The sequence below is a fragment of the Hymenobacter sediminicola genome (assembly GCF_014250515.1).
Lineage (GTDB): Bacteria > Bacteroidota > Bacteroidia > Cytophagales > Hymenobacteraceae > Hymenobacter > Hymenobacter sediminicola.
Genome location: NZ_CP060202.1, coordinates 1,395,696 through 1,453,366 on the forward strand (window position 1 = coordinate 1,395,696; position 57,671 = coordinate 1,453,366).

41 protein-coding genes (2 of these 41 cut by a window edge) are annotated in these 57,671 nt (G+C 59.4%); 21 read left to right on the plus strand and 20 right to left on the minus strand.

Going from position 1 to position 57,671, the window contains the following annotated elements:
- Nucleotides 1-215, minus strand: the 5' portion of a protein-coding gene (locus tag H4317_RS05955; RefSeq protein ID WP_185889225.1) for a hypothetical protein. The gene continues 247 nt to the left of window position 1, outside the view; only the first 215 of its 462 coding nucleotides appear in the window; it begins with the start codon at nucleotides 213-215; its stop codon lies beyond the left edge, outside the window.
- 69 nt (nucleotides 216-284) lie between these two features.
- Here H4317_RS05955 and H4317_RS05960 point away from each other — a divergent pair, with 69 nt between their 5' ends.
- The 3 genes from H4317_RS05960 (at nucleotide 285) to H4317_RS05970 (ending at nucleotide 2,730) form a co-directional block, all read left to right on the plus strand.
- Nucleotides 285-1,466 carry a helix-turn-helix domain-containing protein gene (locus tag H4317_RS05960; protein WP_185889226.1) on the plus strand — a complete coding sequence of 394 codons (1,182 nt, stop codon included), beginning with the start codon at nucleotides 285-287 and terminating at the stop codon, nucleotides 1,464-1,466.
- 142 nt (nucleotides 1,467-1,608) lie between these two features.
- Nucleotides 1,609-2,130 (plus strand): hypothetical protein, encoded by a 522-nt coding sequence (locus H4317_RS05965; protein ID WP_185889227.1) that lies wholly within the window; start codon nucleotides 1,609-1,611, stop codon nucleotides 2,128-2,130.
- 33 nt (nucleotides 2,131-2,163) lie between these two features.
- On the plus strand, nucleotides 2,164-2,730 hold the full coding sequence (locus H4317_RS05970; RefSeq protein WP_185889228.1) for a YceI family protein: 567 nt from the start codon (nucleotides 2,164-2,166) through the stop codon (nucleotides 2,728-2,730).
- 37 nt (nucleotides 2,731-2,767) lie between these two features.
- Here the strand turns inward: H4317_RS05970 and H4317_RS05975 are convergent, their stop codons facing one another.
- The gene (locus tag H4317_RS05975) at nucleotides 2,768-5,776 is read right to left on the minus strand and encodes a TIM-barrel domain-containing protein (protein ID WP_185889229.1); all 3,009 of its coding nucleotides are present in this window, start codon (nucleotides 5,774-5,776) and stop codon (nucleotides 2,768-2,770) included.
- Between the two features lie 148 nt (nucleotides 5,777-5,924).
- Here H4317_RS05975 and H4317_RS05980 point away from each other — a divergent pair, with 148 nt between their 5' ends.
- Complete coding sequence (locus tag H4317_RS05980) at nucleotides 5,925-6,266, plus strand: hypothetical protein (RefSeq protein ID WP_185889230.1); 342 nt, start codon at nucleotides 5,925-5,927, stop codon at nucleotides 6,264-6,266.
- Between the two features lie 81 nt (nucleotides 6,267-6,347).
- Here the strand turns inward: H4317_RS05980 and ggt are convergent, their stop codons facing one another.
- Nucleotides 6,348-8,150 carry a gamma-glutamyltransferase gene (gene ggt / locus H4317_RS05985; RefSeq protein WP_185889231.1) on the minus strand — a complete coding sequence of 601 codons (1,803 nt, stop codon included), beginning with the start codon at nucleotides 8,148-8,150 and terminating at the stop codon, nucleotides 6,348-6,350.
- A 101-nt stretch (nucleotides 8,151-8,251) separates the two neighbouring features.
- Here ggt and H4317_RS05990 point away from each other — a divergent pair, with 101 nt between their 5' ends.
- The gene (locus H4317_RS05990; protein WP_185889232.1) at nucleotides 8,252-10,288 is read left to right on the plus strand and encodes an alpha amylase C-terminal domain-containing protein; all 2,037 of its coding nucleotides are present in this window, start codon (nucleotides 8,252-8,254) and stop codon (nucleotides 10,286-10,288) included.
- A 76-nt stretch (nucleotides 10,289-10,364) separates the two neighbouring features.
- Here the strand turns inward: H4317_RS05990 and H4317_RS05995 are convergent, their stop codons facing one another.
- The 3 genes from H4317_RS05995 to H4317_RS06005 are packed head-to-tail and all read right to left on the minus strand — an operon-like array spanning nucleotide 10,365 to nucleotide 12,428.
- The gene (locus H4317_RS05995; protein ID WP_185889233.1) at nucleotides 10,365-10,838 is read right to left on the minus strand and encodes a YdeI/OmpD-associated family protein; all 474 of its coding nucleotides are present in this window, start codon (nucleotides 10,836-10,838) and stop codon (nucleotides 10,365-10,367) included.
- A gap of 42 nt (nucleotides 10,839-10,880) precedes the next feature.
- The gene (locus H4317_RS06000) at nucleotides 10,881-11,351 is read right to left on the minus strand and encodes a YdeI/OmpD-associated family protein (protein WP_221899183.1); all 471 of its coding nucleotides are present in this window, start codon (nucleotides 11,349-11,351) and stop codon (nucleotides 10,881-10,883) included.
- A 6-nt stretch (nucleotides 11,352-11,357) separates the two neighbouring features.
- The gene (locus H4317_RS06005) at nucleotides 11,358-12,428 is read right to left on the minus strand and encodes a glycosyltransferase (protein WP_185889234.1); all 1,071 of its coding nucleotides are present in this window, start codon (nucleotides 12,426-12,428) and stop codon (nucleotides 11,358-11,360) included.
- A gap of 192 nt (nucleotides 12,429-12,620) precedes the next feature.
- On the opposite strand from H4317_RS06005, the gene H4317_RS06010 reads away from it, so the two are divergent.
- The gene (locus tag H4317_RS06010) at nucleotides 12,621-15,056 is read left to right on the plus strand and encodes a glycoside hydrolase family 31 protein (RefSeq protein WP_260625837.1); all 2,436 of its coding nucleotides are present in this window, start codon (nucleotides 12,621-12,623) and stop codon (nucleotides 15,054-15,056) included.
- A 79-nt stretch (nucleotides 15,057-15,135) separates the two neighbouring features.
- On the opposite strand, the gene H4317_RS06015 is transcribed toward H4317_RS06010, so the two are convergent.
- Complete coding sequence (locus tag H4317_RS06015; protein WP_185889235.1) at nucleotides 15,136-16,026, minus strand: hypothetical protein; 891 nt, start codon at nucleotides 16,024-16,026, stop codon at nucleotides 15,136-15,138.
- Nucleotides 16,027-16,255: 229 nt separating this feature from the next.
- Here H4317_RS06015 and H4317_RS06020 point away from each other — a divergent pair, with 229 nt between their 5' ends.
- From H4317_RS06020 to H4317_RS06040, 5 genes are all read left to right on the plus strand, one after another.
- Nucleotides 16,256-17,239, plus strand: coding sequence for a fasciclin domain-containing protein (locus H4317_RS06020; RefSeq protein WP_185889236.1), 984 nt, complete (start codon nucleotides 16,256-16,258; stop codon nucleotides 17,237-17,239).
- Nucleotides 17,240-17,403: 164 nt separating this feature from the next.
- Nucleotides 17,404-18,963: an alpha/beta hydrolase family protein gene (locus H4317_RS06025; protein WP_185889237.1), complete on the plus strand. Its 1,560-nt coding sequence runs from the start codon at nucleotides 17,404-17,406 to the stop codon at nucleotides 18,961-18,963.
- Between the two features lie 176 nt (nucleotides 18,964-19,139).
- On the plus strand, nucleotides 19,140-20,039 hold the full coding sequence (locus tag H4317_RS06030; RefSeq protein ID WP_185889238.1) for a hypothetical protein: 900 nt from the start codon (nucleotides 19,140-19,142) through the stop codon (nucleotides 20,037-20,039).
- Between the two features lie 26 nt (nucleotides 20,040-20,065).
- Complete coding sequence (locus H4317_RS06035) at nucleotides 20,066-20,809, plus strand: hypothetical protein (RefSeq protein ID WP_185889239.1); 744 nt, start codon at nucleotides 20,066-20,068, stop codon at nucleotides 20,807-20,809.
- A 26-nt stretch (nucleotides 20,810-20,835) separates the two neighbouring features.
- Nucleotides 20,836-21,570 (plus strand): porin family protein, encoded by a 735-nt coding sequence (locus H4317_RS06040; protein ID WP_185889240.1) that lies wholly within the window; start codon nucleotides 20,836-20,838, stop codon nucleotides 21,568-21,570.
- A gap of 58 nt (nucleotides 21,571-21,628) precedes the next feature.
- Here H4317_RS06040 and H4317_RS06045 read toward each other — a convergent pair whose 3' ends face one another.
- The 4 genes from H4317_RS06045 to H4317_RS06060 form a co-directional block, all read right to left on the minus strand.
- Nucleotides 21,629-22,744, minus strand: a complete 1,116-nt coding sequence (locus tag H4317_RS06045) for an esterase/lipase family protein (protein WP_185889241.1) — start codon at nucleotides 22,742-22,744, stop codon at nucleotides 21,629-21,631.
- Nucleotides 22,741-23,652, minus strand: a complete 912-nt coding sequence (locus tag H4317_RS06050; RefSeq protein ID WP_185889242.1) for a T9SS type A sorting domain-containing protein — start codon at nucleotides 23,650-23,652, stop codon at nucleotides 22,741-22,743. Before H4317_RS06050 ends, H4317_RS06045 begins: the two co-directional genes overlap by 4 nt.
- A 200-nt stretch (nucleotides 23,653-23,852) precedes the next feature.
- Nucleotides 23,853-24,818: a T9SS type A sorting domain-containing protein gene (locus H4317_RS06055; RefSeq protein ID WP_185889243.1), complete on the minus strand. Its 966-nt coding sequence runs from the start codon at nucleotides 24,816-24,818 to the stop codon at nucleotides 23,853-23,855.
- A 125-nt stretch (nucleotides 24,819-24,943) separates the two neighbouring features.
- A complete protein-coding gene (locus H4317_RS06060; RefSeq protein WP_185889244.1) occupies nucleotides 24,944-25,777 on the minus strand; it encodes a rhomboid family intramembrane serine protease in 834 nt (277 codons plus the stop codon).
- A 298-nt stretch (nucleotides 25,778-26,075) separates the two neighbouring features.
- On the opposite strand from H4317_RS06060, the gene H4317_RS06065 reads away from it, so the two are divergent.
- The gene (locus H4317_RS06065) at nucleotides 26,076-26,936 is read left to right on the plus strand and encodes an FkbM family methyltransferase (RefSeq protein ID WP_185889245.1); all 861 of its coding nucleotides are present in this window, start codon (nucleotides 26,076-26,078) and stop codon (nucleotides 26,934-26,936) included.
- 32 nt (nucleotides 26,937-26,968) lie between these two features.
- Here the strand turns inward: H4317_RS06065 and H4317_RS06070 are convergent, their stop codons facing one another.
- Complete coding sequence (locus H4317_RS06070) at nucleotides 26,969-27,823, minus strand: hypothetical protein (RefSeq protein WP_185889246.1); 855 nt, start codon at nucleotides 27,821-27,823, stop codon at nucleotides 26,969-26,971.
- Between the two features lie 173 nt (nucleotides 27,824-27,996).
- Between H4317_RS06070 and H4317_RS06075 the strand changes: the two genes are divergently transcribed.
- From H4317_RS06075 to H4317_RS06090, 4 genes are all read left to right on the plus strand, one after another.
- The gene (locus H4317_RS06075; protein ID WP_185889247.1) at nucleotides 27,997-28,278 is read left to right on the plus strand and encodes a hypothetical protein; all 282 of its coding nucleotides are present in this window, start codon (nucleotides 27,997-27,999) and stop codon (nucleotides 28,276-28,278) included.
- Nucleotides 28,279-28,353: 75 nt separating this feature from the next.
- Nucleotides 28,354-29,664, plus strand: a complete 1,311-nt coding sequence (locus H4317_RS06080; protein WP_185889248.1) for a serine hydrolase — start codon at nucleotides 28,354-28,356, stop codon at nucleotides 29,662-29,664.
- Nucleotides 29,661-30,284, plus strand: a complete 624-nt coding sequence (locus tag H4317_RS06085) for a M15 family metallopeptidase (RefSeq protein ID WP_185889249.1) — start codon at nucleotides 29,661-29,663, stop codon at nucleotides 30,282-30,284. Before H4317_RS06080 ends, H4317_RS06085 begins: the two co-directional genes overlap by 4 nt.
- 124 nt (nucleotides 30,285-30,408) lie before the next feature.
- Nucleotides 30,409-32,187, plus strand: a complete 1,779-nt coding sequence (locus tag H4317_RS06090) for a glycoside hydrolase family 10-like protein (RefSeq protein WP_185889250.1) — start codon at nucleotides 30,409-30,411, stop codon at nucleotides 32,185-32,187.
- Between the two features lie 86 nt (nucleotides 32,188-32,273).
- Here the strand turns inward: H4317_RS06090 and H4317_RS06095 are convergent, their stop codons facing one another.
- The 5 genes from H4317_RS06095 to H4317_RS06115 all read right to left on the minus strand — a co-directional run bounded on the left by H4317_RS06095 (nucleotide 32,274) and on the right by H4317_RS06115 (nucleotide 39,463).
- On the minus strand, nucleotides 32,274-32,765 hold the full coding sequence (locus tag H4317_RS06095; protein ID WP_185889251.1) for a hypothetical protein: 492 nt from the start codon (nucleotides 32,763-32,765) through the stop codon (nucleotides 32,274-32,276).
- A gap of 33 nt (nucleotides 32,766-32,798) precedes the next feature.
- On the minus strand, nucleotides 32,799-33,236 hold the full coding sequence (locus tag H4317_RS06100) for a Fur family transcriptional regulator (RefSeq protein WP_185889252.1): 438 nt from the start codon (nucleotides 33,234-33,236) through the stop codon (nucleotides 32,799-32,801).
- 101 nt (nucleotides 33,237-33,337) lie between these two features.
- A complete protein-coding gene (locus H4317_RS06105; protein WP_185889253.1) occupies nucleotides 33,338-34,654 on the minus strand; it encodes a hypothetical protein in 1,317 nt (438 codons plus the stop codon).
- 45 nt (nucleotides 34,655-34,699) lie between these two features.
- A complete protein-coding gene (locus H4317_RS06110; RefSeq protein WP_185889254.1) occupies nucleotides 34,700-36,286 on the minus strand; it encodes a SusD/RagB family nutrient-binding outer membrane lipoprotein in 1,587 nt (528 codons plus the stop codon).
- 33 nt (nucleotides 36,287-36,319) lie between these two features.
- Complete coding sequence (locus H4317_RS06115) at nucleotides 36,320-39,463, minus strand: SusC/RagA family TonB-linked outer membrane protein (protein WP_185889255.1); 3,144 nt, start codon at nucleotides 39,461-39,463, stop codon at nucleotides 36,320-36,322.
- A 362-nt stretch (nucleotides 39,464-39,825) separates the two neighbouring features.
- Here H4317_RS06115 and nagB point away from each other — a divergent pair, with 362 nt between their 5' ends.
- The 4 genes from nagB (at nucleotide 39,826) to H4317_RS06135 (ending at nucleotide 47,902) form a co-directional block, all read left to right on the plus strand.
- The gene (gene nagB / locus H4317_RS06120; RefSeq protein WP_185889256.1) at nucleotides 39,826-41,745 is read left to right on the plus strand and encodes a glucosamine-6-phosphate deaminase; all 1,920 of its coding nucleotides are present in this window, start codon (nucleotides 39,826-39,828) and stop codon (nucleotides 41,743-41,745) included.
- Between the two features lie 306 nt (nucleotides 41,746-42,051).
- Nucleotides 42,052-45,252 (plus strand): SusC/RagA family TonB-linked outer membrane protein, encoded by a 3,201-nt coding sequence (locus tag H4317_RS06125; RefSeq protein ID WP_185889257.1) that lies wholly within the window; start codon nucleotides 42,052-42,054, stop codon nucleotides 45,250-45,252.
- A gap of 34 nt (nucleotides 45,253-45,286) precedes the next feature.
- A complete protein-coding gene (locus H4317_RS06130) occupies nucleotides 45,287-46,603 on the plus strand; it encodes a RagB/SusD family nutrient uptake outer membrane protein (RefSeq protein WP_185889258.1) in 1,317 nt (438 codons plus the stop codon).
- A gap of 129 nt (nucleotides 46,604-46,732) precedes the next feature.
- On the plus strand, nucleotides 46,733-47,902 hold the full coding sequence (locus H4317_RS06135; RefSeq protein WP_185889259.1) for an acyltransferase family protein: 1,170 nt from the start codon (nucleotides 46,733-46,735) through the stop codon (nucleotides 47,900-47,902).
- Between the two features lie 55 nt (nucleotides 47,903-47,957).
- Here H4317_RS06135 and H4317_RS06140 read toward each other — a convergent pair whose 3' ends face one another.
- Nucleotides 47,958-49,586 carry a 3-(methylthio)propionyl-CoA ligase gene (locus H4317_RS06140; RefSeq protein ID WP_185889260.1) on the minus strand — a complete coding sequence of 543 codons (1,629 nt, stop codon included), beginning with the start codon at nucleotides 49,584-49,586 and terminating at the stop codon, nucleotides 47,958-47,960.
- A gap of 660 nt (nucleotides 49,587-50,246) precedes the next feature.
- The gene (locus H4317_RS06145; RefSeq protein WP_185889261.1) at nucleotides 50,247-53,450 is read right to left on the minus strand and encodes a serine hydrolase domain-containing protein; all 3,204 of its coding nucleotides are present in this window, start codon (nucleotides 53,448-53,450) and stop codon (nucleotides 50,247-50,249) included.
- A gap of 194 nt (nucleotides 53,451-53,644) precedes the next feature.
- Here H4317_RS06145 and H4317_RS06150 point away from each other — a divergent pair, with 194 nt between their 5' ends.
- Nucleotides 53,645-54,283, plus strand: a complete 639-nt coding sequence (locus tag H4317_RS06150) for a hypothetical protein (protein WP_185889262.1) — start codon at nucleotides 53,645-53,647, stop codon at nucleotides 54,281-54,283.
- A gap of 98 nt (nucleotides 54,284-54,381) precedes the next feature.
- On the opposite strand, the gene H4317_RS06155 is transcribed toward H4317_RS06150, so the two are convergent.
- A protein-coding gene (locus H4317_RS06155) for a cellulose binding domain-containing protein (protein WP_185889263.1) crosses the window boundary here: on the minus strand, nucleotides 54,382-57,671 show its 3' portion. The gene runs 1,885 nt beyond the window's last position; the window shows 3,290 of its 5,175 coding nt (coding positions 1,886-5,175); the start codon falls outside the window, past its right edge; it ends in the stop codon at nucleotides 54,382-54,384.

The window sequence follows — 57,671 nt, forward strand, 5'->3', positions numbered from 1 at the left end:
CCTTGGGCCAGCAACGTGCGGCGGGCCAGCAGCATATCCTGCCCCAACAGCCACCCGAAGTAGGCTAAGTTGCCGGCCCAGGTGCCCGCCAGCGCCGCCTGCAGGCCGCTGTGCGTGGCCTGCAGCGCCAGGGCCGCCGCGGCCAGTGTAGCCACCACCGACAGCAACTCGGCGGGCAGGTAGCGGCGCAGCCATTCGCGAAGCTTTTGTTTCATGCGGGAACCGGAAAGAAACGGCTATTTTTCAGGGCCGGCCAAAGATACCGGCTTCCCACGTCCTGCCTTATGCAGATACCTTTTTCGCCGCTAGTTGTGGTGCTGCTGGCTGTGGTGGCGCAGGCCGTATTTGCGGCCGGACTGCTATGGCTGGCCCCGGCCAACCGACTCCCGAACCGCTTTTTAGCGCTGCTCATGCTGGCTATTGCGCTGTGGCTGCTCGATGGTTTTTTTCGGGTGTCCGGCATCTACGGGCAGAATGCCAACTGGTATTTCGCGCCTATCTACTACTCGTTTGCCTTCGGGCCGCTGCTGTACTTCTATGTGCGCAGCCTCATCAACCACGACTTCCGGTTCCAGGCCCGGCACCTGTGGCACTTTCTGCCGGTGCTGCTGCAGGCCGCGCTGTACTGGGGGCTTCGGCTGCAGCCCTACGCCACCCGCTACTGGTTCTGGGAGCAGGTGCACCGACCCTATACTTACCGCGTGGAATTCATCGGCACGTGGCTGTCTTTGACCGTGTATCTGGGCCTGAGCCTGCAACTGCTGCGGCACTACCAACGCTGGCTGCCCGACAACTTTTCGGAAGTGTCGAAGCTGCGGCTGCAGTGGCTGCGGGTGTTGCTGGTGCTGGTGGCCGTAGTGAGCGTGCAGTGGCTGGCGGAGGTGGTGCTGCGGGAGTTTTTCGATAAGTATTATCAGTACGACTACTCCACAGAAGTGCTGGGGGTGGTTGTGTTTCTGATTGGGGTAGTGGGGCTGCGGCAGGCTGATATGCAGGCCGTGCGCTTTGTGCCGGAAGAAGCCGAAACGGCCCCAGCTGCCGCTCCCCTGGAGGACCTTTCGGCTGGCAGCCAGCCCGGCACAGTGGTAGCCGAATCAGTGGCTGTAGCGGCCACCCCACCAGCCGCCGATGCGGCGGTAGTGGCCCGCATCCGCAAAGCGCTGGAAGAAGACCAGCTGTATCTAAATCCCACGCTCACGCTGGCCGAGCTGTCGGCACATACCGGCCTAGCCCCGCGCCTAATTTCGTTCACGGTCAATAACGGTTTCGGTCAGAGCTTCAACGATGTGGTGAATGGCTACCGGGTGGCGGAGGTGAAGCGCCGCCTGGCCACTTCCGACGCGCAGCGCCTGACGCTGCTGGGCATTGCCTTCGAGAGTGGCTTCAACTCCAAAACCACTTTCAACCGCATCTTCAAGCAGTTCACGGGCGTGGCCCCGCGCGACTACCGGGTAACGCCGGAATAGGGTAGGGCTGTCTTGAATACTTGCCTGAGAAGCGTCGAATAAGGCCCATATCATGATGCAGGGCGTCCCGATACCAGATTCGGGGCGTTTCGCAGGGTTGCGGCGGGCACCTTTGGGTCATTCATCAACCCCTGAGTGCCTCATGAAAATCCTGTTGCTTCTGGCGGTTCTGGCCGCCACTGCGGCTGCCCCGCTGCTGGCCCAAACGCCAGCCCCCACTGCCTGGGCCGACCATACCCGCGTGCTGCCCGACAAGCTCCGGCAGGTGCCGGTGGGCCTCACGCTCTGGCACACGCCCAACCCGAACTACCCTGAGCCCAACCCGGAAAAGCCCGGCGGCTACGTGTGGAAACACAGCACCATGATTCGGTCGGAAGTAGGCGAGCTGGAAGTGGTGGAGTGCGGCAGCTTTATCTGGTACAGCGCCGCCGGGTGGCAGGCCAACATGCGCGAAACCCCCGCCGAGTTTGCCGAGCTGTTTCAGTGCCCCGATGGCCGTCTGCTGCCCGGCCGCACCTACACGTTTGCCAAAAACTACCGCTTCGCCGACAATGCCCAGCGCCTCTATGGTGGCGACGCCCTCTGGTACATTCTGGCCAAAGACAAAACCGGCAAACTCTACAAAGGCATGGGCCTGATTGAAACGGAATCGACGGTCCGCTAACCGCCCGCCTCACCTCTTCTGACTGCCAACACGATGAAACTTCTCTTCCTTATTCTGCTGCACTTTTGCACGCTGGCAGCCACGCCCCCAGCTGCTACCAGCTACTTAGTAAATCTGGAGGCCAGCCGCATCAGCTGGACCGGCTATGCCGAGGTAGGCACCTATGCGCCTACTGGCTCCATACAGTTCCAGCGCGGCCGATTCAACTACGATGGCAGCTCACTGCGCAATGGCCGCTTTGAGGTGGATATGCGCACCATCCGGCAGGAGCAGGCCCAGCTGGCCGAACACCTGCGTGGGCCGGAATTTTTCGATGTGGAGAAATACCCGGTGGCCGTTTTTGTACTGAGCGAAGTACGGCAGGGCGTAGCCAGCGGCCAGCTTACGGTGCGCGGTGTCACGCAGCCTGTCCGGTTTCCGCTCACTGTGGAGCGTCAGGCCAACGGCCGCCTGCGCATCCAGGGCACTGCCACCCTCGACCGAACCAAGTTCGGGATAAACCACAATTCCTCTAGCTTCTTTCAGAATTTGGGTTCCTACGCCATTCGCAACGATTTTAAGCTGACGTTTGATGTAGTGGCAGAAGCGGAGCGGCAGTAGGAGAATAGCATGCGAAGTGGCGCCTGCGGTATACGGATTACTGTTGCACCACCACTACCAGCCGCTGCCGCTGGCCGGCCAGCTCGGCCCAGTACACGCCACCTGCTACAGGGCGGCCCTGCGCATCAGCAGCATCCCAGACAACCGTGTGGGAGCCGGCTTCCGTGATCGGCAGCGTGAGGGTGCGCACCACGCGGCCGGTAGCGTCCAGAATGCGCAACGGACCAGGCTGGCTGGCTGCGTGAAGCGTGTAGGGCAGCGCTACCCGGCCGCTGAAAGTGCGGTTGTCAGGGGCTTCCAGGGTCAGGAGTTCCGGTCGGGCGGCGGCGGGGCTAGTGTTCAGGCGCAGGCCGCGCACCGATACCGTGACGGGCTTGCGCTCCAACAGAAAACGCAGGCGCAGGGTGGCAGTGGAAGCGTCGAATAGCCACTCAGTAGCTGGCACGGTTTCGTTGTTGATCAGTACGGCGGCCGGAGCCGCGACTACACGCGGAATCAGGAGCTCTACGCTACGCCAGAGCGGGGCGCCTTCGTAGCCCTGGCCCCCGGGTACAATGCGAATATCGGCCTGAGTACGGGTAGTGGTGCCGCTGAATGCCACCAACTCAAATGCTCCAGTCCGTTGCGTGAGGGCCGATTTGCCGTCGTCGTCATACAAGGTGAAGCTGGTGCGGCTGGCGGCGGGGTCGGCGTAGTAGCGCAGGCGCAGGCTGTCAGAATGATACTGGGTGGTTGTGGGCACGTAGGGCGTCATCGGCAGGAAGGCCCCAGCCCGCACCAACAGTGGCAGCCGCGCCAGCGGGGCTGCTATTCCAACGGTCTGAGAGCCGGCATACGTCTGGTTGGTGTCAAAATCAATCCAGTTTCCGGCGGGCAGCACCACGTTGCGGCGGCGTTGGCCTGGCTGCAGCACCGGTGCTACCAGCAGGCTCGGCCCCAGTAGATATTGGTCGTTGATGTTGGCCAGGGCCGGACTGTGCTCGGCGGCAAACTCGCGCTTCTTTCTGGCCAGTAGTTTCTCGCTGCCCCAGCGGCTGGAGGCAGTGGTGTTCCAGTTCCAGTTGAAGGGCAAAGCCTGCCAGGCGGCATCCGTAGCAGTAAAGCCAGAAGCTATTTGCTGCGTTGTGAGTTGCGTGGCTTCCACTGCTTCGGGCAGCACATAGGTGTTGCCGAAATTCATCGGGCGGGCCAGCGGCGCGCCGGTCTGGTTGTTTTCCCAGGCCAGCGAATACAGGTAGGGCAGCAACTCGTAACGCAAGTGGGTGTAGCGGCGCACAATGCTTTTATAAGGCTCCGGCCACCAATACGGTTCGGGGGGCACCCCTTCGCCGTGGGGGCGCAGAATAGGACTGAGACTAGCCATCTGCAGCCAACGCGTGTACAGTTCCGGGTCGGTGGGGCCTACGCAGAAACCGCCGGCATCGGAGTGCATGTAGCCGATACCGCCCATGGCCATGCCCAGCATCACGGGTACTTGCGCCCGGTAGCCCGACCACGAGCGGTTAATGTCGCCGGACCACGGAAATACTGAGTTGCGCTGCATGCCAGCCCAGCCCGAGCGGGCCAGGTTAAACAACCGCTCTTCCGGAAATTCTTTGGTGTAGTTTTCCTGCAGAATGCTGGCCCAGGCCTGGCCCAGGCCATTGTGCACTTGCCGGGTGCCGCCCAACACATGGCGCATATCATCTGGGTGGTTTTCGGGCTCGCCCAGGTCGCTCCACCAGCCGCTCACGCCTTCGGCTTTGCGGCGGCGGTAGTAGCTCCAGAGCCAGTCGCGGGTGGAAGGCTTATACATGTCCAGAATGGTAGCCGGCCCGGCCCAGAACGACTCCACGGTGTAGGCAGAGCCATCCAGATGCGTCCCAACATACTGCTGGGCGCGCACTTCGGTATCGTTGCGGGAACTGCGCATCACATAGGGCTCCGAAATCAGAATGGTTTTTACCCCCACCGAATCGAGCCGCCGCATCATCCGCACCGGTTGTTTGAACTTGGTGTAGTCCCAGTCTAGGTCGCCCTGCTGCCGGGTGCCGCCAAACCAGTACAGGTCCAGCACCAACGCATCGAGCGGGAAATTTTCGCGGCGCATGCGGGCCGCTACCTGCTCCATCTCAGCATCCGACTTGTACCCGAAACGGCTCTGAATCAGGCCCAGACCCCAGCGCGGCGGCAGCGGCTGCCGTCCGGTGAGGGTGGTGTAGCGGCTCAGAATTTCGGCGTAGGAGTCACCCGCAATCAGGAAATACCCCAGGTTGAGCAGGTCTTCGTTGCTGTATTCCAGCAAGTCAGGTTTGGCCGCGCCTAGGTCGAGGGTGGCAGCGGCCATATGATCGAAGAACAGCATATAGCCCCGGCTGCTGACCACGGTGGGCAGGCTCACGTTCAGGGTTGGCTCGCCGTTCTGGTAGCCGTAGTGGGCTTCATTGTAGAGCGTAAGGCGGCGGCCGCGCCGGTCGAGCGGCAGGGCGCGGGAGCCGGTGCCATACAGGTGCTCATCGGGTTGCAGCCGAAACGATACGCCGGTGCCACCTGGACCGCTGTTTTCGTTGGTGAGCCGCTGAAATACGCCTCCATCTTCAGCCAGCAGGGTGTCGGGGCCGCGCCGGTAGCTTACCCGCAACGGATTTTTCTGTACCACAACGCTGAGGCTGCCCATCGTAGCATAGGGCTGCCACTCCAGCGCGCTATCGGTTTCACGCGGCTTGCCGGCTTTTGCAGCCCCCGGAAAGGCCGGCGTCTGCACGACACTGATGGACGAAATATCCTGCACTTCCGTGCCGGCCGGGAAGTATTCTACTCGCACCACACCCTCGGCCCAGGGCCGAATGCGCAGGGTGCCGCCCTCAGTGCTTCTGATGGTGAGCAGGCCACTCTGGTAGCTATGCGACTCATAGGTACCAATGCTGACCGGCACCGCCTCGGGCCGACGAAATGGGTCCTGCGTGGGCGGCCCAGTGGTAGCGCGCTGCCCATACAAGGGTGCAGTAAACAGCGGCAACAGCAGCAACGGTAGCAGAGGCAGGGCGCGGCGGAAAGAAGTGGGCATAGAGCGGGTAGTGACGCATTGGGGCGGGCAAGATACAGCCCTGCCACAGCTTCCTGAAAATGCCCGGCCGCTGCCATGCGCAACGCCCGCAGGCCGGGCGGCGTAAAGCCGGAGTAGCAGTTTCTTCCACTCCCTAATCCTTGCTTTTATGAATCACGCAGCCCGCATCGAAGACACCATTCAAGGTATTTACGACGCTTTCAATCATCCCGAAAAACACCCGGCTGATGCAGGAATTGCATCAATTGATAACTGGATTCAGGCACTTGATGGCTTGGGTGGCTCGGCCCTGACCGGTATTCAGAATGAGCTGCGTGAGTTGCGCAACTTCGTGGAAAACGACGACCGCGCCAATATTGCGGCCTCCCTGCAGCGTCTCGGCGAGCATACGTCCCTCACGGCCCGCAACCTCCACGACGGCACCGGCGACCAGCTGCGTCACCTTGGCCAGACCCTGATTACAGCAGCCGGCAACCTGAAAATGTCATAGCAAAGCGGCGGGAGTTGGGTGATAAATGGTATGGGAAATTAATGCTCCTTTCCTGCGTAGCGCCTAACTCCCGCCGCTTTACTAATACCCGCCGGCTGTATCATCGCCGCGTGGGTCAGCGCCGCCTTCCAACCTGCCGCCGGGCAGCACCCGAATCACTTCTACCCGGCCCCAAGGGCTGCGCGGTTTCAGCGTGTAGCCACGGGCCCGCAAGGTGTCTTCGGCGGCTGGTAGCAAGGCACCAGCTTCCACATCAATCTGGTCAGGGAGCCATTGGTGGTGCAGGCGCGGGGCTGCCACAGCCTGCTGGGCGTTCATGCCATAGTCGAGGATGTTGATGCTGGCCTGTAGCACGCTCGTGATGATGGTGGAGCCGCCTGGCGTGCCGACTACCAGCGCCAGTTTGCCGTTTTTGGTGAAGATAGTGGGCGTCATTGAGGAGAGCATGCGCTTGCCGGGCGCAATGGCATTAGCTGTGCCACCCACCAGCCCGTAGGCATTGGGCGTGCCGGGTTTGCTGCTGAAATCGTCCATTTCATTGTTGAGCAGAAAGCCGGCCCCCGCCACCACCACTTTGCTGCCGTACGCGCCATTGAGCGTAGTAGTGCAGCTCACAGCGTTGCCTGCCGCATCTACCACACTGTAGTGCGTCGTCTGGTCCGATTCATAGCCGGGCAGGCCTGTGCCAGATGTTACCTGGGCGCTGGCTGTGGCACGGTAGGGCAGGGTAGACGTCATCCGCTGCTGATTGTACTTGTTGTCGAGGAGCCGCGCCACGGGTACTTTTCCGAAGTCTGGGTCACCGAGGTACGTGGCGCGGTCGGCATACACGCGCCTCTCGGCTTCCGTTAGCCAGTGCGTAGCCTGAGGCGAGTGCCAGCCGGCTTTCCGCAGGTTGTACGGTTCCAGCATCTGCAGCATTTGGAGCAGCGCCACGCCGCCGGAACTGGGTGGCGGAAACGCCAGCACCACGTGGCCGCGGTACTTGCCGTGTAGCGGTGTGCGCCACCTTGGCTGGTAGCTTTTCAGGTCGGCTTTGGTAATCAGACCATTGCCGCGCTGCATCTCAGCAAGGATAAAGTCAGCCGTTTGCCCCTCGTAGAAGCCGGCGCTGCCCAAGTCGCGGATACGGCTGAGCGTGGCGGCCAGGTATTTGTGCCGGATTGTGTCGCCAGCCTGCCACGCGCGGTCTGCCCGTTTGTAGGTGTTCGGAGCCTGCTTGAATTCGGGGACACTGATTTCCGCTCGTACGCCGGGCGTAGGCTCAATATGCTCGAAATGTTGACCCACGACGATAGTGGTGGTAATGAAGTTGGTATTGTTGAGCCCCGCCGCCTCTTTCTCCGTCAGCTTCACCCCAGTAGCCGCCAGCTCCACGGCCGGCTGCACTACTTCGGCCCACGGTAGCTTGCCCAGTTTGCGGTGCAGCTCCACCATGCCCGCTACGGTGCCCGGCACGCCCGCCGCGCGGTGGCCCAGTGTGCTCAGGTTCGGAATGATGTTGCCCTGCGCATCCAGGTACATGTCGCGCGTGGCGGCGGCTGGGGCGGTTTCGCGGAAATCCAACGCGCCTTCCGAACCGTCGGCGCCGCGGTAGAGCACAAAGCCGCCGCCCCCAATATTGCCAGCTGCTGGCAGCACCACGGCCAGCGCGAACTGCACAGCCACCGCTGCGTCATACGCGTTGCCTCCTTTCCGTAGGATTTCAATGCCTACCCGGGTAGCTTCAGGGTGCGCGGATACCACCATGGCCTTCTCCGTCACGAGGGGCGTGGCCGCGGGTATAGGTGCTGCCAGGCTCGTGCTTGCAGGGGCTGTCTGGGGTGGAGTGGAGGTGCAAGCAACTACTGAAGCCAGCGCCAACGGATAAAAATAACTTCTCATGACTGGCAAGGTAAGACAACATATGTCTACCCTTACCACCCTACTTCGCGTTACATCCGTAGTTTTAGCCTGAAAACAACGCCCGCGCCATGCCTCCTGAAATGCTCATTCCTGCTCTGAAAACGCCTCATTTGCCTTTGGTGCAGCAAGACCCCTGGCTGACGCCCTACGAACCCGTGCTCCGCCGCCGGCTGATGCGCCTGGAAGAGCGGCTAGCTGACATTGAGGCGCAGCATGGTTCGCTGGCCAAGTTTGCCACTGCGCATCAGTATCTGGGCCTCAACTACGATGCCCGCCGCCGCGGATTCTGGTACCGCGAGTGGGCACCCGCCGCCGAAGGCCTGTACCTTGTAGGCGACTTCAACGGCTGGGACCGGCACGCCACGCCACTGCAGCGCCAACACGATGGGGTGTGGGAAGTGTTTTTGTCCGACAAGGAGTATGGGCAGCGCCTCGCGCATGGCAGCCGCTACAAAGTGCATGTACGCACCCAGCACGGAGCCAAGGACCGGCTGCCGGCCACGCTGCGCCGCGCTATCCAGGACGAGCAGACCCACGATTTTGCCGGCCAGGTATGGCGCCCCGAAATTCCGTTTGTCTGGACTGACCAGAAATTCCGGGTGCACAACTACGTGAAGGAGCCACTGATTTATGAGGCGCATGTGGGCATGGCTACTGAGGAAGGCCGGGTCGGCTCTTACCGCGAATTTGCCGACCAGATTTTGCCCCGCATCCAGGCTGGTGGCTACAACTGCGTGCAGCTGATGGCCGTCATGGAGCACCCGTATTACGGCTCGTTTGGCTACCACGTGGCCAATTTCTTTGCCGTTAGCTCCCGCTTTGGCACGCCCGAAGACCTGAAATATCTGGTGAACGAAGCCCACCTGCGCGGTCTGGCCGTGCTTCTTGATGTAGTGCACTCGCACGCCGTCAAGAACGAAGCGGAGGGGCTGGCAGATTTTGATGGTTCCGGCGACCAGTACTTCCACGCAGGGCCCCGTGGCAACCATCCCGGCTGGGATTCCAAGCTCTTCGACTACAGCAAGCCTGAGGTGCAGCGCTTTTTGCTCAGCAACCTGCGCTATTGGCTGGAAGAATTTCACTTTGATGGCTTCCGCTTTGATGGAGTCACGAGCATGCTCTACCATCACCATGGCGAAGGAGTGGCATTCAGCTCCTACGACCAGTATTTCGGTCCCGAGGCGGACGATGCAGCCATTCTCTATCTGCAGTTGGCCACCATGCTGGTGCACGAATTGAAGAAAGGGGCCCTGCTGATTGCGGAAGACATGAGCGGCCTACCAGGACTTTGCCGGCCTATTCGGGAGGGCGGTATCGGTTTTGATTACCGGTTGGGTATGGGCATTCCCGACTATTGGATTAAGCTGCTTAAGCATTCCCGCGACGAGGATTGGAACCTACACGAGCTGTGGCACACGCTCACTAACCGCCGGGTAGGCGAGAAGACCGTGGCCTATGCCGAAAGCCACGACCAAGCCCTAGTAGGCGACAAAACCCTGGCGCACTGGCTGCTCGATCGGGCCATCTATGAGCACATGCACCGCAACGACCCCGATGCCATAGCTGACCGGGGCATAGCGCTGCACAAAATGATTCGGCTCCTGACGCTGGGCCTGGGCGGTGAGGCGTATCTGAACTTTATCGGCAACGAATTCGGGCACCCTGAGTGGGTTGATTTTCCGCGGGAGGGCAATGGGTGGAGCTACCACTTTGCGCGTCGCCAGTGGAGCCTCGCCGATAACCCCGACCTGAAGTTTCAGCAGCTAGCCGCCTTCGACCACGCCCAGCTGCACCTGGCCCGCAAGCAGCACCTGCTGGCTCATCCCGCCGCGCATCAGCTCAATATTGATGCTGATAATCAGGTGCTTATTTTTGAGCGGGGGCCGCTGGTATTCGTGTTCAATTTCCACGTCAGCCACAGTATTCCCAACTACCACTTTTTCGTGCCGCACTCCGGCCGCTACCGCATCCTGCTCAGCACCGATGCGCCCGAGTTCGGCGGACACAACCGCGTAGACACGTCGCTGACTTACGAAACGTTCGTGGAGGAGGGTATCGACAAGCTCAGCCTCTACGTCACGAGCCGCACGGCGCTGGTTCTGATGCGTATCGGATAACAGGTTGGTAGCAACAGGCAAGAGCCCGTCAGTCCGCGTATTGTGCGGGCTGACGGGCTCTTGCCTGTTGCTCTGTTTACTTCAGCTTGTGGCCCGCCTGAGCACCATCCAGCACGTCGTTGATGCGACGCTGGCGGGCCTCCGGCTTTTTGGCGCGTTCCACCCACTGCACATACTCGCGGCGGTGGGGGTAGGCTAGGTGGTCGAATTTGGCGCGCAGTCCGGTCCGGTCAAGGGCGCGGGCCAGGTCCTCCGGGAGCGTGAAGCCGGGCTCGTCGGTATCGGGCATCATGGTTACATGCACGGGCATGCCCCAGGTCTTGCCGATGGTGTTGCGCAGCTGCTTGTTCACGGCCAGAATGTGGTGGCCATCTTCATCGAGCGTAAGCGGCAACCGGAACGGAAACCCATCAAGCGTGCCGCGCACATGTACTTGGCCGCGCTGGCCGAATACTTCTGGCACGCTGAAAGGCACGAAAAGAAATACGCCGCCATCGGAGGGATGCAGCTCTAGGTCAGCGTCAAAAACCTGTTCCTGAGAATCAGACATACGAAAAAGGGTAAAAGCCGGGCCGCTCCGGTAGTGGAAGCCTCAGCTGATTTTCTGACCGGCCAGTAGCATTTCTACGGCTTTTGCTACCCGGCGGGCGCGGGTTTCGGGCCGCTTGGCTTCCGCAACCCAGGTTGCATATTCCTTGCGGTGCGTGTAAGCCAGGGCTGCAAAGGTAGCCTCTGCAGCGGGAGTGCCAGCCAAGGCCACTGCCAAGTCATGCGGAACTTCTACAACTCGCTCGGTGGTGTCTCGCGCAAAAACGATGTGCACCGCATCACCAGGTATTAGCCCCAGCGTTTCGCGCGTGGCTTTGTGCACGAGCAGGGCGTGTTGCCCACCGCCCATAGGAGCCATGCTGGAGGCGAAAGCGTAGCCGTTCAGAGTGCCTTGTACCCGTAGTTGTGCGCGAGTGCCTAGCGCCGCCGTAATGGCTGCTGGAACCAGGCAGAAGCACCCGCCTCGCCCATGTGCCTGCAATTCGGAGTCAAACGTAAACTCTTCGGACTTCATGTTGCATCAGGCTAATCCGGGCGCTACTTCCCGCAAAGCAACCAGAATCGCCTCCGCCAGACGGTCGGGGTTCTGAGCATCAGAGGAAGAAAGCCGCCGCACGCGTTGAGGTGGTAGCTCATGCAACTCCAGCACCCGCATGGCCAAGCTGGCAGAAGACGTCAGAACTAGGTCGGCGCGGCGCAGGGCCATACGTTCCAACTCCACAATCCAGCCCCGGTCGGCGGCGGAGGTGCGGTCCTGGGCCAGGCTGTGCACGTGTAGCACCAGCGGCTTGCCTGTCAGCTGCCGGATTTCCATTCCTGCCAGCCACGACTGCCAATCGGAAGCATAAATAACAGCGAAATCCTGACTGGCCGCCAGCCGCGTGGCAAAGCGCGCATACTGAATGACTTTGAAGTTTAGCCCGGCTTCATCAGTGGGTTCCGTCCGCAACGCCGTCAGGGCCACGTCCAGCACCGATTGCCGGATTGCCGGTACCGGAAAGCCGTCAGACGTAGCAGAGGCGGCGGGTTCGGCCGAAGACGCTGCTGGAATGGTGTCTGGTTGTAAGTCGTCAGCGGGCTGGCTCAGGTCCTGCGCTTCCTGCGCCGCAGGTTCCGCTGCCTCAGCCGCAAACTCGTCGGAGTTTTGCAGCAGGCTAGGTTCATCATTGGTGGGCTGTTCTGTTGTAGCTATTTCTATTGGCGTTGTTTCCGAAGGGTTTTGCGGTATTGGTGCAGAGCTGCCCGCGTACGGCGCGGCCGGAGCCGTGCCGAAAGTACCACCCGCTCCGCCCGGTACCGAAGCGCCCAGGTAAGGAGCAGCTGGTGACTGCCAGGTTTCCAGGCGCAGCGCGTTACGCTCAGTACCAGTCAGCGCCAAGTCAGCGGCCGTCAGGTCACCGAGGCCGGTGGCATGAATTCTCGAAGACAGTTGCATGGGCTCCGGGAGGTGCGGCAGCAGCAGCGTGAGGTCGGCGTGGGGGGCCAGCGCCGCAACCAGGGTGGGCGTAGTGACCGGAACAGCAGATGCCTCCGAAGAAGGCGCCGGGGCGTCCCAGCTTAGCAGCAGCACCTTAAGCGGAGCAATAGTCATAAGCAGATGAGGAAATCAGAGCAGTAATAAAACCGCATTATTACGTGCTTGAGGGCGGTTTTGGCTAATCTATGGTCAATGTTAGGCAAAATTCGCGGGATTCGTTTTTACCTTCGCAGGCTTAACGCAGGCTTTTTCCGGCACCGCCGGCTTTTTTTTGCTCGCCTCGTTTGGCCCACACCGACGCCCTCCATGAACGACGCTACTATTCAGGAAAACAACTATATGGTGAACGACCTGGCCGCGAAAGCGAGACAGGAGTTCTTCCCCGGTAAGATAGTGGCAGGCCAGCAGGAAAGCCACGACTTCGTTTTCCTATGCGACAACGGCGCTCAGCTGCGTGTTGAGGTCATCACCGATAAAGTGCTGCGCTTTCGCTACGCCACGGAAACTGGGTTTGGTCCCGATTTCAGCTATGCCTTCCCTGGTGGCGTGCCAGCCCGCACCGTGCCGGAGTTTCTGGAGTTCCGGGAGCGGCCCGACCACTACCGCATCACCACCGACCGCCTCATCTGTACCGTCAGCAAAGATGGCCTGAAAACCCGGGTGCTCGACCGGTCCGGCAACACGCTGCTACAGGACGAAAAGGGTTTCCATTGGGAGTACGACTACGATTCCGGCAACGACATCGTGAAGATGAGCAAGGGCGTGCAGGGCGGCGTATGCTACTACGGCCTCGGCGACAAGCCCGACAACATGAACCTGCGGGGCAAGCGCTTCACCAACTGGGGCTCTGACACCTACGGCTACGTGAAGGGCACCGACCCGCTCTACAAGAACATTCCGTTCTATCTGGAGCTGCAGCAGCGCATTGCCCACGGTGTGTTCTTCGACAACTCTTTCAAAGCCTCCTTCGATTTTGCCGCCGAGCGGGCCGACGTCACCAGCTTCTGGGCGCAGGGCGGCGAGATGAACTACTACTTCATCTACGGGCCTTCGTTGCTGGAAGTCACGCAGGAATACACGCGCCTCACGAGCCCGCCCGAGCTGCCGCCGCTGTGGGCGCTGGGCTACCACCAGTGCAAGTGGAGCTACTTCCCCGAAAGCAACGTCAAGGAAATAGCGAAGGGCTTCCGCGACCGGCAGATTCCCTGCGACGCCCTGTACCTCGATATCGACTACATGGACGGCTACCGCTGCTTCACCTGGAGCCCCACGCACTTTCCGGAGCCCAAGCGCATGGTGCAGGAGCTGGCCCAGGATGGGTTCAAAACCATTGTCATCATCGACCCCGGCATCAAGATAGACCCCAATTACCGCGTCTTCACCGAAGGGCTGGAAAAGGACTATTTCTGCCGCCGCGGCGACGGCCCCCTGATGAAGGGCTCGGTATGGCCCGGCCTGTGCAACTTCCCCGACTATACCCGCCCCGACGTGCGCGACTGGTGGGCTGGCCTGTTTAAGGAGTTGATTGAAGACATTGGTGTGAAAGGCGTCTGGAACGACATGAACGAGCCGGCCGTGTTCGAGAAAGGCACGTTTCCGGATGATGTGCGCTTCGGCTATGATGGCCACCCAACCTCGCACCGCAAGGCCCACAATATCTATGGTATGCAGATGGCCCGCGCCACCAACGAAGGCGTGAAGCGCTTTGCCTACCCCAACCGGCCCTTCACCATTACGCGCAGCACCTACGCTGGTGGCCAGCGCTACTCCTCCGGCTGGACCGGAGACAACATTGCCTCCTGGGAACACCTGTGGCTGGCCAACATCCAGTGCCAGCGCCTGAGCATCTCGGGTTTCAGCTTTGTGGGCTCCGATATCGGCGGCTTTATCGATACGCCCGATGCCGAGCTGTACGTGCGCTGGGTAGCGCTGGGCGCGTTTCATCCGTTCTTCCGCACGCACTCTTCCGGCGACCATGGCGACCAGGAGCCCTGGAGCTTTGGCGAGCCCGCTGCCGAGCTGGCCAAGCGCTTTATTGAGCTGCGCTACCAGCTGCTGCCCTACATGTATACCACGTTCTGGCAGTACACCACGCAGGGTACGCCCATGCTGCGCCCACTCACCTTCCTCGACCAGACCGACACGGAAACCTACCTGCGCATGGCCGAATTTGGGCTCGGCGACCATCTGCTGGTGTGTCCCATCACGCAGGCCGGCGCCGATGGCCGCTGGATGTATCTGCCCCGCGGCGACTGGTTTTACTACTGGACCGACGAAGCCCGCACGGGTGCGGCCGAAGTGTGGGCTGCCGCCGGCCTCGACCGGATTCCGCTATTCGTGCGTGCCGGAGCGGTTATTCCGATGTACCCCGTGCAGCAGTATGTGGGCGAGAAGGTGATTGACGAAGTGACGCTGCACGTGTATTTCAAAGCCGGCCAGGAAAGCAGCGTGCTCTACGACGATGGCGGCGAAGGCTACGGCTACCAGAGCGGCCAGCAAACTACCCGCCGCTTCACCGTGACCGGCACCGAAAAGGGCCTATTACTGCAGCAGGCCATCGAAGGCGACTACCACCCCAGCTTCCAGCGCTACCGCGTGGTGTTGCATGGCCTGCCCTTCGCGGCCACTGCCTACAGCACCGACGGCCAGCCCGCCGAAGCCCTGGAAGTTACGCTCGAAACCGGCCTGACGCTTCCGGCCATCGACATCAGCGCCACGTTTACGGAGCTGGTGGTAGGCTGATAAATGCTGCTAGATATATTGCGAAAAAGCCCGACAGCATTGTGCTGTCGGGCTTTCTCGTACCGTTTGAGGCGGTGCTCTAGAAGTTGTAGGCCACCCCGCCCGACAGACCCGTGGATTTGCCCAGATTGCGGCCAGCTACGTAGGTGCTAGCGCCTACCGTCAGGCCAAACCCCTTGGCCAGCGGCCGGAATGCGCTTACGCCCAGACGCACGTAATCGACGCGGGTGGCGGGAAAGAAACCGGTGAAGCCAGGCTGCAGAATGTCGGTGCCGCTTTTGTCTGACTTCTGAAAGGAAGCCAGCGCATCAACGTAGAGCCTGGGGCCAGCGTAGCCGATTTTGGTTTCTGCCACGAAGGCATTTGGGGCACTGTTGTCGCGAAGGCTATAGCCGGCTTGTCCGGTGAGAAACACGCCGGACAAGGTCTTCAGGTGCACGACTCCCTGACCGGAGAGCTTACTGGAGCCGTTGCCGATAGCAATAATATAGCCTAGGCCCGTGTTCGATTTGTAGTCGCTGATGGGGGTGCTACCGCTCACCACGCCCAACACATCCAGCACGTTGGTGCCGATTTCCTTGGAGAAGAACTTCGCTTTCAGCAGCAAGGTAATGTCCTGGAGGCCAGCACGCTTGTTCACGTAGTTCTGGTCGCGCAGCACCTGCTCGTCGGCAAATCCCCGCGACTGAATGTAGGGCAGGCTGATAACGGCTTCCAGCTTGTCGGTGAGGCCGTAGCTGCCATACAGATTGAGAGAAGTAACTTCTACCCGATCAAAAATAGGAACCCGGTCAATCTTTTCCGGGGCCAGATACACGCTTTGGTAGCGTTCTGCGGTACCGGAAACCACGAAGGAGCCATGTCCTTTGCCTGGCAGAAAGCCACTCACCAGACTTTGGGCACGACCAATCTGGGAACCGGCCAGGCTTAGCAACGAGAAGACAAGGAGAAAACGGTAGGTGTGTTGCATAAAGGAGCAGTAGTACAGGAAACAGGTAGACAAGAGCATCGGGAAATTGTTCAAGAAACAATACCGCCATGCCGGTGTTCGGATATGAGAATCCGTTCGGGCGCTAACTACGAACTACTCAGTTGCATCGGATTTACCACGAGGTAAATCCGGATTGAATTTATTTTCGTTTCTACGCCGAATCTGTTCCAAAAACCTGCTCTGATACTGCCTTACACACCGTTGATACATGAAAAAATCCTTACCCAGCTGGCTTTGCAGCCTTGCGTTAAGCGCCATTTTTTTGGTTGGATGCCAGAAAAATGAAGAACTTGATCCGACCATTGCCGGCATTGCCGTTGCGAATCCAGATTTCCAGATTTTGGAAGATGCGGCTATCCGGGGAGAAGTGGTGGATATTCTGTCCAATAAAAATCCTAACGACGCCGAAGGCAACTACACGGTATTTGCCCCTACTAACACGGCATTTGGCCGGTTGGGCCTCAACTCAGCGGCCGACCTGCTGACCCTGCAGAAATCCTTCCTGACCAGCACTCTGTTCTACCACGTCACGGGCGGAACACTGTCGGGGTCTACCCTGCAGGCCGGCTTGGCGTCGCCTTCGGCTTTGGGGCCCAACCGCCGTATTATCAGCCGCAACGGCAGCACCTATGTAAACGGCTCGAAGATTCTGGCTACCGACGTAAAAGCATCTAATGGCACGGTGCACGTGATAGATAAAGTGCTGCTGGCTACTGGGGCTGATATTGTACAGTCGGCGGTAGCGCTGAAGGATGCGCAGGTATTCACCAAGCCAGAGCTGGGCTTTTTAGTGGAAGCTGTGCTGTATTGCAACTTGGCTGGCGTCCTGACGGCCTCGCCCGGTAGCCCACAGTTCACGGTGTTTGCCCCTACTGATCAGGCCTTCAAGAACATGGGTGCCGACCTAGGTGTAGCACTGGACGTGCCGGCTGATATTCGCAAGCTGCCCCAGGCCACTGTTACGGCCGTCCTGCTGAACCATGTGGTACCCGGTGCTCAGTTTACTTCCGAGTTGCCCGAGAATTCACGCATCACCACTGCTGGCGGGAGCCAACTCACGCTCGGGGCATTTACAGATGGCATCCTGACCGTGAAAGGAAACAGCAACGCTACGGCGTCCGGTATGGTAATTCCGGATGTACAGTGTACCAATGGCATTGTCCACGTCATCGACCGGGTATTGCTTCCATAAGTAAATTGCTTGAGCGAGTAGAACAGCGGGTTCGGCGGCAGTTTCCGACTGCCGGACCAATTGTTAGGTAGCTCTGCCCGGTAGCAGGCGTACTTGCGGCCTGATCCTCGCCGTCGGAGCTTGCTCAGCCGAACCGACGCGCATTCTGTCCATCTGCTTTCACTATGAATAAGTTGAACTCTGCCTTCGCATGGTGTGGCTTTCTGGGGCTGTTGCTGCTGCTTTCCGGTACGGCTGCCCGTGCCCAAGCGCCGGCTAGTGGCCGCTATTCGCTGGAAGGCCAGTGGAAAGGTGCCCTGACGGTGCCCGGCGGTAGCCTTCCGCTCATGATTACGATAACGGAGCTGGCCGACGGCAACCGTTTCGCGGTGCTGGATGTGCCCATGCAGCGAGTAAACCGGGAGCCCATGACCGTAACTCCCCGCGGCGATACCCTCATCTTCGAAGCGGAGCAGGCTGGCTGCCGTTTTGTGGGGCGTCGTACTCCCGATGGGCAACAATTGCTGGGCATCTGGCAGCAACCCGGCTACGCTACGCCGCTCACACTGCTGTTTGTGCCGCCCACCACGGCAGCCACACCAAAAGCCTTTAAATTTCCGCCTCCCTACCGTGTCGAGGAAGTGACGGTGCCCAGCGTTACGGACCACCTCCGGCTGGCCGGCACGCTCACGGTGCCAGCCGGTGAAGGCCCTTTTCCGGCCGTCGTGCTGCTTTCTGACCAGGATGCCCAGACGCGGGATGCCCCGTATGGCGACTTTGCTCTTTTCGGCAACCTCGCTGATTATCTTACCCGCCGGGGCGTGGCCGTATTGCGGCTCGATGACCGTGGTACGGGCAAATCAGGTGGCGACTCAACGAAGGTGACTACCGAAGACCGGATGCGGGATGCCCAGGCGGCTCTGGCGTTTCTTCGTGCCCGGCCGCTACTCGATATTGCCCACATCGGCCTGATTGGGCACGGAGAGGGCGGTAACGTAGCGTTGCTGGCAGCCGCGCAGCCGCTACCGCCCAGCTTTGTAGTGACGCTGGCCGCCGCCGGCCTGCCCGGCAACGAACTGCTGACCCAACAGCGCCCATCGTTGCTGCTGCGTGCCGGCACTCCCGATACGGCGCTACTGAGTCTGGCGAGGCGGCAGGAGCAGGCCCTCACGGAAGCGCAGCAAAAAGCCGAAAAGCTGCGCGCCGCTGGCTCCAATGCCGCTCAGGTGGCTACCTATTTGGAGCAACAGCGCATGCGGCAGCGGGTAGAAGACAAAAAGCGCCTCGATGCCCAGCGCAAGCGCCGCCGCACCATGCTCGATATCATTGCTAACACGGCCGACAACGCGCAGGCGCAGGCCATTGTAGCCAATATGGTGCGGCAGGATGCCCCAGCGTTGTCGCCGGAGGCCCTGCAGGCAGCCACCGCCCGCCTTACCTCGCCTTGGTACCGCTACTACCTTCGGTTTGACCCGCGTGATGAGCTGGACAAAGCCAAAAGCGCGGTGCTGCTACTGCACGGCACCGCCGATGACATGGTGGAAGGGCAGACCAACATGGACATTTTGGTAAAGGGCTTGAAGGGCAATCCGCGCGTAACGGCGCAAAAGATAGAGGGTGCCAACCACCTGTTTCAGGCTCCCACCACCGAATGGCCACTCCTGAACGGCCAGCCGCGCCCCGTCGTTTCCCCCGCCGCTCTGGAGGCCATGCACTCCTGGATAATGGCCCATGTGAAGGAGTAGAATACGGAGTTTATTTAATTTTTAACGGCATTATACAAGTCACATTTTCAGTGTTTTATTCCTATTTAATGCTAAATGAATACAGTAGGTTTGAGTGTATTCATTTCTCAGGGTAATCTTATTTATAAGTATGAAAGCAAACGCAAGTATTGTTCTGGCCCTATTTATGAGGGGTATTGGCAGGATGTGAAAAGGAAAGAAACCCGGCTGAACCCAGCATAGCCCAGCCAACTGAGGCAGAGATAAGCAGAGGGGCGGCGCTCGACCAGCCTACCAAAGACAAGGCCTGGGCCTCTTTCCTGCACCAGATAGCACAAGGACAACTAAAAGACCCGTTGGGTCAGTATGTAAGCAAAGACACTCGTCTGGACTTTGCCGGTGACGGCCCGCGCCCGACCAGGCCCAAATACAACGCCCAGAACCGCCAGGCTACCGTATCCGATAATGGCGCTATAGCTTTCAATTCTGATGCGCCGTGCTCTGTAAATGGGGAGCCTTGTACTGGCGGCGGCGGCTCAGTGCCGCCCACTTTTATAAGCACGGAGGGCATGTCCCCTTATAGCGGGCCAGACAACCCCAACGGATATATTTACGATTTGAAGCTGGTAAGCAACAGTGGTGTAATTCCTAACACTCCGACAGGGTATACGAGGATACCCATTGACCTGAACGACCAAGCAGGAGGAGATTATATATTTCTAACTTTTACCCGCAAGCCAGATGATGTTGCAAATGGCATAGAATATCATCAGAATAGGCCATATTCGTCAGGGCCACTTACTGGTATTGCTGTTAGAACAGGAGGAAGTAGACCGCCCTCACCTAGTTTGTATTATTATGATGTGCTAAATTATAGTGATTATGGGTATTTGTATTTTGATGCTTTGGATCTTAATAATGGAGCATTTGGAGCATATATTTGGTCGTATAAAAGTAAAATTACTGGTACTCCGATTGAAATCGGTATTCTATCGGGCGATTCTGATCTGATTCGCCCTCCACAAAACTGGGAGCGGTTGCCAACTGACTTGAATCAGAGCGCGGGAGGAAAATTTATATATCTGTGCTATAAATAAAGGTAGGTATGTATTCGTTCTGGTGTATGAAAAATATTCTGATTGTTCTGGTTGCCATTGGAAGCGGCGTGGTTAAGTGCCACGCTCAGATTTTGAACAAAAAGAACAAGTCAAACGATACTCCAAAATGCTATGTTGGAATAAATGCTTCCAACAATAGGTATGAGGCATTTTACAGAGGCTCAGCATCTGCATGGCCTAGCACAACTTTACTAAGGCCATGGAGCGCATCATTCGGACTTGCTATCAATAGTAGGCTGGAAACAGGTGGTCATTATATGGCTCAGAATGAAGAGAGCAAAAGTGAATCGGAAGGAGTAAACGGTAATGGCCTTTCTATTTCTACCAAGTTATATGACAAGCGGCAATCATGGGTATTGCCTCTAATGGTGCGGTATTCACTTTATCGCAAAAGCAAAGGACGTTTTAATATAGATATTTTGGGAGGAATAACCCTTTTGTCTGATCGGTTTGTTGCTGAACTAACCAGAACAGAGGGGCCAGAAGTAATTGCTTATCGTTACAACGAAGGGAAAGGACTTAACATATATGCCTCTACTGGGGTAGGAGCAAGGTATTTGTTCGGCAAACGGTTGGAGGTAGTTGGGGACATTAGTTTCAGCAGAGTGCTCAAGAACGTGGAACCTGATGTGCACCGTTTATTGCTAGGTAATTCAACCGGCTTAACGCGCAGCAATAGCATCGGACTGCGATATCGGTTTAATTTTAAAATAGATAAGCCTGCTCCTAAGGAAGACGCCATGGAGTAAAGCAGGCTAATGCTTTAATCGAATACATGAAAAATATTCTTAGCCTAGGGATTATATTGCTGGCAGCAGCCATAAGCCATGCTCAAGTGGTACCAAAGCCGCCTGTCCGATATAAATTTTATGTCGCAGGAGCTCATGGTTATACCAAGCATGAAATTTTCTACAAATCTCCATCGGTTTATCCCAACTCAACTACCATTGGTCCCTGGAAACCTACTGTGGGGGTAAATTTCAACGAGCGGTTTTCGATAGAAATTAGTAGATGGCGTGATATAGAAGACAATGAGTATAAAATGTCTGCTAGCGGTACCAAACTCGACGGTACCCCAGTGCGAGAATATACTGGAAGCTATAGTTACTCGCGCGGCATTCCGCTGACGGGCCGGTACGCCTTTACCCGCAGCACTTCCAACAGACTGAAATTAGAAGTAATAGGAGGAATTAGCTACGTTACCACAAAGGCTAGCTTGGAGGAAAGAAGAATAGAAGGTGAAGAGGAAGTGAGTTATGAATTTGTTTCTGCGCAAAGTTCAAACCTGTACGTATCGGCCGGTTTGGGAGGGCGCTTCCAATTAGGAAAGCACCTGGAAATCGTCGGAGACTATGGCTTCAACCGCATTCTGCGGAACGTGGATGGCGCTACGCACCGCCAAATCATCGGCAACCCGACGGGCCTGACGCGCAACCGTAGCATTGGTCTGCGCTACCGCTTCAACTTCAAAATAAATAAGCCTACTCCTAAGGAAGACGCCGCAGAATAGAGCGTTTCCGGCTGCTACAAAGCGCCGTCTGGCTACCTGGTCGGGTGGCGGTTTTTTATCAGATATGGTCGCGCAGGTACTGGTACACTTCGGGGTTGGAAAGGAGCGTACCGTGGTGCAGCTTCGGAAACACGCGGGTGCTGATGAGTTGCTCCGGGGGCAGGCCCGGGTCGCCGAAAACGCGGCCCAGCGCGCTGCCGGCTCCTACCAGTCCGTCGCCGAAGTAGTCGTGCAGGGCAGAATTAGCGGTTTTCAGCAACGAGCCGACCAGCACGTGGTAGCGCACACCGGGTAGCGGCGGCACCAGCGTGCGGGGCGGAAACAGGTCGTCGGCGTGCGGGTCCTGCCAGTCTTCATCCACCAGAATGGCGTGGCGAAGGTCCTTGATACCATTGCTACGCTTATCAATCAGGCCACTAATGAAGCGGGTAGGCCGCAGATTTATTTTGCGCAGGACTACGGACGTAAAATGGCTGTTCTGCTCCAGAAACGAGCCATCATTGGGCACACCTAGCAGAAATACCTCCTGCAAATGTGTGAGCCAGTGAGCGGGGCCTGCTGGCTCCGGGTTGCCGGCGGCGGCATTTAGCCCTTCCAACGAAGCGTAATGACCTGCACTCCGGATGACGAGGCCGCCCATACTGTGGCCCACCAGGGTCAATGGCCCTACAGCATCAGGGTAGGTCCGAAGTAATTCGGTGAGCAGGTTGCTGAGCAGTTGGCCGTTTTGGGAGATGTGCAGGCCGCTGTTGTAGCGCACGTAGAGGCAGATGGCGCCGGTATCTTGCTGCAGGCGCGGCCCGTAGCGCAACCCGTCCGGCGAACCAGCCTGCCAGATCACCTCGTCGCCCATCAGGCCGTGCAGAAACACTACCACTTTACGGGGCCCGGTTGCTGCCGGCTCCAAGCGTAGCGCTGCCACCGGCACATCGGCGCTGTGGCGGCGGAAACTCATCTGAATGGCTCGCCGGTCTTGGCGCTCGGCCAGCTGGTCGCCGAAAGCGCCGTTGAGAACCGGTAGCGTGAAGTGGCGGTTTTCCTGCCCCGTCCGATAGAGGTAGCCGGCCGTGTTGAACGGCAGCAGTGCCGCCCGGCCCATAGCCTGGGTGGCACGACGCCAGCGCGAAGGCTGTTTTTCGGGTTGTGAATCGGGAGAAGGCAGGTCTTCGGTCACGGAATGAGGAGTTTGCGCGTCAGCAGGCCATCGGGCGTGCTGAGGTGCAACAGATACACGCCGGCCCGCAGCCCACGTAAATCTACGCTCCGGCCGCTTGCCGCGTTGAGCGGGGCTGCTTGCTGCTGGAATACCAGCCGGCCCATGCCATCATAAACCCGGCAGGGAGCCGTAGCAAGCCCTGGGTTGGACAAAGAAGCCAGAAAAAATTCTCCGTTACTGCTGGGGTTTGGGTAAACGCTGAGCGCCGCGGCTACTGCCGCTGGTGCTAGTGCGGCCACGCTACCGGTCAGGGCTACCTCATCAACCCACAGGGCAGAACTGGTCGCAACGCCCCCCGTTCCACAGATAAAGAACAGCCGGAGCGAGTCCGGAGCCTGACCGAGGGCATAGGAAATCGGGACGGAAATCTGACCGTAGGCGGTACGGGCGGGCAAAATAGATGCCCCTGCTCCAACTACTTGCGCTGCCTGACCACCACCGCGGGTCAGGGCCACGTACACGCCCGCCGAGTCGTTGGCGGCCAGCGTGAGCTTGTACCAGAACTGCAGCGTGGCCGGCCGGCTCGTGTACGGAATGCCACCGACCCCAAAAGTGCTGGAAGTAAGAAAGCGCGACCCCAGAATCAGAAACGAAGGAAAAGTCACTCCAAAAAGGGCCTTGCTTTCCATTTTGGCCGCGAAGCTGCCCGCATAGCTCTCCGTACTTTTCGTGACGGTGCCCAGCGAAATCGGAATGCCCTGGCCACCATAGATGGCATCCGTAGTAAGCCAGCCGGCCGGATACTCGGTGCCTGCCTGCGTGGTCCAGGTTTCAAAGCTGGCGTTGGGCACGCTCTGGGCTACGGTGGGCTGGGCCAACTGTGCACCGAAACACAGCACCACAAGAAGAAGTAGCAGATTTTTCATAGCAGTAAGACGTAGTCAGGACAGAGAAACCGGCGGCCTTTCCACCGGAACACTGTAAATATAACTCTTGTGCTATGTATCGATTATCACATAATCGGGTGATTTACAGCTTGTAACTATATGTTCTGTAAAACCCAGACGAGCCCCGGCAACTGGTATTCACCAGTCGCCGGGGCTCGTCTGTTAAGAGGTCTTGTTGTTTACTGCTTCAATAGTTTCTGCACCGCAAAGCCGTCAGGCGTATCCAGCCGGAGCGTGTAGAGGCCGGCAGGTTGCGCCCGAAGGTCCAGCGTACGGGGGCCGGAGTTGCGGGCAGTAGGCTGATGCCGTATTATGCGGCCCATAGCGTCCAGTACGGTAAGTGAGGCATTGGCCAACGTGTTGTCGTGGCCCACAGCGGCCAGTGTGAATAGCCCTGAGGCGCTGGGATTAGGATATGCCTGGAGTGCCGCCGTGAGCTGAGCGTTGCGGGTGGCGGCCACGGTACCGCTCATCACCACATCATCCACTACCAGCACCGTGCCGACCGTAGGGGCCACCGCAAATCCTGAGGCAAAGGCAATATGGATAGAGTCGGGGGCCAGGGAAGAGGTGTATTGCAGCGGGATAGTGCCCAGGCTGTAGCTGGTTGCCGGCAGCAGGCGCAGGCTACCAGTGGCAATGGTCTGTACGCTGCCGCCCACCGTGCGTGTCAGCGAAACCAGCGCATACGCTGAATCAGCCAGAGCATTGGCACCCGTGAGTTTGTAGTAAAACTGCATACTGGCAGCGCGCGTGGTAAATGGCAAACCGCCTACTGCGCTTACGTCGCGGCTGCCCGCAATATCAATGGCCGTTGCATCAACACTGCCCAGTACAATGCCACCTGGAACCGGTCCGATCAACGACCCCAGAAACGGGTCGAGCTTGGTTTCCATGCGGGCCGCGAAAGCCCCCGTGCGGCTGCCTGCATCCTTAGCCGTCGTGACGCTGGTGTAGAGGCCGCCAAAGACGGGCACCGTTTTGATAGCCTCATCAATGGTGCTCCAGCTCTGCGGAACTTCCAGCGTGCTGCGGGTAATCCAGGTATCGAGCGTGCCATTGGGCACAGTGGTAGTCTGGGCTGAGACGGTGGTTGCCGTGAGCAGGCTCAGGGCAGCAGCTAGGTTAAGTAAGCGTGTTTTCATTGTATAAAAGAGAAGTGAAAATTATGGGTTGTCCTTCCAATGATGCTTCAGACTAGTACCCGGTTGCTTTCGGAGATGCAAAAATACTTGATTATTCTATGTTGAATATGGATAGAAGCGAGTATCTATTTGGGGCGCCACACAAAAACAGAGGCCAGACCCGCTACTAGTCCGGTGAGAAGTCCACCGATATGCGCCGCATTGTCGGTGCCGGCCGGGCCTTCGAGGCCGCCCACCAGACTACTGAGCGCGAAATAAAGCAGCAGCCCCAGCATACCGGCGCGTTCCTGTCGGCTTAGCGTGGTCCGTTGAGTCAGCAGTAAGGCCAATAGCAGCCCATAGAGCCCGAAAATAGCGCCGGAAGCGCCTACCGAGTTTACTCCCTGTGTGTGCCACCAAAGGCTGGTCAGGCTGCCACCGATGCCGCTCAACAAATAAATCAACAACCAACGCCAGTGGCCCGCCCTGCTTTCGGCCATCAAACCCAGCAGGAGCAGTGCACTCATATTAAGGAGCAGGTGTGCCGGGCCACCGTGCAGAAAAACACTGGTCAGGAGCCGCCAGGGTTGTTGGGGTGTTAGAGAGGAAACATTGGAACCCCAGGCCACCAGTGCTGCACCTGCTGGCGCGAGAAGATTAACCCCACTCAACCCCATCATCAGGAACACCACCAGATTAGTATTCAGCAGCCAGGGCGTGATACGGTAGCCGGGCCGGGGCCAGAGCATGGCCCGAATTACCTGAGTGACTTGCTCAAGCCAATTAGTATCGGGAGGGGAAACCGTCTGCGGGTGGGGCTGCGCAGTGTTAGGCAACTCATCCGGAATCAGGCCCCTGCGTTGCAGTTCCTGCACGGCTGCCGTGCCTATAGCAGCCGGATAGCGGGCCGCGTGCTGCGCGAGGTAGAGCAGTTCAGCATCAGTCTTGTCGGCGAGCGGACCGGGGGGAGGAGTTTCCATGCGGCAGGAATGCCCAAACTAGGCTTCCGGCAACTCACAAGAACCGTCCCATGCTCACTAGGCGCTGGTATAGTCTGCCAGAATAGCCAGCCTCAACCCGCGGTTGCTATTTGGCGGCCGACCAAGCAAAGTTGAGCTCAGGTCTTGCCGCGGCCAAGCGAAAAGTAAAAGATGGGAATAGGTGCCAGAATCAAAGATTGTTTACTTATTCTGATATTATGTTTGAAAATCCTGTGGTATATTGTTGGGGATTTATAGTACTCCTGGCGGACTGGTTGTACGCCTTTTTGTCATTAACATGTTTCCATCCCTTGCCGTTGCCGCACGTGCGCAAGCACAACGGTACTTGGCGTATCCTCTCTACCATAGTGCTCGGTCGCGGGCTTCCTTTACACAATCGGGCTTGGCACTGAAGGAGGTGCAGATGAGCTTTCGGCAGTTCTTCACCTGGTCAAGTCCAGTCGCTTCGACATTGCGTAGCCTGAAATATGTGCTGGTAGGGCTGGTGCGCTTGCCGTTGGGCCGTAGTGTGCGGCTGAGCTACGGCTACACCGGCGAAGACCGGCTCATAGAGTCACTGTTGAAGCCTTTGGTGACGCACAACGGCTATTATGTAGAAGTTGGCTGCAACGAGCCCCGGTTCATCTCCAACACGTTCCTGCTGTATCGGCGCGGCTGGCGGGGCATCTGCATCGACGCTAATGAGCAGCTGATCCGAAAATACCAGCGGATTCGCCCACGCGACCAGGCAGTTTGCGCTTTTGTAGCGCACGGCACACAGGCACTCAATTATATGGAGTTTGCCAACAATGTGCTTTCCACCGCCGACCTGCAGTATGTACCGCAGTATCTGGCGGAGGGGCAGCACATAGCCCGGACCCGGCAGGTGCAGCCGCATTCGCTCACCGCTATTCTGGCCGCCCGCAACGCTCCCGCCCGCTTCGACCTGCTGGCCATTGATGCCGAGGAGTTCGACCTTTCGGTGCTACAGTCGTTGGATTTTGGGCGGTACCGGCCCCGCTTAGTGCTCGTCGAGGCGGAGGATTTCGACCCGATTCAGCCGCTGGCACACCCTATCTGCGCCTTTCTGTTGCCGCTGGGCTATATGCTGAAAGGCAGCCTGCTGAAAAATCTCTACTTCATGGACGTATCTATATAGCTAGACTGCCTGCGCGGCCTTCCCGGCAGAAACTACAGAGAAGTGCCGCGGCGCAGGCCGGCGGCCCATTTTTCGCGGCTCAGCAGTGCCTCGTGCATTACAGTGGCAGAGTCTCGCAGGGTGGTTAGGTACTCGTTGTAGACTGGCTGCCCGTCCTCAAACCGGCCCTTTATGCTTTGCAGCAGTTCGATGCGTAGATAGGCACCGCGGCGCATTACATCCATTCGCTCGGCCAGCACTGGCGTCAGACCGTGGTCATAGACTAATGCTTTGGTAAGCCGGCGCCATTCTTCCACCACCGTCACGGTCTGGCCGGGCAGCGCGGAGTCGGGAGCGGCTTGGTGCACCCGGTCCAGTAGGTATAGCGTTTGGTTTTCGGCCTTCCAGTACCGTTCGGCAAGAAGCCGGTATTTGCGGGTAGCTGTAGTATCGAGGGTGCGCTCGGAAGCGGGCAGCTGGCGCATTTCCTGCGCTATTTGGGTACGGGTGAGCGAGTCGAAGGACGGAATCAGATGGGTTTCCACGGTTTTCAGCACTGCGGGGCCGGTTTTGGCTTGTTGTGCCAATTCATCCTGCCGGGCTTGGTTACCGCTCATGCTTTTCCAGTACAGCACGCCGCCCAGCAGCAGTACGGCCAGCACGCCTACCCACACGCCCGGCCGCTGCCACCACATCGGCTCCGCCGAATCGTCGTAGGGCGGCAGATGCGTGCCCATAGGCTGAGGCTCTACTTCCGGATCGGGGTTGAGGCCGCGGCGGCGCAACTCGCGGCGGGCCGTGTTTACTAGGTCAGGATGATATAGCTCGGGGTGCTGTGCAAGAAACAGCAGTTCGGCATCGGTTTTCTGGGTGAAAAACTCCGATTCGGGAGAAGAGGAAGCGGCCATGCCGGGATAGAAGACAGATATAAATCAGAAACCAACCCCCAAGTTGGCAAAAAGCCGCCGCACTACCATACGCTGCAGGCCAACGCCGCTCCCAACTGGTGCGTATAGCCTAGCAGACCTATTCGCCTGACCGCAACTCACCACTCACCACTTCCCACTTATCCTTTCTTCCGATGGCACAAGACCAGCAACACCCGCAGACCGACAATCAGAATCCTACGCAGAAAACTGACGCGGAGCGCCAGGGCAACTCCATCAGCACGGGAGGCCGCATTCCTGGCCAAGCCGACCCGGATTCCAACGCCAACGGCAACCCTGAAGCCACCAGCACCCAGGAAAGCATGGGTGACGGCTCGGGTATCCGTGGCGACTATGGCAACAGCAGCCAAACCAATGGCGCCGAAGGCACCCCCGAAGCCGATGCTGACGGAGCCCCCGCCAAGAAAAACGACTAATAAGCTACATAGCGTAGCTGACCGGTTCACTCACTTTTGAAGCCTCATGTGCCGGAAGATTCTATCTTTCGGCACATGAGGCTTCTCTGTTTTCTGTTGCAGCGGCGGTTGTTGGGGGCATTGCTATTCCTGCTGCTCGGTTTAGGCAAGCCAGGTGCAGCGCAGCCGGGCCGCAACCCACTCAAGCAGCTACTCCATGCCGATACTGCCCGTTTCGGACGCATTCTGGCTAACCCGGCCGCATACCGCGTGCAGATTCTCTATACCCGCGTCAACCGGGATGTGCAGGGCCGGCCGCATTTTCGCACGTTCCGGTATGGCGTTTCGGGAAATCAGTATTTCTATCCGGCCAGCACCGTGAAGCTGCCGGCGGCCGCGCTGGCCCTGCAGAAGGTGCGCCGCATCCGCCAGCAAGTGCCCGGCCTCACGGCCGCCGCATCCCTGCGCATCGACTCGGCTTTTGCCGGACAGACGCGGGTGGACCGGGATACATCGGCCGCCAATGGCCGGGCCAGCGTGGGGCACTACATACGCAAGGTATTGCTGGTGAGTGACAATGATGCTTATAATCGGCTCTACGAATTTGTGGGCCAGCAGGAGCTGAACGCACAACTACGCCGCCTGAACTTGCGCCAAACGCGCCTCATTCACCGCCTGTCGGTCGGGGACCAGGAGCCCGGCTCGCGCCACACCAATCCGCTGGCGCTGTATGCGGATACGTCGCTGACGCGCCCGCTCTACATGCAGCCGGCGGCCTACAACAACCAGCCTCTGCCAAAACTGGCCGCCCGGGACTTTCGCATCGGCAAAGCGTATATGCAAGGCGAGAAGCGTGTGGAAACGCCAATGGATTTCGGTACCAAGAACAACTTTCCCTTGCCCGAGCAGCAGCAGGTGCTGCGGACTTTGCTGTTCCCGGAGTCGGTGCCCGCAAAGCAACGGTTTCAGCTGGAAGAAATAGATTATCAGTTTCTATACCGCTACCTCTCCATGCTGCCGCACGAAAGTTGGCAGCCGCGCTACGATGCCGCCCACTTCCCCGATTCGTATGCTAAGTTTCTGCTGGGTGGGGGAGGGCTGGCGCCGCTGCCGCCGGGTGTGCGGGTGTTTAATAAGATTGGGCAGGCCTACGGCTTCCTGATTGACAATGCCTACGTGACCGATGCTACGCAGGGCGTGGAATTCCTACTCAGTGCCGTTATCTACGTCAACGCCGATGGCGTGCTCAACGACGACCAGTACGACTACGCTACCATCGGATTCCCGTTTCTGCGCGACCTGGGCCTGGCCGTGCTTCGCTACGAGCAGCAGCGCGCCCGCCGCCACCCCGCCAACCTGCGCCGCTTTCAGCTAAACTATCAGCCGGGAGGCGAGGACGCACCATGAGCACCCAGTATGCACTGCCGGAAGTAGTCCGGGAAGTGGAAGAGTACCGCCAGCAGGTGCAGCACAATCCGGCACATGAGCTACTGAACCTGGCGGTTTTTTTGCCGGAGGTGCAGCTCAATATTCGGTACGCTACCGCCGATAATCTGCTGCGCGAGCCACTGTATACCGAGGCTGCGGCCTATTTGCGAAGGCCGGCAGCCGAGGCGCTGCGCGAGGTGCAAGCGGCGCTGGCTGCGCATGATGCGGGCCTGCTGGTGTTTGATGCGTATCGGCCCTATAGCGTCACGGTGCGGTTTTGGGAGCAGATTCAGGATGAAACGTATGCCGCACCGCCATGGCGCGGCTCCCGCCACAACCGCGGCTGCTCCGTGGATGTGGCGTTGGTAAACTTGCACACCGGCCTGCCGCTACCTATGCCCACCGCCTTCGATGCGCTGACGCCGGCCGCCCACTCGGCCTACGAACCCGTGCCTCCGGAAGTGCGCCACAACCGAAAGTTACTGCTGCAGACGATGGCGCAGTTTGGCTTCGTGAACTACCCCGGTGAGTGGTGGCACTTCGATTTTGCAGCCTGGGCCGACTTTACGTTGCTCGACCTGCCATTTGAGCAACTGTAGCGCTGGGTTCCAGCTGTAGGGTAGGGAGAAATTCTGACAGGAAATCAGCGGAATAGGAGTTGCCAAGCGCAACGCACTGTTGACTAAGCCCTAACTTGCGGCCTGATTCCCCCTTGTTGTGCTGATGTCCCGATTGTTTGCCGCTGGCCGCCTCTTCCTGTTCTTGTTGCTCATTACCGGCCTGCTGGCCGTTTCCTGCCGTCCTGCCACCGCCGATGTGCCCCCAAAGCGGGAACTGCGCGGCGTCTGGATTGCCACGGTAGAAAATATCGACTGGCCCAGTGCCCGCAACCTCACGCCAGAGCAGCAGCGCCGCGAGTATATCCGCCTGCTTGATGCCCAGCAGCGCAACGGCATCAATGCCGTGTTTGTGCAGGTGCGCCCTGCTTCCGATGCCTTCTACCAGAGCAGTCTGGAGCCTTGGAGCAAGTGGCTGACCGGCACCCAAGGCAAAGCCCCCAGCCCCGCCTACGACCCGCTGCCTTTCCTTATCGAAGAAGCCCACAACCGGGGCATGGAATTCCATGCGTGGTTCAACCCGTACCGCGCCAGCATGGATTCCGTGACGCGGCGGCTGGCGCCCAACCACCCGTTTCGGCAGCACCCCGAGTGGTTTCTGCGCTACTCAGGCAAGCTGCTCTACAATCCGGGCCTGCCAGCGGTGCGCCAGTATATCAGCCGCGTAATTCTGGACGTGGTGCGCCGATACGATATAGATGGTGTGCATTTTGACGACTATTTTTACCCGTATCCGGAAGCTGGTAAGGTAATCCACGACGAAGCGGCCTTCGCGCAGTACAATCCCGATGGCCTGGCTCTGCCTGACTGGCGCCGCCAGAACGTGAACGTGCTCATCCGTGACCTGCACGACTCAATTCAGAGCGCTAAGCGGTGGGTGAAGTTCGGTATTTCGCCTTTCGGGGTGTGGCGCAACCAGGCCACCGACCCCAACGGTTCAGCTACTAAAGCCTTTCAGGGCTACGACGGGCTGTATGCCGATGCGCTGGAATGGGTGCGCCAAGGCTGGGTCGACTATATCCTGCCGCAGCTGTACTGGAGCTCCAACTTCCGGGTAGCGCAGTATCCGGTGCTGGTAGAGTGGTGGGCGCGCAATGCCAACGGCCGCCACCTCTACATCGGGCACGGGGCCTACCGCATGTCGGAAAGCACTAAGGCCGATACCACGTGGCGCAACCCGCGTGAGCTGCCCCGGCAGGTACGCCTGAACCGGACCTTCCCCACAGAAGTAGGCGGCAGCGTATTCTTCAGCGCTAAGTCGCTGCTCACGAATGCTATGCACACCACCGATTCGCTTCGGCAGAACCTGTTCCGGTATCCGGCCCTAGTGCCTACCATGCCCTGGCTCGACGCTGTGCCGCCCCGCCCGGCCCAGAATCTGACACTTACGGCAGCGCTGCCCACTAACACGCTTACCTGGCAGCCTGCCCCCGCTGCCACCGACGGCGACCTGGCCGCTTACTACGTGCTGTACCGGTTCGAGCAGCAGGAAACTCCGTCGCCGAACGACCCGCGCCGTATTCTGGCTGTGGTGCGGCCTCGCGCCGGTACCGGCCTCGTTTTCACGGATACCACTGCCCGGCGGGGCCAGGCCTACGCCTACTACCTGACGGCCGTTGACAGGCTGCACAACGAAAGCCGCCCCGTGAGTGTGCGCACTACGGGCCGGGCCGGCGAAATCATACTGTCGCAGGCTCCTACTGAAGCGCCGGTTGCAGCACCAGCCACATCCCCAACTACTACTGTGCCAGCGGCAGTGCCCGGGCCGCGTCCTGCGGCTTCACAACCGGCAGCCTCCCGCCCGACAACGACGACAACGACCAAAATCAAAACGAAGACCAAGTCGAAAAAACGCGGCTTTTTCGGTCGTCTGTTTGGCGGTTGATTCTTTAGACGCCCGTTGCTCATTTCAATAACGCAAAACGCCCGACCTAGCTAGGTTGGGCGTTTTGCGTTATTGAGTCTTGTGGTCTATTTACTCGTTTTGGGAAGGCGCGTATAGAGAATCTGCTCGAAAACCTGCAGTTCCGGCGCCAGAATTGGGCTTTGCAGCAGCAGCTTGCGGCGGGTAAGCTGCACAATGCTTTGGCCATCGAACAGCGGGCTGTCTTTGGTAACTGCCTGGCTGTAAAGTTTGCCCTGCCGCAGCCCATACGTGCCTTGTTCAGTATGCACAGTCCGGCCCCGGCGGGAGGTGGTGTATGTGTAAGTACTGTCAGCTTTGAACTCCACTATCAGCGTCAGTTCTCCATTCGTTATACCTATGTTGGTATCGGCGGCCGGGCTATGAAACAGTTGCTCCTGCAGCGAGTCGGGGAGGGTGGCAGGGGCCTCAAAGGCAATCTGCTGCAACGACCACCGGCCAACCAACCCTGTTTGTGCCTGTGCGCCACTTGCCGAAGCTACAATCAAGCCGCCGCAAAGCAACAGCCGATACAGAGGGCAAAAAGAAAGTGTAAGCATAGGGACTAAGTATACTGCACGCGCCGAGAGCAGCTACGCCGACGCCGTCCGGCACTTGTTGCAGACTCCAGACATCAGGTAGTCACTGCGCTCAGCCTGAAACTGGCCTGGCAACACTACCGGCGGAATAGAAACCTGGTTGAGGCAGTAGGTGTGCTGGCAGGCGTTGCATTTGAAATGCACATGATTGTCGTAGTGCGCATGTTCGGTGCATCCTACTGCGCAGGAGGCGTAGCGGATAATATCCGTCGCATCAATGACACGGTGAATAACACCCTGCTGCTCGAAGGTGCGCAATGTACGGTAGAGCGTAATCCGGTCGATGCCCTCGGCGCCCAGTTCCTGCTCAATATCGTTGCTGGACAGCGCGTAGGACTTGCTCAGCAATACCTGCAGCACCTGCCGCCGGATGGGCGTAGCGCGCAAGCCGTGCCGGGCCAGGGTTTCGTTGATGCGGGTGGTAAGTGGCATACCTCAAAATTACGGATTCAGAAAGACTTGCGCAGGCGGCTACATAACAACAACGCCGCCCCAATGGAGCGGCGTTGTGCAGAAAGAAGAAAGCAAAAGCCTTACAGTGCTTTCACGGCCAGTGTCACGGCCACATCGGTAGCCGATGTGCGGTTGATGCCGGTTACGGTGAAGATGACGTATTGGTCGAGGCCGCGCAGGCGGGCAATGACTACGTCGCCTACCACTATGTTGTCGAGCTGCGTCACCTGGCTGGCGGCGGCCGTGTTCAGGTACGTCTGCCGGATGCTGTTGAGCGTGGCGTTGGTGTAAGCAGCCGCGCCACCGGTGGTCAGGCGCACGAAGCGCGTAGCCGTAACGGCGGGAGTAGCCGTAGCATTCAGCGACTGGAACCGCACGGCATTAGTAGCCGTGCTGGTGATGACTAGGTCCTTAGTGCCCGCCGAAGCAGCAGCGGCCACGGGCGCGAAAGTAGCCAGGTCGTAAGCGGCCAGGTCGCCGCCGGTGGCGCCAGTGAAGCTAAGCGTGACAGTGCGGGGGGCCGCCAGCGCCGTGGGTGTGCCCGGCGTGATAGTAGCTGCCGTAACCGAGGCCGTGCGCACACTTGGGGCCAGCGGCGGAATCCGGTCCTGGTACAGGCTCTTCACCTCAAACCGGAAAATTACGGGCTGCCCGGCGCTGCCCGTTGGCAGCGTCACGTCCACGTTGATGGTGGTACCCGCGCCGCTTTGGGTGCCTGCCGTGGGTACCCGCTGCCGGGCAAAGCGGCGCTCTGCCGCGCTGCCCACCTTCACATAGGTAATCAGGCTGTCGAGGTCTTTGCGTAGCGTGCCGGTAGCCGTAATGGCCGTGGCGGTGTTGATGCCGCCTTCATTGAGCACTACCGGGAACCGCACTACGTCGCCGGGCACGGGGTTGGTGGTGCCGGGAGCCGTCACGTTGGTTGAGGCGTTCAGACGGATGGTTGGGTTCGGGTCGGCGAGGCGGAAGCTGAACGTGCGGGTTTTGGTCTGGCCGTTGGTGCTTACCACAACGGCATCTACGCGCACGTTGGCCTTATTCTGGCCGGCCGGTACGGTGTAGTTCACCAGCAGCGTATCCGACTGCCGGATGCGGGAAAAGGCCGGCCGGTACGGAATGGTTTGTACCAGCGTGGAGTCGCGCGCGGGCTCTACTTTCTGCAGAATGCGGATTTCGCTGATAGGGTCAGTCTGCTTGGCAAAGCGCAGCTCAAACTGCACTATCTCGCCGCTGGCGTACTTGGTGGCCGTGCCGAGGGCATTGGCTGTGAACGTCGGGAACTGTGGCCCGCTTTCGGTGTAGTATTTATCAAGCTCCTTGTCGCAGCTGCCAAATAGTACCACGGCCAGCAGGGGGAGGAGCCGGGCGGCAGCCCGGGAAAATATAGTTGGGGTCATGTGCTTCAGGAAAAATAGCCAGAGAAAATACTGCCGGACTTCGCCTTAAGGACGGTCCCACCACAGCGGCTTTCCGATGTAGTCGTCGTTGGTGGTGGCACCGGCTTCGGCAAACATGCGGGCTACCTCATCGGGGTTGTAGAGGGTTTCGGTAGCGCCCGGCAGCATCCGGCGCGGGAAGCGCATAGTGGGGTCGGCATTGCCGGCCAGGGCCGCATTCACGCTGTTACCCGTTGGGTACTGGAAGTTCACGTACACGTCGGAGCTGAAATCGTAGCGGCGCATATCCGACCACGACTCCGGGTTCAGGAACATGGCAATGTACTTCTGCTCCATGATGGCGCGCGGCAGATTCGGGTTGTTGGGCGAAGCCAGCTGCGCCTCGGTCTGGGCCACGGCCGCGCTGTTGAGGTAGGTGTTAATCTGAGCTGCCGTGATAGCCGGGAACGTAACGGTAGGCGCCGAGAAGCTGCCTCCCACCCCGATTTTGGCCATGTGCGCCCGGATACCTTCCTTATACGCCGTAAGGGCGCGGCTCTTGTTACCAGCTTTGAACGCAGCTTCAGCCTCAATGAACTTGAGCTCGTGGTAGGTAATTACCTCGTAATAGCCCAGGTCGCGGGCGTACCAGCTGGCATAAAAGTCGGTGATGGTGGAGCCAGGCGTCAGGTTGGTACCAGTGGGCGTGCCGGCGCCGGGTGCGGCACCCGTGCTGGTGGTAGGAGCCATAATGCCGAAGCGCGGATCCGTAACGCCCGGAAACGTAGTGCCGTTGATGTACCGGATGAAGAACGAGGAGAACGTAGCCGGAGCAAAGTTGGCGCGGGTCGTCCCGAAAATGTTGGTCGTGTTGGCTAGCGGAGAAACGGCCGTCTGATACTGCAGCTGAGCGTCATCGGCGCTGTTGCGGAAACCTTTGTCGACCAGGGCCAGCACGGCGTTGGGGTCGTAGCTGGCTTTCTTGGTGAGGTGCTGCAGCTGGCGGGCTTTCAACGAGTTAGCCAATCGAACCCACTTGCCAGGGTCGCCTTTGTACAGAATGTCGCCACTCTCACTAGGCGTGGTGCTGTAGAGAGGCCGCGTGTTCTGGCTCGGGTCCTTGCTCATCTCCACGATGCCCTCATCCAGCAACTGGTTGATGGTGGCATAGAGCTGCTCCTGCGAGTCGTATTTGGGCTTGTAGTTGGAACCGCCCTGGTAGGCTTCCGAATACGGAACGTCACCCATCATGTCGGTGAGGTGAGCCAGAATCATGGCCTGCATGATTTTGCCAGCGCCCACGTAGTACACCGAGCCTTCTGCCTGCGCCGCCTTAATCATGGGCGGAATGTTGCCGCCCGACTGGAAGTAGGAATAGTTGAAGGTGTTGGTGCTCTGGGCGTTGGTGAAGCGGTACTGGTCGTTGCCGCCGCTGTTTACGGTGCGGCTCACCACGTTTTGCGTGATGTAAGGCGTGCGCAGAGCCGTGAACATCTGGGTCTGGATGCCGTTGCTGATGATGCTGGGCAGCAGGAAGTTCGGTGTTGCTTCAGAAGGGTTGTTCGGGTTGTCGTTCACGTCGAGAAAACTCTCGCATGAAGTAAGAGCACCTCCCCCGATGAGAAGCCCTAAAAACAGAAGGTATTTTTTCATAACAAAGAAGTCGTAAAGCTTGAAAGGCGCGGCCTAGAAGGTCACGCGCAGACCCATATCCACGCCGCGGGTAGCGGGCACGTTGCCGTAGTCGAAGCCGTTGGAGCCACCGCCACGTACGCCGGCGCCGGCTGCTGCAGTTTCAGGATCGGCACCGCTGTAGTTGGTCAACAACACCAAATTCCGTCCCGTCACATTGAGTTCCACGCCTTTCAGGAAATGCGTCCGGTCGAGCAGTGAAGTAGGCAGGTTGTAGCTCAGCGTTACGTAGCGCAGGCGGCTCCACGACGCGTCCTCGATGAACGGCGTACCCACCGCGCCCAGAATGTTCTGGTAGTAGCCCTGGGTTAGTTCAGCAGGGCGGGTGTTCTGGGTATAGGTACCGTCCGAGTTGGCCACTACACCATCAAACACGACCTGCTTGTAGCGGTCTGCAGTGCGGACACCAGTGCCGGTGCTCGTCGAGTACAGGTCGTTACCGTTAATCACCTGGCCACCCACGCGGAAGTCGAGCAGGAAGCTCAGCGACACGGCTTTGTAGGTGAGCGTGTTGGTGAGCTGCGTGGTGAAGCGCGGTGCCCGGTTGCCGGCGTAGATGAACGTGGTACCCGGAATGGGGTAGCCCGTCGTGGAGTTAATCAGCATTTTGCCGTAGTCGGGGCTGTTGGGGTCCGTAACCCGCTGAAAGTCGTAAGCCCCGATGCCTGTGATGGGCCGGCCCACAAACGCGCCGCCTTGGTGCACGTTGGTAATAAAGGCGTCGGACTGGAACACCACCGTCAGCGGCGAAGGCAGCGACTCCGTACGGTTGGTGTTGTGGTAGAAGTTGGCCAGGATGTCCCAGGTGAAGCCGCCGGCATTCTTGATGGGGGTACCGTTCAGCGTCACTTCCTGGCCCTCGTTGGTTACCACCCCGCCGTTGATGTACTGCAGAATAAAGCCGGTAGCCTGGCTCACGCGAGGCGCAATCAGCTGGTCCTTGGTACGCGAGAAGTAGTAGTTGAAATCGAGACCCAGACGGTTCTTGAGGAACTGCAGGTTGATGCCAGCTTCGTAGGAGCGGGTGCGTTCGGGCTTCAGAATCGGGTTAGAGCCGAAGAAGTCGTTGCGGAAGCCGCCTCCGATGTAGGTGTTGGTGGTGAGCGGCGAAAGCACGCGGTACGGGCCCGTGTCGCGGCCCACTTCGGCCACCGACGCCCGGATTTTGCCGTAGTTCAGGATATTGCTCTGGTCCATGCCCAGCGTGCGGGTAAACTCATAGCCCACTGCCGCCGAGCCATAGCCGAAGCCCTTGCCGAACACCTTGTTTTCATCGGGGCGTGGCAGCGTCGACGACATGTCGTAGCGGCCCTGCAACTCCACCGTCACCTGGTCATACAGCGACATGCTCAGGCGGGCAAAGTTGCCCACCAGCCGCCGCACCGACACCCGTTGCAGGGCATTGCGGTTGACGGTGTTGTTGATGCTGATGAACGTGGGGTTCTGGAACACCAGCCCGGTGTAGTCCACAGCTTCGTCGCGGCTTTGCTCCAGCGTATTGCCCAGAATCAGGGAGCCGCGGAAGTTTTCGTTGATGGTGTGGTTAAAAGAGGCCAGCGTGGTAGCCGTAATCAGGCGGTTCAGGCCCACGGTTTCCGCAATGCCACCGTTCTGGTTGCTGGCCTGCGAGGTGCCCACGGCCCGCACCGAAATGGTATGCGAGCTGGCAACGTCGGTACCAATGTTGTGGCTCAGTGTCAGGAACGGGAACGGCTGGAAGCTGATCTGCGTGTTGCCGATGAAGCGGTTGGTGCGGTCCGTCTGCGGGTTGAAACGGGCAGTCCAGTACGGGTTATCGGCGTCGGCGTCGATGCCGTTGTTCGGGGCCAGCAGGCGGCGGCGCGTGCCATCCGCATTCAGGTAGTTGCGGGCATCGTCGTTACGAGGCCAGTTCAACAGGCTCAGCAAAAATCCTCCCGACGAGCTACCGGCTGTGGTGAGCAGGCCGGGGCCCTGCAGCGTGCGGCGCCCGCCCGAGTTGAGGTACTGCGCCGAACCAGTTACGTTCAGCTTCGGGGAGAGCTGGGCGTTGCCCGAAAGGCGCACCGTGGTTTTGTCGTACTTGTTTTCGGGCGTTACGCCGGTCTGGTCCAGCCGCGAAGCCGACACGAAGAAGGTGGCCTTTTCCGTACCGCCCGACATGTTCAGGAAGTTCTGGTAAGTGTAGCCTTTCTGGAAGAAATTGCCCAGGTTGTCATACACTTCTTGCCCATCGGCGAAGCGGGCACCCCACGAGTTGCGCGTGGTAGCGTCAAACACGCCATTCGAGCCTTGGCCGTACTGGTCCTGTAGCTTGGGCAGGCGATTCACCTCATCCACCGAAAACTGTGTGCGGTAGTTGAGCGTGGTGCGGCCGGCAGTGCCTTTTTTTGTGGTAATGACCACGGCACCGTTGGCAGCGCGCAGTCCATACAGAGCCGCTGCAGCCGGGCCTTTCAGCACCGTCATGCTGGCAATGTCCTCGGGGTTCAGGTCGCCAGCGCGGTTGGGCGAGCCCACCGAGCGGCCCAGAATACCGTTGAACTGCGAGCCGCCACCAGGAGCTGTGCTTTCCTGAAACGACGAGTTGTCCATGATCATCCCGTCGATGATGAACAACGGCTGGTTGTCGCCATCGAGCGAAGTACCGCCCCGGATGACGATGGAAGCACCTTCTCCCGGTGCCCCGCCCGACGAGGTGATGTTTACGCCGGCTACTTTGCCCTGCAAGGCATTCACAATATTGGTCTGGCGCGAGTCGATGATGTCTTTGGCCTTCACTTCCTGCACGGCCGTCACCAGGTCCCGCTTTTCCTGCGGAATGTTGTATCCCGTAATTACCACGTCCTGCAGTGCCGTGGTATTCTCCTTCAGGCTGATATCAATGCTGGTGTCCTCGCCGATGGCGCGTTCCTGCGTGGTGTAGCCAATGAAGCTGAACGTGAGCGTGCTGCCGGGTGCTGCCTGCAGCGTGTAGCGGCCGTCGGCGCCGGTGCTGGCGCCGGTGGTAGTGCCCTTCACGAGCACCGTTACGCCGGGCAGCGGCGTACGGTCGGCGGCCGTCACGGTGCCCGTGATGGTGCGCAGGTTCTGCTGGGCGTGGCCCGGCAGGGCCGCGGCCATGCTCAGCGCCGGCGCTAACAAGTAGAGTCTGTTCATAATAGGAGAGTGGGATTGGGGGTGAGGGAAAAGGCGTGAAATGCGTACGGCCGAAATCCGGCTGCTAGTGGCAGTTGGATTTCGGCCGGAAAAACGTCTGCTCCGGGTCAAGTCCGAAACAACAGAAAAGGGAGACGTTCATAAGGAAAAATAAGGCAGAATGACATTAAAACCTATCATGTCCTCCGGCCAGGAGCAAAATGCGGATCAAAAGGGCGGCAAAGATGCGGATAAAGCTAGAAGTCCTGCAAAGCGAAGTCAACTATATATGGTATTTTGTTTAGTAGAAATTATGTTTTGATTGCTCCGGCGAAAGCACCAATTTTCCAGCGCTTCCTATTCTCCCACCCACTGCCTGCGCTATGTCTGCCATCAGCCCTCCCACTGCCCGCATTCCGGTCCGGATATTCTCCGATTCTGAGCACGCCTCCGTGGCAATTGCCCGCGAACTGGCCGATTTTATCCGGCACCGGACCCGCGAAGGACGCTTGGCGGTGCTGGGCCTGGCCACGGGCTCGTCGCCGACGCGTGTATATGAGGAGCTGGTGCGCCTGCACCGGGAAGAAGGGCTGAGTTTTCAGAATGTTGTGACGTTCAATCTGGATGAGTATTTTCCGATGTCGCCCGATTCGCTGCAGAGCTATGTGCGCTTCATGCGGGAGTACTTATTCGACCACATCGACATTCTGCCCGAGAACGTGCACATCCCCGACGGCACTGTGCCCGCCGACCAGGTAGCCGGTTTCTGCCGCCACTACGAGGAGCAGATTCGGGCGGTAGGCGGCATCGACTGGCAACTGCTGGGCATTGGACGCACGGGCCACATTGGCTTCAACGAGCCTGGCTCCGGCGCCGCCTCCCGCACCCGTCTCATCACCCTCGACCACATCACGCGCACCGATGCCGCCTCCGATTTTTATGGTGAGGAGAACGTGCCGCGCCGCGCCATTACGATGGGCGTAGGCACTATTCTGGAGGCCCGCAATATTGTGCTGCTGGCTTGGGGCGAAGGCAAAGCGGCGGTAGTAAAGCGCATGGTGGAGGGCGAGCCGACCGATACCGTACCGGCTACCTACCTACAGCACCACCCGGCCGTGCAGGTGATACTGGACGAAGCCGCCGCCGCCGAGCTGAGCCCGCGCAAAACGCCCTGGCTGGCTGGCGAAGTCTGCAACTGGCACGATGCAGCCCTGGTGCGCAAAGCCCTGACGTGGCTGGCCCGCCGCCTCGAAAAGCCTATTCTGAAGCTTACCGACGAAGACTATAACGAAAACGGTCTGTCTGGGCTGCTGGCCGAATCGGGCCAAGCGTATGCCATCAACATCCGCGTTTTCAACGAGTTGCAGCACACCATCACGGGCTGGCCCGGCGGCAAGCCCGACGCCGACGATACCTACCGCCCTGAGCGGGCCGCGCCCTTTCCCAAGCGGGTACTCATCTTCAGCCCACACCCCGACGACGACGTTATTTCGATGGGTGGCACGCTGCTCCGGCTGGTAGACCAGGGCCACGAAGTGCATGTGGCGTACCAGACGTCTGGCAACATTGCCGTGTTCGATGATGAAGCCATTCGGTTTGCTGAGTTCGTAGCCGATTATGACGGCGCGTTCCGCTTCGACGACCAGCCCGCCGAAACGCTCTACCAGCGCGTGGCCGACTTTTTGAAAAACAAGCAGCCAGGCCAAGTCGATTCCGATGAGGTGCAGCAGATAAAAGGTCTCATCCGACGCGGCGAAGCCAAAAGCGCCTGCCGCTATGCTGGCCTTGACCCCGACCAGCAAGCCCATTTCCAGGACCTACCGTTCTACGAAACCGGCCGCGTCCGCAAAAAGCCGCTCGGCGACGAAGATATTCGCCTGACGATGGAGCTACTGAACCGCATTCAGCCCCAACAGATTTATGCTGCCGGCGACCTTTCCGACCCGCACGGCACGCACCGGGTATGCTTGGCCGCCATCATGCAGGCCGTGCAGCGACTCAAAGCCGCCGGCACGCCCTGGCTCGATGACTGCTGGGTATGGCTCTACCGCGGGGCCTGGCAGGAGTGGGACATCGACCGGATTGAAATGGCCGTGCCACTCTCGCCCGAAGAACTTACGCGCAAGCGCCGGGCCATTTTCAAGCACCAGTCGCAGAAGGACCGGCCACTCTTCCCTGGGGCCGACCAGCGCGAGTTCTGGCAGCGCTCTGAGGAGCGTAACCGCACCACCGCCCGCATCTACGACCAGCTAGGGTTGCCGGAGTATGAAGGGATTGAGGCGTTTGTACGGTGGAAGTTCTGACAGAATTTGCTAATTAGATTGTAGCAGGAAATAAGCCTTTGAAAACGGCTGTCTGACTTGCCAGGATAACTTATCCTGGTAAGTCAGACAGCCGTTTCTATTCAGAATAGGCAGCGGTGGCCGAGCAACAGGAACTATTGGACTTTCAGGGGGGAGATGTATCCAAGCGCTGTTGGGCTAGCAGTGTGCCAGACGGGAGCTACAGTAGAAGAATATCGGAAGTAATAGCTTGTACTATTTGAATTATAAATATTATATATTAACGGGGTATTGCCTCTTTTTCCCACTCCTTTTCCCATTTCTGCTATGCGGAATACCTACTTCTTTTCGAGGCTGGCTCTGGTATTGAGTTGGCTTCTGGTCTGCGTGCTGCCTGGGGGCGCTGCGTTGGCCCAGCCGACCGATGGCACGCGGCAACTATATACTCTGCAGGGTCGTGTCACGGATGAGCGGGGGCAGGGGCTACCCGGCACGACCGTGCTGCTGGGCGGTACTACACTCGGCACCGCTACCAACACCGATGGCAACTACACGCTGCCCGTGCAAATGGCGCCCGGCAGCTACACTCTCACTTTCTCTACTATTGGCTACCGCACCCAGACACGGCCCCTTACGCTGGGCAGCAGCACGTCCGTCACTACGGATGTGGCCCTGACCGAGGCCCGGATGAACCTCGATGATGTAGTAATTATTGGCTCTACCATCAGCGTAAGCAAGCGTGAGTTGGGCAACTCCATCAGCACCGTAACGGCCCGCGACCTGGAACAGACCGGCACGGGTGGCGCACTGAATGCCCTGCAGGGCAAGCTGCCCGGCGCCCAGATTGTGCAGAACTCCGGCGACCCTTCTGGCTCCATGTCGGTGCGGCTGCGGGGTATCCATTCGTTGCGCGGCTCCTCCGACCCATTGTACGTCATCGACGGGGTGATTGTGAGCAACAACAGCACGAACGTGTCGCAGCTGGCAGCGGGGCCGGATATCGGGTCGGCCAACGCTGGCCAGAACCGGCTGGCTGACCTCAACCCCAACGACATTGCCAGCATCAACGTCATCAACGGGGCCGCCGCCGCCGCGCAATACGGCTCTCGGGCCAGCAACGGCGTGGTGCTCATCACCACCAAGCGCGGGACGGCGGGTGCCGCGCGGGTATCGGTGTACACCAGCTTCAACGTGAACGAGCTGCGCAAATCGGTGCCGGTGAACACCTATGGCAAGCAGTTCGGCTTTACAGGCCTACGCCTCTACACCATTGGCGCGCCCACTGCTCAGGAACTGGCCAACAACCCCGGCACCACTACTACGGGCATTACGCGGGCCGGCGCTACGGCGCAGCTGGCCACCAACCTCGTGGACGTGACCCGCTACAACTATTTCGATGATATTTTCCGGACCGGCTACGGCACCGATAACGGCGCCTCTATTGCCGGCGGAGCCGAGCGGACGCAGTACTTGGTATCGGTGGGGTACCTGAAGAATCAGGGCATCATTGATGGCACGGACTTCACGCGCTACAACGTGCGGGCGCGGGTAGACCAGCGCCTGACAAACTGGGCGCGGGCTTCGGTGGGCGTGGCCTACAACAACAGCTTCTCCAATGAGAAGGCCAACGGCAACGTGTTCTACAGCCCTATCAACTCCGTCAACATCACCAACAACATCTATGATATCAACCGGCGTGATGCCAGCGGCAACCTGCTGGCCGTGGAGCCCACCCGCGTCAACCCGCTGTCTACGGTGGAGGACATGAAGTTTACGCAGCGCATCAACCGCACCATCAGCGACCTGCAGGTGAATCTGACCCCATTTAAAGGAGTTTCACTCGACTACATTCTGGGCGTGGATACCTACTCGCAGGCGGGCCAAAACTACATTCGGCCCTACCCATACCAGGCCACGGCCGGCCTGCCGCTGCAGCGCTACCCCAACGGCTTTGCGGCCAACGCCAACAACAACGTGCTGCAGCTGAACTCCGACGTGAACCTGGGCTACGAGCGGCAGTTCACCGAGAACATCAAAATGACCCTGCTGGCCGGCTACAGCTACCAGTATCTGCGCGGCGAACTGGTGCGCACGCAGGGCCAGGGGCAGGCGCCGTTTATATCTACTGTAAGCGGCTCATCTAGTACCACGGTGGCTTCTGCCTATGAGTTGGACCAGTTTGATTTGAGCGGGATTTTCGCGCAGGCTACGTTCGGCTTCCGCAACCTGGCCTTCCTGACAGGTGCCATCCGCCGCGACCGGTCCTCGAAGTTCTCGGACTCCGAAACCAACCAGTACTACCCTAAAGTGAGCGGCTCGTTGGTCCTATCGGACTTGGATTTCTGGAAAAACGCGGGTTACGCCAAAGCCTTCAACTCGCTGAAGCTGCGGGCCAGCTACGGCGAGGCCGGCGGCCTGACGGCCATCGGTTCCTACGACCGTTTCTACCAGTTTTCGCCGGTGGCCTTTCAGGGGCGCGCTACCTTTCTGCCCGGCGCACGACTGGCCAACCCACGGGTGCGGCCTGAACGCGTAGCCGAGCTGGAAGTCGGAGCCGACTTGGGCTTCCTGAACGACCGGATTGGGCTGGGCGTCACGTTCTACGACCAGAACACCAAAGACCTGGTAGTAGACCGGCAGATTGCGCCGTCGCGAGGCGGTTCGTCGATTGTGGAAAACGTAGCTCGGCTCACCAACAAAGGGGTAGAAGTTCAGCTGAGCGTAGTGCCGGTGCGCACCGCCGATTTTAGCTGGGATTTCACCGCCATTTTCAGCCGCAACCGCAACAAGATTGTGGATCTGGTAGGCTCGTCGGCAGCGTTGATTGATAACGTGACCGGGGCGCCGGTGTACCTAATTAATGGGCAGCCAGCAGGCGTATTCTACGGCTCGGCCTACGCCCGCAACCCCGACGGCTCACTACTGCTGACGCCGCAGGGATTCCCGCAGGATGAACGCACCACCGGACAGAGCACCGGCGCTGTGAGCTTCACACCCGCCCGCAACGCCGATGGCCAACCCAGCTACGCCCAAGGCACCAGCATTGCCAACGTTGTTATCGGCAACCCGAACCCGGACTGGACCGGCTCGTTCAGCACCAATTTCACGTACAAGAAACTTTCGCTGCGGGTGCTGCTGGATGCCGTGCAAGGTGTGGACGTGTTCAATGCTGACTACCGCACCCGCCAAGGCGTAGGCCTCGGCGACCTGGCGGAAAAAGAGTTGAAAGGCGAGCTGCCGCGCGGCTACATCTTTGCCGTGTACAACACCCAGGAGTTTCGGGTAGATGATGGCTCGTTTGTGAAGCTGCGCGAAACCGCCCTAAGCTACACGCTGCCTACGTTCAGCAAATTCATCAGCAACCTGAACGTGTCATTGATTGGGCGCAACCTGTATTCGTGGGACGACTACAAGGGCTTCGACCCGGAAACCAGCGCGGGCGGCTCTTCCGACCTGCTGCGCGCCATCGACTTCGGCAACGTGCCGATTCCGCGCACCTACCAGGTTCGGCTGGCGGCCACCTTCTAGCCGCCTGGGTTCCCACTTTACTTCGCTTTCTGCCATGAAAAAGATACTGCTACTACTGGCTGCTCTGTCGCTCACGATGGGCAGCTGCGACAAGGAATACCTCAACCCCAGCACTGCTAGCGACGTGCAGGTGCTCACCAATTCCGATGGCCTGATTACCGTGTGCAACGGCCTACAGTCCCGCTTTACCACGGGCGGCGCGCTGAGCCCGCTCTACAACACGGTGGCGGCTGGGGGCCTGAGCACCCGCGAGCTGACGGTGATTAACGTTGGCAACATCGAGGAGTTTAACATCAGCCTCGGTGCCGGCAATGTCACGAACCTTAACGGGGTGGTGCGCAACCTCTGGACCCAATGCCAGCTCGTGCGCGCCAACGCCGACCTGGTGCTGGCCAACGCCGGCAACGCTGCCGACCCAGGCACCCGGAGCGGCATTGTGGCCTATGCCAGCATCTTCCGAGCACTGGCACTAGGCACGCTGGCGCAATATTTCCAGCAGGTACCAATTGCCACCCAAACCAACGCTCCATTCGTTGACCGCATACAAGTGCTGCAGTCGGCGGTGACGCAACTGGAAGCGGCTGCCACGCAGCTGGCTGCCGCGCCCGTTTCGGCTGACTTCAATAGCAAGATTATTGGGGGCATCAACCTGCCCAACACCGTGCAGGCCCTGATTGCGCGCTACAGCCTGCTGGCCGGCGACTATGACAAAGCCATTGCCGCCGCCGGCCGCGTAGATCTGGCCAGCCGGTCAGTTTTTGTGTTTGACGATTTAGCGCGCAACCCGCTGTTTGAAGTGGCGTTTGGCAACCGCAACGTGTTTGAGCCTACCGATGTGAACCTGGGCCTGACGGGTGCGCTGGTACCCGAAGCCGGCGACCGGCGCATTCCGTTCTACACCCGCGCCAACCCCACGGCCACCCAGAACCGCGGCACCGGCTTCTATACTGCCAGCGCCGCGCCCATTCCGGTGTATGTAGCCGGCGAGATGCTGCTGATTCGGGCTGAGGCTTACGCCCGCAAAAGCGACCTGCCCAACGCCGTGACGGAGCTGAACCGGGTGCGCACCAGCACGGCGACGGTCGTGCTGGCCAATAACTTGCCTGTCGCGCCTCCCGGCGCTGGTCTGGCCGCTTACAGTGGGGCACTTACTCAGGACGCTATTCTGCTCGACATCTACCGCAACCGCCAAGTAGAGCTGGCTTTTCAGGGTTTCCGACTCGAAGACAGCCGCCGCTTCAACCGGCCCGGCCCTGGGGGAGCCGGCTCTGAGCGCAACCGCAACTTCTATCCGTATCCGCGGGTAGAGCGCGAAAACAACACTGCTACGCCCGAAGACCCAGCTATTTAGCTTCATTGCTAAGTTAAGGTGTAATACAAAGCTCTTTTCCGGCTACCATCCGGAGGGGAGCTTTGTTAGCTTTAACCCCTGCCAGCTGCTACAGCCCACCGTTCACTTACCGCGCTATTTCCCTCTGCCATGACAACTTCCACCACGCAATCTGCTGTTGAAACCACGGGCGCTGTGCCGCTGGCCGAAGCCTCGCAGCCCGGCCGCCTTATCAGCCTCGATGTATTTCGGGGACTCACAGTGGCGGCCATGATTCTGGTGAACAACCCCGGCGACTGGGCCCACATCTATGCGCCACTGGAACACGCGCAGTGGCACGGCTGCACCCCCACCGACCTGATTTTCCCGTTTTTCCTGTTCATTGTGGGCGTGAGCATTGTGTATGCGCTAGACGGGGCGCGGCAGCAGCCTGAGGCACACGGGCGGGCCATACTGCGCATTCTGAAGCGCGCTGCCATCCTGTTTGGGCTGGGGCTGCTGGGGGCTTTGTACCCGAAGTTTGAGTTTGAAACGTTGCGGATTCCTGGCGTGCTGGCGCGTATTTCGTGGGTGTTCTTGGTGTGCGGTATTGTATTTCTGAAAACCACGTGGCGGCAACAGCTGGGTCTGCTGGCGTTTCTGCTGGTGCTCTACAATGTGTTGCTGCAAGTGGTACCCGTGCCCGGGTTTGGTGCGGCCAATCTGGAAGCCAGTACCAACCTCGGCGCGTGGCTCGATAGGCTGGTGTTCACCGAAAATCACCTCTGGAAAAGCAGCCGCACCTGGGACCCGGAAGGGCTACTGGGCACGCTGCCGGCCGTAGGTACTGGTCTGCTGGGCCTGCTGACCGGGCAATGGCTGCGCCGCAAGGATGTGGAGCCGGCCACCAAAGTAGTGTGGCTGTTTGTGGATGCGGGGCTGTTGATAGTGCTCGGTCTTATCTGGAACGGCTGGTTTCCGATCAACAAAAGCCTCTGGACCAGCTCCTACGTGCTCTATACCGGCGGACTGTCCGTAGCGGCGCTGGCCACGCTCTACTGGCTCTGCGACGTGCAGAACTGGCGCGGCTTCTGGACTAAACCGGCATTGGTTTATGGCGTGAATGCCATTACCGTATTTTTCCTCTCGGCCATTGTTTCCAAAACCCTCAACCTGATCAAAGTGGGTGATGTGACGCTGCGGGCCTGGCTCTATAACACGTTTTTCACCCCTTACTTCAGCCCGATAAATGCCTCGCTGGCTGGCGCGCTGGTGTGCGTATTGATCTGGCTGGGTGTGCTATGGGTGATGTATAAGAAGGGTGTGATTATCAAGGTGTGATGACAAGTATTTATCCTTCGTGCTGCTCAGGATGACAGGCTTTTCGAGCAATGCTCTATCCTGGAAAGGAATACCCCGCGAAATCTTTGCGGAGCTGAGTTTTTAGCAGTTTTCCGGTAGCGGTATGGGGCAACTGGTCCACAAATTCTACCGCTTCCGGCACCCACCACCTAGCCACTTTGCCCTCGTAGTAAGCTAGCAGGTCTTCTTTGCTGACAGTAGCCTCAGACTTCCGAACAACTATCAGTAACGGCCGCTCACTCCATTTGGGGTGCGGCACGCCAATTACTGCGGCCTCCGCTACCTCCGGGTGCCCAATGGCCAGGTTTTCCAGTTCAATACTCGAAATCCACTCGCCACCCGACTTGATGACGTCTTTCGAGCGGTCGGTAATCTGCATGAAGCCGTCGGGGTCGATGGTGGCTACGTCGCCGGTGCGGAACCAGCCGCTGGCAGTTAGCTCGCCGGGGTGGCTGGCGCGGAAATACTCAGCCACCACGAACGGACCGCGCACCAGCAAGTCGCCGAAGGCGACACCATCGTGCGGCAGTTCCTGGCCGGAGTCATCCACAATCTTCATATCAATGCCAAAAATGGCGCGCCCCTGCTTGGTCTTGATGGCGAACTGCTCGTCTTCGGAGAGGCTGAGCTGCTGCGGTTTCAGGGTGCAGACGGTGCCCAGGGGCGAGGTTTCGCTCATGCCCCAGGCGTGGCGGATGTTCACGCCTAGCTCCTCATCGAAGGCCTTGAGCAGGGCCGGAGGGCAAGAAGCGCCACCCACAATCATGTGCTTGAGGGTGCTGAATTGTAGCTTTTTCTCGCGCATGAACGTCAGCAGTCCAAACCAGATAGTAGGCACACCGGCCGTAAACGTAACGCCCTCCGTCTCATACAACTCATACAAACTAGCGGCGTCGAGGCCGGGGCCAGGCAGCACCAGCTTGCAGCCATTGAGCGGTGCCATATACGGAATGCCCCAAGCGTTGACGTGGAACATAGGTACCACCGGCAGCACCGTGTCGCGGGCCGAGCAGTTAAAGCAGTCGGGCAAGGAAGCGGCGTAGCTGTGGAGCAGCGTGGAGCGGTGCGAGTAGAGCACGCCCTTGGGTTGGTCGGTGGTGCCGGAGGTGTAGCACAGCGAGGAGGCCGTGTTTTCGTCGAACCGGGGCCATTCGTACTGGTCGTTTTCGGTGGCCAGCAGGTCTTCGTAGCAGCGCAGGTCGGGCAGGCTGGTATTCTCGGGCATGTGGGCCCGGTCGGTCATCAGCACCCAGCTTTCCACCTTGGGGCAGCTAGAGGCCAGCTTTTCTATTAGCGGCAGAAAGGTGAGGTCGAAGAACAGCAGCCGGTCTTCGGCGTGGTTGATGATGTAGACCAGTTGCTCAAAGAATAGGCGCGGGTTGATGGTATGGCATACGGCCCCACTGCCCGACACGGCGTAGTACAGCTCTAGGTGGCGGTGCGTGTTCCAGGCCAGCGTGCCCACTCGGTCGCCGCGCCGGATGCCCAGGCGCGCCAGGGCGTGTGCCAGCTGCCGGCTGCGCGTGCCCAGCCCGGCGTAGGTGTAGCGGTGCATGCCGCCCTCGGCCAGCCGGCTCACGATTTCGGTATCGGCATGCCACTTTTCAGCGTGTTCGAGGAGGCCAGCGATACGCAACGGCTCCTGCATCATGAGTCCTAGCATGGGAGAGTAGTTGGGGGGAGCCAGTAAGCTAGGAGTTTTCTCGCAGAGGTCCGCGGAGGGATACGCGCCTATGATGCCGGAAGCTGGGAGGCAACATCAGATGGAGACAACTGCTTAGGAGTACTGCCAAGGATGGCTAGCAATGGAGTCATAATTAAGCCAACATTCACCAACGCATGCGAGAAGTCGTTCCGCTGCCAAGCGACATATAAGTATGCCAGAAAGCAGGGTGCTAATACAACGGCTGCCACCTTCGTCGCCATATATAGTCCTGGCTTGTGCCCACTCATCACCCTATAGTCAGGCGCATGTAAACTGGCCTGCCGCAACAGCACTTCAACGAAAGCACGATATCCGGCATTCTGGGGCTCGAACTGGCCGGGACCTATTGTTCTATAATTGGTAAAATCAAAGGTCTGGCCGTCTTGAAAGGTAATGGCGCAATGGAAGACGCTTTCCGCATTCTTTACTGGCACTGTAAATAGGCGGATTGTGGTAAGAGTGGCGTAAGCCCGGCATCGTTCCGGTTCGCCGGGTGCCGCCAAACGTACTCCGTCAGACCACAGTGACCAGATAACGTGCCGGGTGTAAGAATGACCCACCCGCGCAAACTCAAACTCCGGCAAAAGTCGAGTTGGATTGTCCGTGTGAGTCATTTGTTTAGTTCTCCTTCGGAACCGTGCTTTCTATTTCCTGCCTTTGCGGCTGCCGCACGCTTTCCAGTGCCACCTGCAGCACGCCGGAGCGCACACTCAGCTCGGAAATCTTGTTGTTGCGGCGCGTTGGGTTCACGCGGTTGGTGAGTACCACGCAGGTCAGCTCCTCCTTCGGATCAACCCAGAAATAGGTGCCCGTAAAGCCCGTGTGCCCGTAGCTCTGCTGCGACACGCTTTTGGCCGAATTTACGGTCGGATTGGCGGCAGGCCTATCGAAGCCGAGGGCGCGGCGGTTATCGGGGCAGAACTGGCACTTGGTGTACTCGGCTATGGTTTCGGGCTTGAGGAGCTGCTGGCCGCCGTACTTGCCGTTCCAGGCGTAGAGCTGCACCAGCTTAGCTAGGTCGTTGGCGTTGCCGAACAGGCCGGCGTGGCCGGAGAGGCCGCCGAGCAAAGCCGCACCTTCGTCGTGGACCGTGCCGTGTAGCTGGCCGTGGCGGAACAGCGAGTCGTACTCAGTAGGCGTGATGCGGCTGAGCGGGAAGCGGCGGGTGGGGTTGTAGCCCAGCGAGGTAGCTCCCAACGGCCGGTATATTTCGTCGGTGATGAACTGGTTGAGGGGCTTGCCGCTGGCGGCCTGCACGAAGCGCGGGTACAGAATAAACGATAAGTCGGAGTAGACGTAACCGGGCTTCTCATTCAGCGGCGACTCGCCAATAGCTTTCAGAATCCGCTCCGGAAAGTCCTGGCGGGCCCACAGGTTGGGGCCAGCCGGCAGCGGGAAGCGCGCCGACGAATCGGGGCGGAAGTAGCGGCGGTTCAGTTCCACAGGTTGGGTGGTGGATACGTCTTTGGCCTCGGGGCTTTTGCCGAGTAGCGCGTTGAAGAAGCCGCGAGGCTTGGCGTAGTCGCGCCAAAATGGAATCCAGGCCTTCAGACGGGCCTGGTGCGTAAGTACGTCGCGCAGCTTCAGGTCCTGCTTGTTGGTGCCTACCAGCTCCGGAAACAACTGGCCCATGGTCATGTCGGGGTTGAACTTGCCCTGATCCTGTAGGCGCATCAGAGCCGGCAGCGCCGCCGATACTTTCGTCAGCGAAGCCAGGTCGTAGAGGTCGGTGTTGCGGACGGGGCGGCTAGGCTTGCCGGCCTGTGCGGGCGCATCAGCAAACGAGTGCGTGCCGTAGCTTTTGCGCAGCACCACCACACCGCGCCGGGCAATGACCACCTCGCCACCGGGGAAGGCCTTGGCCGCTACCGCGCCGTTCATAATCGAGTCCACGCGGGCTTCGAGGTTGTTGTTCATGCCCACGGCCTCCGGGAAGCTGTAGCGCAGCCGGGTGCCGCCCTGCGTGGTGAGGCCGGCGCCGTAGCTGTACTTGTCGCTCACGGTCACGGGCAGCTTGCCGCTGGCCGATACGCCGCCGAAAATCACCTCGGCGGCCACGTCCTGGGCGTTTTTGCTTTCCTGATAGGCCAAGACCACCGCATCGGCGCGGTCCAGGTCCCGGATTTTGGCCACGGCGTAAGCGTTACCAAACACCGACACGATGAGCTTCTGGCCCTGGCTGCCCAGCTCGTGCAGCAGCACGTTGGTTTCCGAGGTTACGCCGAAGTTGGTGGCCGGCAGGCGGCCGAGGTTGTTCACGCCGATGAGCACGGTGTTAAAGTACTTCAGCGTTTCGCGCATCCGGGTCAGTTCGTCGAGGCTCGGGGTGGCTGAAATCCAGAAGTGGCGGGCCGGGGCATAGTCGGCTACCATGCGCTGGAAATCGGTGGTGTCTTTGGTGCCGATGGTGAGTGTGGCTAGGCGCAGGGTGTCGAGGCGCTGCAGCGGCAGCAGATTTTTCTGGTTGCGCAGCACCGTCACACTCAGCTCGGTAAGGTGCTGGCTCAGGTACTGGGCGTGCGGTGTATTGAGGTCTTGGGTGATGTTGCGCAGGTCGATGGGCTTGTACTTGTCGAGGCCGGCCCACTGCTTCAACGCCAGCATCTTGCGGCAGCGCGCATCAATGGATTCCTGTGTCAATTGGCCTGCATTGATGGCGTCGCGTACCATCCGGATGGCCAGCGGAATGTTCTTGCTGAACTCCAGAATGTCGTTGCCGGCCTGCAGGGCGCGCACGTCGGCGTCGCCGGGCGGATACTTTGAAATCACGCCTTTCATGTTCATAGCATCCGTGAATACCACGCCCTCGAAACCCATTTTCTGCTTCAACAAGCCCGTGGTAATGGGTTTGGACAGCGTGCTGGGCATGCCGGTCGTGTCAAGCGCCGGAATATTGAGGTGGGCCACCATCATGCCGCCGAGGCCGCGGGCCATCAGGCTGCGGAACGGAAACAGCTCCAGCGTATCGATACGCTTCTTGTCAATGCGGAGTAGAGGCAGGGCCAGGTGTGAGTCGGTGTCGGTGTCGCCGTGGCCGGGGAAGTGCTTGGCGACGGCTAGGATGTTGGCATCCTGCATGCCTTTCATGTAGAGGTAGCTTTTCTCGGTCACGCTCTGCCGGTCTTCGCCCCAGCTGCGGTAGCCGATGACGGGGTTGGCGGCGTTGTTGTTGACATCGACCACCGGCGCAAAGTTGACGTGCATGCCCAGGCGCTTAAACTGCGCGGCCACCTCAGTGCCCATATCATACATCAACTGGTTGTCGCGGATACCGCCCATACTCATCTGGAACGGGAAGCGCTGCACGCTGTCGAGGCGCATGCCTACGCCCCATTCGGCGTCCATAGCCACCAGCAGCGGCACTTTGCTCTGCGCCTGGTAGCGGTTCAGCAGGCGCGACTGCCGCACCGGCCCACCCTGGAAAAACACGATACCCCCAATGCCATACTGCTGAATCAGGGCCGTGATGGAGTCTTCGTCGATACGCTTGCGGTTGGAGTAGGCGGCCACCATGAACAGCTGCGCCACCCGCTGGTCGGGCGTAAGCGTTTTCATCACCGAATCAACCCACCGCGAACTGGCCAACTGGGCCGCAAAGGGCACGGGCTGGTTACGGGTTTTGGGTGCTGGTTTTGCAGTGGCTTTGGCTGCTGCAGGCTTGGCAGGCGCTTTAGCGGTAGGTTTGGGAGCCGGCTTCCGGGTTACGGTGCGGCTGGTTTTCTTCTTGGCGGCTGGTTTCCGGCGGCGCTGGGCTGAAGCATCAGGAAGGCTCAACAATACCAGCAGCAGCCACAGGAACGGGAGGAAGCGGGGAAAAGACAAGATAGATACGGTGGTTAGTGGGGATGCGAATTTACGGTAATTGACAGGATGCACTGGCGGAATGCTGCATGGACTGCTGCCGGAAGCAGAAAAATCTATCTAGGCCAACCTGTTGGTGGCGTTGCCGGCTGATAGCTGCACTTAATACGATTCTTTCCCCTAACTAGGACCTTTATACTTCTACCACTGTAGCAATGCTTCTACTGGATGCCGGACCCCTTGATCTGGTCAATGGTCTTGTCAAATTAGTGCAGGCGCTTGGGGTATTGCTGCTGCTGGGGCTGGCTTTTCTCGGGGTGCGCATGTTGGTTCGTTTGCGCCAAAAACAGGGCAACTCGGGGAACTGGCTGCGAGCTGTTGGCGGGGTGCTGTTGCTGCTGCCTGCCGGCAGTTGGTTGTATGGGGTAGTCTATTCGTTCAGTACGCAGGCCTATCAGGAGTGGCAGGAGGATGCTGAGGACGCCCAGGGTACGCAGCAGTGCGTGGGTTGGTACCAGGCAACTACTACGGATACGCTGTCTGCTGGAACCGGCTATAGATTTGACCTGCACCTTGGGGCCGACGGACGGTACACGTGGAAAACTACGCTGCCAACTCTTGATTCGGCTTCTTCCGGAAACTGGAGTGTGGAAATGCGGGATTTTCCGGAACCCTACGTCGCCCTGATTTCCAGCAGCAACCCCAATTCGCACGTATTGATTTTGAACTCCTGCGACACCGTAATAGGAAGCTGCTGGCAAGGCCAGACGCGCGGCAGCGGCTACGGCACCCCCTCCGAACAAGGCCCGCACCCAATTCTATTGAAGCGGCAGGCGCCTCCCTCTGTTTTGTAGCAGGGGAGTGTATAGGGCCAAACGCTAAACTGCCCGTAGGCAGGACCCACGGGCAGTCTGGTGTTTCGAGAAAGGTAGCTTACGCTTCAGGCGGTAGCCTAGGGCTTCATGATGCGTACAGTTTGTACCTGCTTGCCCGATACCACTTTCAGCAGATACACGCCGGAGCGCTGGCCGCGTAGTGGCACGGCTTGGCGCTGAAGCGGCGCGGCGCTATTTACGCGCTGGGTTTCCAGCACGTGTCCCTGCCAGTCGTAGAGCATGATTTCTATTGGCTGGCCGGCTACCCCCCGGATTTCTACAGTGGCGTTGTCACCGGTTACGGGGTTGCCGGGCACGGCTACGGCCAGTGCTTCGGTAGCAGCAGGCTCAGTCGTTGCTGTCGTGTTGGCCACGGTGCGCGAGGCGGCAGCTGCCGGCTCCACTCCGTAAATCAGCTGGCCTTGGTAGTAAACCGTGATGTGGTCATTTTCAGCCAGTGGGCCCGCCGGGCGGTACGAATGGTCGTTGGCTTCCTGGAAGCTGGACCAGTCGGTTTTGTTGATGCGGTACTGCACGGTGCCGGTGCTGCTGAGCGGGTAGAGCTTGCCAGCCGTAGGCGCGAAGCCCAGCTCCAAATACGCATCAGCGCCGGGCACGGCCGGGCTGAGGCGCTGGAAGCTGCCAGTGAGGCTGACATTGCCCAGCTTGGCATAATCGAGGGCATACTGCAGGGCAGCGGAGCCCTCGGCGGAGAACCAATAGCGCACTTTCAGGTCGGCGTAGTTTACAGGCTGGTTGCCGGTGTTGCTGACATTGAGGTGGGTGCTGATGCTATTCGAGGTGGTGCGGTTGTTCCGGTTGGAAGCCAGCACCTGCACGGCCGTAACTGGAGCCACGGCAGCCGGCTCAGTTCCCCACACCAGGCGTCCGTTGCGGTAGAGCGTTACGTGCTCATTGGATGTATAGGCCGGGGCATTCTGGTAAGAGTAGTCGTCGGCTTCGTTGAGGTCGGCCCAGTCCTGGTTGGCGAAGCGGGAGTTGATGGCTCCCGAGTTGCCGCCCGCCGCCAGTGTGCCAGCCGCGGCCGTGAAGCGGTATTCTACGTAGCCGTAGGCACCAGTACGTGGCTGGGGCAGGCGCACATACTGAAGCTGCACGCGCCCGGTGCCCAACTGCGCATAGTCGATGAAGGTATTTAGGCCTGCGTCGTTTTCGGCAGTCAGCCAGTAGCGGGCCGTCAGTTCGGGGTAAGGCACCGCCACCGGCCCGTCGTTGAGCAGCAGCAGATTAGGCTTGATGGCGTTGTTAGTGAGGCGGTGGTTGTCACCGTCCTGGTGCTTGATCTGCACGAACAGCGGTGCTACGGTCAGCACTTGCACAACAGGAGCAGCGGCCAGGTAGGTGGCGTTGCCGGGCTGGCTGGCTGTAATGGTGGCCGTCCCGGCTCCGAGAAGCTGGAGGGTGCCATTCACCACTTTTGCCACAGCTTCGTTGGAGCTGGCGTAGCCGACGGGTAGGCCGGAGCTAGCGGTGGCCGTCAGCACAACATCAGCATCACCCAACAGGTAAGCGGGCAGCGCGGCGAAGGTGATGGTTTGGGCCTGCTTGGTGAGGTCGTTGATTTCGGTGTCCGACAAGGCATAGTTGAAAAGCCGCACATCATCCAGTTGGTCGCGGTAGGGCTTGTTCTCAGCAGAATTGCCCAAAGTCAGGGCGTTGCTTTTGCCGATGGTGCCAGTGGTATATGCCTTGGTGGCGGCCAACGTACCGTTCACGTAGAGGCGCAGTTGCTTGGTGCTCACGTCGCGGATGGCCACTACGTGTTGCCACTGGTCATTGAAGAAGGTATAAGGCGCAGCGCTTACGCGTACGGCCGCGTCAGTTTTGGTGGTGCCGTCGTCGATGGAGAAGGTCAGGACTCCGTCGCGTAGCTGCAGGCCATACCACTTGCCGGTGCCGGCCTCAAACGTGCCTTTGTGGAACAGGTACGTGTCTTTGGCGGTACTAGACGTGTACGTGTTAGCCGGAATCTTCACCCACAACGATACCGTGAACGAGTTCTGGTCGAAGCGGAGCTGCGGGGCATCAGGTACGACGATGGCGCCAGTGCTGGCAGGAGTGCCGAAGGCGAGGCTGCCACCAAACCGGCCGGCGGGTAGCCACTGGCTGCCCGTGAGGCCCGTGAGCGTGCCGGGGTGCTGGTAGAGGCTGGCGTCGGGAGCCAGGGTGCCGGTAGTTTCGTCGAGTTGGTAGTGCGCCACCAGGCCCTTAGGGTTGCCGGTCCGGAACGACCAGACCTCGCCGGGCGTAGTGCCTAGGCTGCTCACGGCATCCACGCGCCAGAAATAGGTGGTATTGGCCGTCAAGTTCGAGAAGGCGTAGGCGGGGCTTTGCAGCGGCGCATTGGCCACAAAACTCAGGTTGCTAGCATCGGTGCCGGCGTACACGTTGTAAGCATCGGTCTGGTAGCCGCCCTGCCACGCCACGTTCACATTACCGAATCCTTCGACCAGCGCATTGGGGGCCAGTGAGGGGTTGTATGCTTGCAACGGCAACGGGCCGGAGTGGCGCAACTGAATAATTTCCTGAGGTGTGAGCGTGTAGTTGAACACCTTCAACTCGTCAAGCAGGCCTTTGTAAGGAGCAGGAGCGTTGGTGCCGGTCAGGAATTCTAGTTCCCCGATGTTGCCCACAATCAGGGCAGAGTTTTCGCCGATGCCGTTAGCTTTCGTGGCTATTTCCTTCACCAACGAGCCATTCAGATACACTAGCAGCTTCTTATTCGGCACGTCGCGGATGGCCACCACGTGCACCCATTGGCCGGAATAGAACACGGTGCCGTCGGTTTGCAGCTCGTCCTTATTCACGTCGTCGTCGATGGCAAAACGCAGCTGACGGTTCTTAAACTCGATATCAAATCGTTTGCCAGTAGCGCCGGTGGCTGCATTGCGCGTGATAGAGCCTTTGCAGAGCAAGTAGGCACTTTCGTTGTTGGTCTGGGGCAATGTGGCTGGGTCAGCCTTCATCCAGAACGCTAGCGAAAAAGAGTTGCGGTCGAGGTACAGCTGGTCCTGGTTCGGAATACTGACCACATACAGGTTGGGGTCGGCAGTGGCGAAATCGAGGGCGTTGTTCACTTTGCCCGCCACCCGAATGTCTTGGTTGTCGTCATCAAGGCCCAGCACGCCGTGGTTGGCAAAGCTCGACTGGTCGGTAATCTGGGTGCCGTCGGCGGCGGTTTCATCGAACCCCCAGTGGCCCACCAATTGCGGTACCACGGCCCCTGTCGTTCGGAACGACCACACAGCACCTTCGGCAGTGCCGCGGGCATTCACGGCATTCACGCGCCAGTAATAGGTAGTGTTTTCGCTGAGGCCCGTAACTTGGTATGAAGGCGCCACCGCAT

Excerpts from the sequence above, each read along its gene's own strand:
- H4317_RS06070 (WP_185889246.1), bottom strand. The coding sequence starts at position 27,823 with ATGGCCGCTTCCTCTTCTCCCGAATCGGAGTTTTTCACCCAGAAAACC.
- H4317_RS06085 (WP_185889249.1), top strand. The coding sequence starts at position 29,661 with ATGAGCACCCAGTATGCACTGCCGGAAGTAGTCCGGGAAGTGGAAGAG.
- H4317_RS06020 (WP_185889236.1), top strand. The coding sequence starts at position 16,256 with ATGAAAAAATCCTTACCCAGCTGGCTTTGCAGCCTTGCGTTAAGCGCC.
- H4317_RS06080 (WP_185889248.1), top strand. The coding sequence starts at position 28,354 with ATGAGGCTTCTCTGTTTTCTGTTGCAGCGGCGGTTGTTGGGGGCATTG.
- H4317_RS06110 (WP_185889254.1), bottom strand. The coding sequence starts at position 36,286 with ATGAAAAAATACCTTCTGTTTTTAGGGCTTCTCATCGGGGGAGGTGCT.
- H4317_RS06015 (WP_185889235.1), bottom strand. The coding sequence starts at position 16,026 with ATGCAACACACCTACCGTTTTCTCCTTGTCTTCTCGTTGCTAAGCCTG.
- nagB (WP_185889256.1), top strand. The coding sequence starts at position 39,826 with ATGTCTGCCATCAGCCCTCCCACTGCCCGCATTCCGGTCCGGATATTC.
- H4317_RS06125 (WP_185889257.1), top strand. The coding sequence starts at position 42,052 with ATGCGGAATACCTACTTCTTTTCGAGGCTGGCTCTGGTATTGAGTTGG.
- H4317_RS06090 (WP_185889250.1), top strand. The coding sequence starts at position 30,409 with ATGTCCCGATTGTTTGCCGCTGGCCGCCTCTTCCTGTTCTTGTTGCTC.
- H4317_RS05975 (WP_185889229.1), bottom strand. The coding sequence starts at position 5,776 with ATGCCCACTTCTTTCCGCCGCGCCCTGCCTCTGCTACCGTTGCTGCTG.
- H4317_RS06025 (WP_185889237.1), top strand. The coding sequence starts at position 17,404 with ATGAATAAGTTGAACTCTGCCTTCGCATGGTGTGGCTTTCTGGGGCTG.
- H4317_RS06150 (WP_185889262.1), top strand. The coding sequence starts at position 53,645 with ATGCTTCTACTGGATGCCGGACCCCTTGATCTGGTCAATGGTCTTGTC.
- H4317_RS06060 (WP_185889244.1), bottom strand. The coding sequence starts at position 25,777 with ATGGAAACTCCTCCCCCCGGTCCGCTCGCCGACAAGACTGATGCTGAA.
- H4317_RS06010 (WP_260625837.1), top strand. The coding sequence starts at position 12,621 with ATGAACGACGCTACTATTCAGGAAAACAACTATATGGTGAACGACCTG.
- H4317_RS06055 (WP_185889243.1), bottom strand. The coding sequence starts at position 24,818 with ATGAAAACACGCTTACTTAACCTAGCTGCTGCCCTGAGCCTGCTCACG.
- H4317_RS06130 (WP_185889258.1), top strand. The coding sequence starts at position 45,287 with ATGAAAAAGATACTGCTACTACTGGCTGCTCTGTCGCTCACGATGGGC.
- H4317_RS06000 (WP_221899183.1), bottom strand. The coding sequence starts at position 11,351 with ATGAAGTCCGAAGAGTTTACGTTTGACTCCGAATTGCAGGCACATGGG.
- H4317_RS06035 (WP_185889239.1), top strand. The coding sequence starts at position 20,066 with ATGAAAAATATTCTGATTGTTCTGGTTGCCATTGGAAGCGGCGTGGTT.
- H4317_RS05965 (WP_185889227.1), top strand. The coding sequence starts at position 1,609 with ATGAAAATCCTGTTGCTTCTGGCGGTTCTGGCCGCCACTGCGGCTGCC.
- H4317_RS06040 (WP_185889240.1), top strand. The coding sequence starts at position 20,836 with ATGAAAAATATTCTTAGCCTAGGGATTATATTGCTGGCAGCAGCCATA.
- H4317_RS06050 (WP_185889242.1), bottom strand. The coding sequence starts at position 23,652 with ATGAAAAATCTGCTACTTCTTCTTGTGGTGCTGTGTTTCGGTGCACAG.
- H4317_RS05995 (WP_185889233.1), bottom strand. The coding sequence starts at position 10,838 with ATGTCTGATTCTCAGGAACAGGTTTTTGACGCTGACCTAGAGCTGCAT.
- H4317_RS06065 (WP_185889245.1), top strand. The coding sequence starts at position 26,076 with ATGTTTCCATCCCTTGCCGTTGCCGCACGTGCGCAAGCACAACGGTAC.
- H4317_RS06135 (WP_185889259.1), top strand. The coding sequence starts at position 46,733 with ATGACAACTTCCACCACGCAATCTGCTGTTGAAACCACGGGCGCTGTG.
- H4317_RS06095 (WP_185889251.1), bottom strand. The coding sequence starts at position 32,765 with ATGCTTACACTTTCTTTTTGCCCTCTGTATCGGCTGTTGCTTTGCGGC.
- ggt (WP_185889231.1), bottom strand. The coding sequence starts at position 8,150 with ATGAGAAGTTATTTTTATCCGTTGGCGCTGGCTTCAGTAGTTGCTTGC.
- H4317_RS05990 (WP_185889232.1), top strand. The coding sequence starts at position 8,252 with ATGCTCATTCCTGCTCTGAAAACGCCTCATTTGCCTTTGGTGCAGCAA.
- H4317_RS05970 (WP_185889228.1), top strand. The coding sequence starts at position 2,164 with ATGAAACTTCTCTTCCTTATTCTGCTGCACTTTTGCACGCTGGCAGCC.
- H4317_RS06100 (WP_185889252.1), bottom strand. The coding sequence starts at position 33,236 with ATGCCACTTACCACCCGCATCAACGAAACCCTGGCCCGGCACGGCTTG.
- H4317_RS06115 (WP_185889255.1), bottom strand. The coding sequence starts at position 39,463 with ATGAACAGACTCTACTTGTTAGCGCCGGCGCTGAGCATGGCCGCGGCC.
- H4317_RS06005 (WP_185889234.1), bottom strand. The coding sequence starts at position 12,428 with ATGACTATTGCTCCGCTTAAGGTGCTGCTGCTAAGCTGGGACGCCCCG.
- H4317_RS05960 (WP_185889226.1), top strand. The coding sequence starts at position 285 with ATGCAGATACCTTTTTCGCCGCTAGTTGTGGTGCTGCTGGCTGTGGTG.
- H4317_RS05980 (WP_185889230.1), top strand. The coding sequence starts at position 5,925 with ATGAATCACGCAGCCCGCATCGAAGACACCATTCAAGGTATTTACGAC.
- H4317_RS06140 (WP_185889260.1), bottom strand. The coding sequence starts at position 49,586 with ATGCTAGGACTCATGATGCAGGAGCCGTTGCGTATCGCTGGCCTCCTC.
- H4317_RS06105 (WP_185889253.1), bottom strand. The coding sequence starts at position 34,654 with ATGACCCCAACTATATTTTCCCGGGCTGCCGCCCGGCTCCTCCCCCTG.
- H4317_RS06075 (WP_185889247.1), top strand. The coding sequence starts at position 27,997 with ATGGCACAAGACCAGCAACACCCGCAGACCGACAATCAGAATCCTACG.